Genomic DNA, 51,937 nt, shown 5'->3' on the forward strand with positions numbered 1-51,937 from the left:
GGCGGCGCCTCAGCGGGGGCAGCGCTGCGCTGCTTGGGAGGCTACACGCTGCCCCCGCTGCCACGAGGCGTGTCGCACTTCGGCTTGAAACCGCACGGCGTGCTCCGCAACGGAAGGGCTGGTATCGCAGCGGTATCGCAGGATGTCGATGTTCTTGTCACGTTCTGGTTGGTATCGCTCCACAAAAGCGTGGATAATCAACGATCAGAACAGCTTTTCAGGCAATGGCATTGCGAAGGTCAGGGGTTCGATCCCCCTCGGCTCCACCATTCCCTCCGTCTTTTCGACCATTCTTCCGGACCGACCGACCGGCGTGCGAGCGCGGGTAGGGCGGTTTTTTGCGTTGGCGGGAGCGGTGCGGTCCCGCGTAGGGAGCGCAGCTGGCCCGGCTGGTGCGGGTTCGGGGGACGAGTGGTGGCAGGACGCGCGCGGTTTTTCAGGCGCTGCGTGCGCGCCGGGGCCGGGCGTGGCCGCAAAATACCAGGCCGAGTGCAGCGGCAGCCGTCCGTTTAGGCGTGACGGAGCACGGTCGGTGTCGGGCGGGACGCTTTTCGCGCGATCGCGTGCGCAAGGCCGATCCGTGGCGCGATTGCGCGTGGTCGCGGATGCGCCCGGCGTCGGTTTCGCGGCGCGGGAGTGAGCGGCCGGCCCGACGCAGGCCGTACCCACAACGAAAAAGGGCGGCCCCGCAGGACCGCCCCTTGTCTTGGCCGAAGCCGCCGGATCAGCGCGAGTAGAACTCGACGACCAGGTTCGGCTCCATCTTCACCGGATAGGGCACTTCGTCCAGCGTCGGCACGCGGACCAGCGTCACCTTGGTGTTGCCGTCCTGCGCGACGTAGTCGGGCACTTCGCGCTCGGCGAGGTTCTGCGCCTCCATGACCAGCGCCATTTCCTGCGCCTTCGAGCCCAGCGAGATCTCGTCGCCGACGTTGCAACGACGCGAGGCGATGTTGCACTTCACGCCGTTCACGCGGATGTGGCCGTGGCTGACCAGCTGGCGCGCGGCCCAGATCGTCGGCGCATACTTCGCGCGGTAGACGATCGCGTCCAGACGACGCTCGAGCAGGCCGATCAGGTTCTGCGAGGTATCGCCCTTCATGCGCGACGCCTCGTCATAGGCGTGACGGAACTGCTTCTCGGTCACATCGCCGTAATAGCCCTTGAGCTTCTGCTTGGCGCGCAGCTGGATGCCGAAGTCCGACACCTTGCCCTTGCGGCGCTGGCCGTGCTGGCCGGGGCCGTACTCGCGCTTGTTGACCGGGCTCTTCGGACGGCCCCAGATGTTCTCGCCGAGACGACGGTCGAGCTTGTACTTGGCGCTATGGCGCTTCGACATCTAATTAACCTTTGCAACTTGCGAACGACGTTTGCCGCCTTCCCGAGCCGAAACATTCGGGGGAGGGCGGGGTTGGTCCCGGTCTCGCGCCGCACCTCGATCGAGGGGCAGGCCCGCCGCTTCACCGGGATGCGGGGGCGATTGCGAAGCGGCGCGCCTAGCCGGGCGGTCGCCCCAAGTCAAGCCGGACAGGACAGGCTGGACAGGCGGGGCGGCGGGGGCCAAGCAGCGCGGCATGAGCGAGATCCTGCCCGGCGAACGATGCACCACCATGACCGAGGTCCGCGCGGGCGTCGATGCGCTGGACCGCGAGCTGGTCGCGCTGCTGCGCCAACGGTTCGATTATATGGAGGCTGCCGCGCGCATCAAGCCGGCGAGGAGCGCAGTGCGGGACGAGCCGCGCAAGGCCCAGGTGATCGCGCAGGCACGCGCCGAGGCCGAGCGGCTGGGGCTGCCGGCGGAGGCGGTCGCGGCGATGTGGGAAACGCTGGTCGAGGCGTCGATCGCGTATGAGATGACGGCGTTCGACGCGCGGTAGGTAAGGGCGGGAGGAGAGTTGTTGTTCGGGCCTGATATCCAGGTCCGCTCGCCATGGGGCCGGCGACCCCGGATGGCTCTCGCCGTCATTCCCGCGCAGGCGGGAATCCAGACACGCTTCGCTTTCGCGTAGAGCCGAAACGTCAGGGGTTCTGGATCCCCGCCGGCGCGGGGATGACGAAACGGGCAGAGCGACGGGATCGCAGACCCGCGCCCTCACACCTTGGCGGCGTAGATCATCCGGCCCGGCCCGAGGCGGTTGAACACCTCGGTCAGCTCGCTCTCGCCGACCGCGAAACAGCCCTGGCTACGGCCGAGCATCCCGCGTTCGCGGATCATGTCGGGGTTGGCGTACCAAGCGGCATGGACGACGATCGCGCGGTCCAGCGCATTGTTGTTGGTCGGGTCGAGCCCGATCAGCCGCTGCGACCGGCCATGCTTGCCGACGTAATAGTCCGCGGTCGCGAACGCGCCCTCGCACGAGGCGTTGGAGCCGTTCTGGTTCGAGAAGCGCTGCAGATAGCCGGTGTGCGCGGGGTCAGAGCCGCTGCCGTGCGCGACCAGCTTCGACACGGTACGCCCGTCCTCCAGGTTGATGAGGTGGAAGCGCGGCAGGCTCGAGCCGGTCGAGAAGTCGGCGACCGCGATCCGGTCCCGCTTGGCGATGCGGCTGCCATGGCGCTCCAGGGCGGCGAGCGCGCGCTTGAGCAGTTGCGGGTTCACGCCGGGGGCGTGGATCGCGGGCTGCCGGGTTGCGGTCGCCAGTTCCGGCTGGGTCACGGCCTGGCGCGACGGATGATAGAAATCCTGCGGGATCAGCGATTCCGGCGCGCCGCGCGCCGACGGTTCGCGCATCCCGGCCGACACCGCACCCGGGATCATCAAGGCACCGGCGAACAATCCGCCGGTCTTCAGCAAAGCACGGCGCGACGCCACCGTATCCTGCGCATTCATCATGAGTAACGCCAATCCCCACTCCAATGCGGTCGATGTAGCATGGAACATGTTAATTATCGTCAACGTTAACCGCTGTTTGCGCGTGATCCGCGCGCATTTGCCGCAGATGTCGAACGCTTCGTCGCCCGGCACCGAAACGGTCGCCGCGCGTTGGCTGATCGATGTGACCCGGACGGGCCGGGTAGAGCAACGAAAGCCGGAAAGCCACCGCCATGCGCCGAATCGCCACCATCCTGCTTCCCGCCCTGTTGTCGATCGGCGTCGCCGCCCCGGCTCGTGCGGGCGGAATGGACGCGCTGGCGATCACCGAGGCGGCGGCGACGCTGCCGCCCAACCAGTTCGTCTGGACGCCCGCCGCGGACGGGCCGGGGCGGGTGAGCGTGCTGATCTCGATCCCCGACCAGCGTGCCTATGTATTCCGCGGCGAGCGATTGGTCGCGGCCTCGTCGGTGTCGACCGGGTCGGACGATAAGCCGACGCCGACCGGCACCTTCACGATCCTGCAGAAGAAGGAGCAGCATCGCTCCAACCTGTATGACGACGCATCGATGCCGTTCATGCAGCGGCTGACGTGGGACGGAGTGGCGATGCACGCAGGGCGCAATCCCGGCTTCCCGGCCTCGCACGGGTGCATCCGCCTGCCGACCGCCTTCGCCAAGAAACTGTTCGCGGCGACGCAACTGGGCGCGACCGTCGAGGTGACCGACGAGGCATATGTCGCGGGCGCGTTCCTGCCCAGCGGCGACGCCGAGGATACCGCGCGGGCGAACGACTATGCGGCGCGGTGACGTTTCTTCCCTCGCCCCTCGCAGAGGGGAGAGGGTTGCGCAGACTTAGCGTTTGCGCAGCAAATACTTAGTCGGAGCTGGGTGAGGGGTGGCGCTCGCTTGCGAGCGCGCGAGCCTTCGGCTCGCTCGACCCCTCACCCAAGCTGCGCTAGCCAGCAAGCTGGCACGCTCCGCTATCCCTCTCCCCTGTCCAGGGCGAGGGGTAGATAGGCTAGCGCCCCAGCCACGCCCATAACGGATTGGCGGGGTCGGCGAGCAGCTTGACGGTGAGCGCGACCGACATGACGACCAGCAGCGGGCGCACCCCCTTGCCGCCGAACCGCAGCGCGATCCACGCCCCGCACTGATTGCCCGCGACATTGGCCGCCGCCATCGCGCCGCCGAGCAGCCACAGTACCTTGCCGCCCGCGATCATCGCGGCGAGCGCGGCGACGTTCGTGGCGAGGTTGAGGAACTTGGTATTGGCGATCGCGCGCACCAGCCCCAGCCCGCCGAGCGCGACGAGCGCGGTGGTCAGGAACGACCCGGTGCCGGGGCCGAAGAAGCCGTCGTAGAACCCGAGCGCGGTCGTCGCGGCGGTAAGCCCGAGGCGGCCGGTGCGGGCGTGGCGGTCGATCTCGCTCATCGGCGGGGCGAGCAGGAAATACAGCGCCATCGCGATCAGCAGCACGGGGACGAACGCGGCGAGGAAGCGCGGGTCGACGTGCTGGACGGTGACCGCGCCGCCGACCGAGCCGAGGAACGCGCCCATCGCGGGAAGCGCGAAGCGGCGCAGGTCGACGTGGCCCGCCCGCCAGAAGGTGAGAAAGGCGGAGCCGGTGCCGACCGCGCTTTGCAGCTTGTTGGTGGCGAGCGCGGCGACCGGCGGCACGCCCGCGGCGAGGAGGGCCGGGATCGTCAGCAGCCCGCCGCCACCCGCCAGCGCGTCGATCGTGCCGGCGAGGAAGGCGACGAGGACGAGGAAGGCGAAGATGTCGGGCGCGAGGTGCATGGCGCTGCGCCTATGTGGGTTTCGCGGGCGTGGCCAGCGTTCTACCGTCCACGTCATGAAGAACATCGTCATCCTGACCGGCGCGGGCATCTCCGCCGAGAGCGGCATCGCCACCTTTCGCGGACCGGGCGGATTGTGGGAGGGGCACCGCGTCGAGGATGTGTGCACGCCCGGGGCGCTGGCGCGCGATCCGGCGCTGGTGCATCGCTTCTACGACCTGCGGCGCGCGGCGCTGGAGACGGTGGCGCCCAATGCGGCGCATGCGGCGCTGGCGCGGCTCGATCGGGAATGGGCGGGCGGGTTGCTGATCGTCACGCAGAATGTCGACGACCTGCATGAGCGCGCGGGCGCGCGGCGGATGTTGCACATGCATGGGGCGTTGCGCTCGGCGTTGTGCGCGGCGTGCGGGGAGCGGCGGGAGTGGCGCGACGCCTTGCCGCCGGGCAGCGCGTGCGCGGGGTGCGGGGCGAGGGCGCTCAGGCCCGACATCGTGTTCTTCGGCGAGATCCCCTATCAGATGGAGCGGATCGAGGCGGCGCTGGCGGAGGCGGATCTGTTCGTGTCGATCGGAACCTCGGGCGCGGTGTATCCGGCGGCGGGGTTCGTGCGGATGGCGCAGGCGTATGGGGCGGCGACGCTGGAGCTGAACCTGGAGCGGTCCGAAGGCAGCGCGTGGTTCGACGCGACGCGGCTGGGGGCGGCGGGGGTGCTGGTGCCGGCGTGGGTCGACGAGGTGTTGGGGTAGCGGAGGCGTAGCGCCGAGCGTCTCACCCTCCCCGTTCGTCCCGAGCCTGTCGAAGGACGTGTTCCGAACGCGACACCGGATGGCGTTCCGGGCACGTGCTTCGACAAGCTCAGCACGAACGGGGGATGGGGGAAGGCGAGGGGGAAGGGGTGTCCGCTACTTCGCCGCGCCGCGGCCACGCCGTTCGCCGCGGCGCTCCTTGCGGACCGACTTGGCGTGGGCGCGGGCGCGTGCCTTCTTTTCCTCGCGGGTCGGGGGCAGCTTGATGTCGAGCGGCATCATGTCGCCGGCCATCTGCTCGAAGCCGAGGCTGGCGAGGCTTTCGGCGAAGTGGGTCGGCAGCTCGGCGGTGACGTCGATCTCGCCGCCGTCGGGGTGGTCGACGCGGATGCGACGCGCGTGGAGGTGCATCTTGCGGCTGATCCCGCCGGTCAGGAACGCCGCCGGGCCGCCGTACTTGCCGTCGCCGACGATCGGGTGGCCGATCGCCGCCATGTGGACGCGCAGCTGGTGCGTGCGCCCGGTGAAGGGTTGCAGCTCGACCCAGCAGGCGCGGTTGCCGGCGCGCTCGATCACGCGGTAGCGGGTGCGCGCGGGCTGGCCCTCCGCCTCGTCGACGTGCATCTTCTCGCCGCCGGTGCCGGGTTGCTTGGCGATCGGCAGCTCGATCATGCCGTCGTCGATCGAGGGGACGTCGACGACCAGCGCCCAGTAGATCTTGCGCGCGGTGCGGCTGGAGAAGCTCTTGGCGAACGACGCCGCCGCGCGGGCGTTGCGCGCGACCAGCAACGCGCCCGACGTGTCCTTGTCGAGCCGGTGGACCAGCTTCGGGCGACCCTCCGCCTCATATTGCAGCGCGTCGAGCAGGCCGTCGACATGCTGCGTCGTCTCGGTGCCGCCCTGCGTGGCGAGGCCGGGCGGCTTGTTGAGGACGAGCGCGGCCTTGTCCTTGTGGATCACCATCTCGCGCGCGAAGGCGGCTTCGTCGTCGCTGAGCGGCGGGCGTTCGCGCCGGGCCGGCGCGTCGACGCGCTCGGGCTCGGCAGGGGGGACGCGCAGCACCTGCCCGGTCTGGACGCGGTCGCCGGGGCCGACGCGCGCGCCGTCGACGCGCAGCTGCCCGGTGCGCGCCCATTTGGCGACCAGCGTGAAGCTGGTGTCGGGCAGGTGGCGCTTGAACCAGCGATCGACGCGGATGCCGTCGTCGTCGTCGCCGACCGTGAACTGGCGGACCCCGTCGCTCATGCCGGCATCCGGGCGAGCGCCAGACCGGCGAAGAGCGCGACGATCGCGCCGACGACCGAGAGCAGGACATAGCCGAGCGCACCGGCCAGCGCGCCGCGCTCGATCATGCCGACCGTGTCGAGCGCGAAGGACGAGAAGGTGGTGTAGCCGCCGAGCACGCCGACGCCGAGCAGCAGCCGCCACGTCTCGCCCGCGCCGCCCGCCATGCGCGCGATCGCACCGACCAGCACGCCCATCAGGAGCCCGCCGAGCAGGTTGACGGTCAGCGTGCCCCACGGCCAGGCGGGGCCGAGCGCGGTCAGCATCGCGCGCCCGGTCAGATGGCGCGCCCCGGCGCCGACCGCGCCGCCCGCCATGACAAGAAACAGGGAGTTCATCGCCGCGCCCCTACCGCGTTTCGGCCGCCAAGGGAAATCAGCCGTGCGCGGTGCCCGAGAACAGGTTCATCACCAGCACGCCGGCGAGGATCAGTGCCATGCCGACGAGCGCGGCGCCGTCGAGCCGATGCCCGTGCCAGATCCATGCGACCGCGGTGACCAGCACGATCCCCACCCCCGACCAGATCGCATAGGCGATGCCGGTCGGCAGCGTGCGGAGTGCGAGCGACAGAAAGTAGAAGGCGATCGCGTAGCCGGCGACCGTCAGCAGCGCCGGCACGGGCCGCGTGAAGCCGTCCGACTGCTTGAGCAGCGACGTGGCGGCGACCTCGGCGAGGATCGCGACGGAGAGCAGCAGATAAGCCATGCGCGCTTGTCGACGAAGCGGGCGGCGGTGGCGAGTCCCGGCGTGTGTCCTGTTCTTGCAATACACCCGGGCAGGGGCCATGTTCGGAGAATGCTCACCGTCGATGCGGTGGACGTCGCCGTCGTCCAGCGCGAGCGCGGGCAAAGCCGTGAGCGAAGCGGCTGCCGCATCCCAGCGGCGGAGGCGTGCGCCTCCCGCGACATGGTAGCGCGCCACGACCAGCCGGCCCGAGGCGACCAGGGTCTCGGGCGCGGCTGCGGCGAGGGCGCGACCGTCGAACACCGTGGCGTTGAGGGAGCCGGCGGGCAGGTCGAGCAGTTGCACGGTGGTGCGCGACCGATCGCGGGTGACGCGGAATGGCGGCTCGAACCACGGATCGGCGGCCAGCGCGGCGACGAACGGGGCGAGCAGCGGCGCGATCCAGGCGGGCTCGGCCAGCAACGCCGCCGCGGCCTCGCCGACATGGTCGACGGCATATGGATCGCAGCCGGCGAAGGCGGCGCGGACGCGCGCCACCGCGTCGGAGTCCCGCCACGCCGCCGCGACCGCCGCGGCGCGACGCTCGGCGGCCTTCCATTCCGCCGCCGCGGGCAGCGTCACGGTTTCTTCGACTGCGAGGTCATGATGACGATCGCGGTGATATATTCGCAGGTGTGATCGGCGACTTCCTCCAGCACGCGGATCGTGCCGGTGTTGGCGACCGGGGTCGGCAGGTCGGCGATCTCGTCGATGTCGATGGGCATGTGCTTGGTCCTCCCGCCGCGATTATCGGCGGGGAGGTGCGCGCGCCGTTAGTTAAAAGCCTGCAACGTTGCGCCGCCCCGGCGGGCGTGTAGAGGGCAGGGCATGAGCTGGGATCCGACCGCAGTGATGCGCTACCTGCTGGAATCGCCCTCCCATGCCGGGCACGGCGGGCGATTGGGGCAGCGATATCATGCGCATGGCGACGACTGGATCGAGGTGGCGCAGCCGTGGAACGCGGAGCTGGTCGGCGACGAGGACACCGGCGTGATCGCGTCGGGGCCGATCATCGCGTTGATGGATGTCGCGACCAGCATGGCGGTGTGGCACCGCGTCCGCACCTTCGTGGCGCATGCGACGCTCGACCTGCGCATCGACTATCTGCGGCCGGCGCGGGCGAACCGCACGGTGATCGGGCGCGCCGAGTGCCTGCGCGTGTCGCGATCGATCGCCTTCACGCGCGGGATCGCACACGACGGCGACCCGGACGACCCTGTCGCGCATGTCGCGGCGACGTTCATGGCGACCGGCGGCAGCTATCCGCGGGTGCCGGCGTGAAGCTGCCCCCCTATGCGCAAACGTTGGGCGTTACCGTCGAGATGGTGGCGGACGTGCCCGAGATCGTGATGCCGTTCGGGCAGCATGTCGTCGGGCGGCCGGGGTTCCTGCAGGGCGGCGCGATCGCGGGGTTGCTGGAGGTGGCGGCGATCGCCGCGCTGCGCCATGCCCTGTCGGGCGAGGGCGCGCGGATCAAGCCGATCAACGCCACCGTCGATTTCATGCGCGGCGGGCGCGACCATGTGACGCGCGCGGCGGGCGAGATCACGCGGCTGGGCTCGCGGGTCGCCACCGTCACCGCGACCGCGTGGCAGGACGATCGCGCGCGCCCGATCGCGAGCGCGCGGATGAACTATCTGATCGAGCGCCCCTCCACCGAACGAAGCGTCACGTGACCCCGCCGCTCGACCCCGTCGTGCTGCTGCCGGCGTTCGCGCCGTGGCTGGACGTGGCGGGGCTGGCGGTGTTCGCCGCCTCGGGCGCGCTGGCCGCGGCACGGCGCGCGCAGACGCCGGTGACGCTCGCCTTCTTCGCGCTGATCACCGGGGTCGGCGGGGGGACGGTGCGCGACCTGCTGATCGGCGCGCCGGTGTTCTGGGTGCACGATTCGCGGGTGGCGGCGGTGTGCCTGTTGATGGCGGCGGTGATCTGGGTGACGCCGGAACGCTGGTGGCGGGGCGCGGCGCTCGACTGGTTTGATGCGGTCGGGCTGGCGGCCTATGCGGTCTATGGCGCGGCCAAGGCGCTGGGATACGGCGTGCCGCCGCTGCCCGCCGCGCTGATGGGGGTGGTCACCGGGTGCGTCGGCGGCATCATCCGCGACGTGCTGGCGGGCGAGCCGTCGATCCTGATGCGGCCGGAGCTGTACGTGACCGCCGCGGCGCTGGCGGCGGGGAGCTATGTGGGTTTGCGCGAATTGGGGATGGTGCCGTGGCATGCGGCGGTGATCGCGGCGGTCGCGGGGTTCGCGCTGAGGGCGGCGGCGATCCGGTTCAAGCTGGCGCTGCCGGCGTATGGGGAGGGATAGGGGCCGCAACGTCATTCCCGCGGAGGCGGGAATCCAGACGCGCAGGTCCATCGATAGAAGCGCGGACGTCAGAGGTTCTGGATTCCCGCCTGCGCGGGACTGACGGAGTAGCTCAGAACGCCGGTTCCTCGCCCGGTTTCTCGGCGACGTGGATGCCGCATTCCACCTTGTCCCAGCCGCGCCAGCGGCCCGCGCGCGGGTCTTCGCCGGGGCGGACTTTCGAGGTGCACGGCGCGCAGCCGATCGACAGATAGCCTTGCGCTTCCAGCGGGTGGCGCGGCAGGTCGTGCTCGGCGAAATAGGCGTCGAGCTGCTCCTTCGACCAGTCGGCGAGCGGGTTGATCTTGAGACGGCCCTCGTCCTCCTCGAAGCGCGGGAGCGCGAGGCGGGTCTTCGCCTGGAAGCCCTTGCGCCCCGAGATCCACGCCTGGAACGGCAGGAGCGCGCGGCGCAGCGGCTCGACCTTGCGCAGGTCGCAGCAGCCGTCGGGATCGTAGGACCAGCGCAGCCCCTTCTCGTCCTTCAGCCGCAGCAGCCGCGGATCGGGGCGGAACACGCGCAGGTCGGTCATCCCCAGCCGCTCGGACAACTCGTCGCGATAGGCCAGGGTCTCGCCGAACATCTTCTGCGTGTTGGTGAAGATCACCGGCACGTCGCGGTCGACCGCGGCGATCATGTGCAGCAGCACCGCCGATTCCGCCCCGAACGACGACACTGCGGCGATGCGGCCGTGGAGCTCGCCGGTCAGCAACTCGCGCAGCATGTCGGGCGCCGACACGCCCTCGAACCGCGCCTGCATCGCCGCGGCGTCGGCGGCCGTGAAGGCGGGGCGGACGTCGATGACGTCCAGGTTATGAGCAGGCTCACCCATGGCGCAATTTCCACACCGGCACCGCGCCGTCGGCGGCCTTCTGATAGACATGGTCGTAGCGCTCCAGCGAGCGGCGCAGGACGACCGGATCGACCGCGGCGCGCGGCGCGAAGGCGTCGAACCCGCAGCGGCGCATCAGCGGGATCTGATCGACCAGCACGTCGCCCTCGGCGCGCAACTCGCCGGTGTAACCCGCCTCGCGCAGGATGCGCGCGACCGAATAGCCGCGCCCGTCGCGGAAGGTGGGGAACGACACCTCGACCAGCGCGATTCGGTCCAGCAGCGGGATCAGCGCGCGGGCATCGTCGCCGGGCTCGACGCGGACGGCGGTGGCGTTCGACTGGTCGGCGAGAAAGGCGTCGAGCGTCACCGCCGGCTCCTCGTGCGCGGCTTCGTCGCGGAAGCGCAGGTGCGCGCGGTCGTCGATCACGTCGACCTCGAATGCGTCAGCCATAGATCGCCTCCTTGAACGGCTGCATCCCCACGCGGCGATAGGTGTCGACGAACCGCTCGCCGGTCTCGCGGATGCGGACATAGGTGTCGGTCACGCGCTCGATCGCGTCGACCACGCCGTCCTCGTCGAAGCCGGGGCCGGTGATCTTGCCGAGCGACACGTCCTCCGCCCCCGAGCCGCCGAGCAGCAGCTGGTAGTTCTCGGTGCCTTTCCGGTCGACGCCGAGGATGCCGATGTGGCCGGCGTGGTGATGGCCGCAGGCGTTGATGCAGCCGCTGATCTTCAGCTTCAACTCGCCCAGGTCGCGCTGGCGGCCGAGATCGGCGAAGCGCTGCCCGATCTTCTGCGCCAGCGGGATCGAGCGCGCGTTGGCGAGCGCGCAGTAATCGAGGCCGGGGCAGGCGATGATGTCGCTGATGAGGTCGAGGTTCGCCTCGGCCAGACCGGCATCGGTGAGCGCTTCCCACACCGCCTTCAGGTCGGCGATGCGGACGTGCGGCAGGACGATGTTCTGCGCATGGGTGACGCGCAGTTCGTCGAAGCTGTAGCGTTCGGCGAGGACGGCCATGACGTCGATCTGCTCGGCCGACGCATCGCCGGGGATACCGCCGACCGGTTTCAGCGAAATGGTGACGATCGCATGGCCGGGCTGCTTGTGCGGGCGGACGTTCTGGTCGAGCCAGACCGCGAAGTCCGGATCGCTGCGGTCGGCCACCGCCCCGTCGTCCGCCGCGAACGAAGGGGGCGCGAACATGGCGCTGATCCGCGCCAGTTCGGCAGCGGGCGGGTCGATGCCGAGCTGGCGGACGGCCGCGAATTCCTCCTCGACCTCGGCGCGGTATTTGTCCGCACCCAGTTCGTGGATCAGGATCTTGATCCGCGCCTTGTAGATATTGTCGCGCCGGCCGTAGCGATTGTAGACGCGCAGGCACGCCTCCAGATAGCTCATCAGCTGATCCGCGGGGATGAAATCCTTGATCTCCGGCGCGATCATCGGCGTGCGGCCCATGCCGCCGCCGACAAACACCTTCGCACCGAGCACGCCGTCACGCTCCAGCAATTGCAGCCCGATATCGTGGAGGCGCATCGCGGCGCGATCCTCGTCCGCGGCAATGACTGCGATCTTGAACTTGCGCGGCAGGTAGCTGAATTCGGGGTGGAAGGTGCTCCACTGGCGCAGCAATTCCGCGAACGGGCGCGGATCGGTCACTTCGTCGGCGGCGGCGCCGGCGAACTGGTCGGAGCTGATGTTGCGGATGCAATTGCCGCTGGTCTGGATGGCATGCATCTCGACCGTCGCCAGCTCGGCGAGGATGTCGGCGGCGTCCTCCAGCTTGATCCAATTGTACTGGATGTTCTGGCGCGTGGTGAAATGGCCGTAGCCGCGGTCGTACTTGCGCGCGACATGCGCCAGCATCCGCATCTGTCGGCTGTCCAGCGTGCCATAGGGTACCGCGACGCGCAGCATGTACGCATGGAGTTGCAGGTACAGGCCGTTCATCAGCCGCAGCGGCTTGAACTGATCCTCGGTCAGCTCGCCCGCCAGCCGGCGGCGGCACTGGTCGCGGAATTCGTCGACACGGGCGTCGACGATCGACTGGTCGTATTCGTCGTACTTGTACATCGGTTCATCCTCGGTCCCCGCCACGCGGGCGGGGAGGGGGTCAGATCACCCAGTCGCCGGCGTCGGCGTCGGCGGGCTTGAGCGTCAGGTCGGGGCGGACGGTGGGGCCGAGCGCACGGATACGGTCCTTGATATGCGCCGGGCGCGGGCCGTCGGGAGTCTCGCTCGCCTCGATCACGTACGGCACGTTGACGCGGCGTGCGGCTTCCTCCTCGCGCGCGATCGCCTCGGCGCGGTCGCCGGCGTCGGTGGCGTCGGCGATGTGGCGCGACCAGTCGCGGCCGGTCCACCAGATCACGTCGCCGGTCGCGAGGTCGTTGCCGGTCACCAGCTTCATGCCATCTGCTCCGCGACCTGCGCATAGCCGGCGAGGCGATCCTGCGCATCGGATAGTTCCACCACCTCGCCGACGACGATGATCGCCGGGCTGGCGACCCGCTCGCGCGCGACCATCGCGCCGAGATCGGCCAGCAGGGTCTTGAGCGCGCGGTGGCCGGGCAGCGTGCCCTTCTCCAGCACCGCGACCGGCATGTCGGGGGCGACGCCGTCCGCGATCAGCTTGTCGGCGATCGCCTCCGCCGTGGCGACGCCCATGTAGATCACGAGCGTGCGGCCCTGCCCGGCGAGCCCCGACCAGTCCTGATCGGTCAGCCCCTTGCACTGGCCGGCGACGAAGGTGACGGCCGAGCTGTGGTCGCGATGGGTGAGCGGAAGCATCGCCTCGGCCGCGCAGCCGAGCGCGGCGGAAACGCCGGGGATGACCTCGACCGCGAGGCCGGCGGCGCGCACCGCCTCCACCTCCTCGCCGCCGCGGCCGAAGATGAACGGATCGCCGCCCTTCAGCCGGACGACGACGCTGCCCGCCTTCACATGCGCGACGATCAGCGCGTTGATCGCGTCCTGCGGCAGCGTGTGGCGCGCGCGGCGCTTGGCGACCGAGATGCGGTGCGCGTCGGGCGGCGCGAGGTCGAGCACGCGCGGGTCGATGAGACCGTCGTGGACGACGACATCGGCGCCGCGCAGCGCCTCCACCGCACGGACGGTGAGCAGGCCGGGGTCGCCGGGGCCGGCACCGACGAGGATGACGCGGCCGCGCGCGTCGGGATCGAGAAGCGTCGCCATGATGCCCGCGGAGATGGGCGAATGTGCGCGGGCAAGCAATCGAGCGATGCTTGGGCGGACCGAAGGATTGGTTGTGTGGTATGGGGGTGGTGGGCCCTCTTTGCCGTCATACCCGCAAAGGCGGGGATCCAGACGCGCTGGCGTCGCAGGAGGTGCGACGACATGGGTTCTGGATTCCCGCCTGCGCGGGAATGACGGTTGGGGGCGGGAATGACGGTCGGGGTTGGCGGAATGACGGACGTCGCCGGCGTCAGTGTTTGCCCGCGTGGACCTTGTGCATGACCAGCGCGATCACGCCGCCGACCACCAGCCCGACCACGCCCGCGATCCCGGCGCTGACCAGCCAGCCGAGCGCGCCGCCGCCGGCGCCCTCGGCGAGGTGGTGGACGAACTCGGCGGGCGCGGGGACGCCGACATCGGCGGCGTTGTGGATCAGCAGGTCGCCGCCGACCCACAGCATCGCGGCGGTGCCGACCACCGTCAGCACGCGCATCAGCACCGGCACGCCCTTCACCAGCCCGCGGCCGATCGCCTGCGCGACCGACGACGGACGCTTCGCGAGGTAGAGGCCGAGGTCGTCCGCCTTCACGATCAGCGCGACGACGCCGTAGACGCCCGCGGTGATCGCGACCGCGACGAGCGCGAGCGTGATCGCCTGCGTCAGCAGCGGCTGGTCGGACACTTCGCGCAGCGCAATGACCATGATCTCGGCCGACAGGATGAAGTCGGTGCGGATCGCGCCCGACACCTTCTGCTTTTCGAGCGCGACCGGATCGGTGACCGCGGCATCCTCGTCGGCGGCATGGTCGCCGGAAAAGGCTTCGATGACCTTCTCGGCACCCTCGAACGAGAGGAACGCGCCGCCGAGCATCAGGAGCGGGGCGAGCGCCCACGGCGCGACGGCGCTGAGGATCAGCGCGGCGGGCAGCAGGAACAGCAGCTTGTTGCGGATCGAGCCGAGCGCGATCTTGCCGATGATCGGCAGCTCGCGCTTCGGGCTCAGGCCCACGACGTAGCGCGGGGTGACGGCGGTATCGTCGATGACCACGCCCGCCGCTTTCGTCCCCGCCTTGGTCGCGGCGGCGCCGACGTCGTCGAGCGAGGCGGCGGCGAGCCGGGTCAGTCCGGCGATGTCGTCGAGCAGCGCGACGAGTCCGCTTGCCATGGTGTCGGTCCTTTCGGGGTCAGGTCAGGCGTCGGCCAGGCCGATGCCGATCGTCGCACGCGCCGCCTCGGCCTCGTTCGAGACGACCGGATAGGCGCAGTAATCGGCGGCGTAATAGGCGCTGGGGCGGTGGTTGCCCGACCAGCCGATTCCGCCGAACGGCGCGGACGACGACGCGCCGTTGGTCGGGCGGTTCCAGTTGACGATGCCGGCGCGCGCACCCGCCCAGAAGCGGTCGAACAGCGCCGGCGTCTGGCTGATCAGCGAGGCGGACAGGCCATAGCGGGTGTTGTTGCATTCCATGATCGCGTCGTCGAAATCGTCGGTGCGGATCACCTGGAGCAGCGGGCCGAACAGCTCGATGTCGGGGCGATCGGCGACGTCGGTGACGTCGATGATGCCCGGCGTGACGAACGGGCGATCGTCGACCGGGCGCGCCATGTGGTGGATCGGGCGGCCGCCCTTCATCATCAGCGCCAGGAAGCTCTCGGTCAGGCCGTCCGCCGCCTCGTTGTCGATCACGGGGCCCATGAACGGCTGCGGATCGTCGTGCGGCGCGCCGACGATCAGTCGGCGGGTGAGCCGGTCGAGTTCGGCGAGCAGCGGCTCGGCGAGCGATTGCTGGACGATCAGGCGGCGCGCCGCGGTGCAGCGCTGGCCCGAGGTGGTGAAGGCGGACTGCGCCACCAGCACCGCGGCGGCGTGGAGATCGGGGGTGTTCCAGACGATGATCGGGTTGTTGCCGCCCATCTCCAGCGCGAGGATCTTCTCGGGTCTCTCGGCAAAGGCGCGGTTGAGCGCGATGCCGGTGCGCGCCGAACCGGTAAAGAGGAGGCCGTCGATATCGTCGTGCGCGGCGAGCGCCTTGCCCTCCGCGGGGCCGCCGATCACGAGCCGCAGCGTTTCCGCGGGCACGCCGGCGGTGTGGAAGCAGTCGACCAGGAAGGCGCCGGTGGCGGGCGTCTTTTCCGAGGGTTTGAAGACCACCGCATTGCCCGCGATCAGCGCGGGGACGATGTGGCCGTTGGGGAGGTGCGCGGGAAAGTTGTACGGCCCCAGCACCGCCATCACGCCGTGCGGCTTGTGACGAAGCGCCATACGGGTGTTCATCGGCGCGTCGAGGCGGCGCTGCGCGGTGCGGTCGGCATAGGCGGTGACCGAGATGTCGACCTTGGCGGCGACGGTGTCGACCTCGGTGCGCGCCTCCCACAGCGGCTTGCCGGTCTCGCGCGCGATCAGGTCGGCGAATTGTTCGGCGCGCTGGCGCACGACATTGGCGAAGCGGCGCATCGTTTCGATGCGGAACGACAGGGACCTGGCCGCCCACGGGACGAAGCCGCCGCGCGCCGCGTCGACCTCCGCATCGACGTCGCTGGTGGCGGCGCGCCACAGTTCCGCGCCGGTGGCGGGCTCGTAGGAGATCAACTCTGCCATGGCGGGGGTCTTAGCCGTAACAATCGCGGTGGCGGAAGGGGGAACGTCAGGCGAGCGCGTCGCCCATCGCGCGGATGTTGGCGATCTTTGCGCCGAACGCCCCCCAATCGTCGGCGGCGGCGATGGGGGACCAGATCGCCTCGACCTCGTCGATCAGCATCGAACAGGGTTCGCCCTGCCAATACGCATGGTCGCGGGCGCGGCGCATCGCATAGGGCTCCAGCAGCGCGCGGACCTCGTCCCACGCGGTGTCGTAGGTTTGCGGTAACGGCTGCGCAAAGGCATCGAAGAAGAAGCGATCGACGGGAACCTGCGTCGACCGCAGCGCGCGTTCGACCGCCTGGACGAGCGCGCGGTCCTCCTCGCCCCCGCGCGGCGTCCGGCCGAGCCGCCACAGCACCGCCTCGGCGATCGCGGGCTGGTAGGCGGGTGCGAAGCCGTCGAGCGCGGCGATCAGCGGGTCGGACTCGGCGATCAGCCGGAGCGACGATGCCAGTTGCATCACGTCCCACAGGATCGCCTCCGGCTGGCGACCGAAGGCGTAGAGGCCGGCGTGGTCGAAATAGGCGGCGACGAACGCCGGATCCCACACGGGCGCGAACCGCCACGGACCGTAGTCGAAGCTTTCGCCGGTGACGTTGATGTTGTCGGAATTGAGGACGCCGTGGACGAAGCCCGCCGCCATGTAGCGCGCCGCCAGCGTTGCGGTGCGTGCTACCACCAGTTCGAGCAGGCGGATGGGGTCGTCGCTGTCCTCGCCGTAGAGTTCGCGCAGGACGTAGCCGGTGAGGCGGCGCATCGCGTCCTCGTCGCGGTGATAGGCCAGCCGCTGGAAGGTGCCGATGCGGATGTGCGAATGGCTGAGCCGCACCAGCACGCCGCCGCGCGTCGGCGAGGGTTCGTCGTTGCGCTCCAGTTCCTCGCCGGTCTCGATCAGCGAGAAACTGCGCGAGGTGGGGACGTTCAGCGCCTCAAGCATCTCGGTGGCCAGCACCTCGCGCACGCCGCCCTTCAGCGTCAGGCGGCCGTCGCCGAAGCGGCTCCACGGCGTCTGTCCGGAGCCCTTGGTGCCCAGGTCCATCAACCGGCTGCGGTCGTCACGAAGCTGCGCAAAGGTGAAGCCGCGCCCGTCGCCGATGTCGGGGTTGTACACGCGGAACTGATGCCCGTGATAGCGCAGCGCCAGCGGTTGTTCGAGCGAGCCGGGCAGAGGCGCGAAACGACCGAAATGCGCGATCCATTCGGCGTCGTCGAGCGTGTCGAGCCCGACCTGCCGCGCGGCGCGATCGTTGCGGAAACGCAGGATCGTCCTGGGGAAGTTCGCGGCCGGGACCGCATCGTAGAAGGGGTCGCCGAGCGCGGTCAGCGCGCGCTCGGGGCGATATGCTTGCGGGTCGACGGCCATGCCGCGATATGGGGGGCGGTGGGAGGAAGGCGCAAGCGGATGGCGGATTTTCGGGACATCTACTGGTGGTCGGCGGACGGCCTGCGGCTGCATGCGCGCGATTATGCGGGGGCAACGGACCAGCCGCCGGTGCTGTGCCTGCCCGGGCTGACGCGCAACGCGCGCGACTTCGCACGCGTTGCGCAGGCGATCGCGCCGGGGCGGCGCGTGATCGCGGTCGAGTTCCGCGGGCGCGGCGAAAGCGGCTATGCCAAGGACCCGATGACGTACGTGCCGCTCAGCTACGCGCAGGACGTGGTCGCGCTGCTCGACGACCAGAAGATCGACCGGTTCGTCAGCATCGGCACGTCGCTGGGCGGGATCGTGACGATGCTGCTCGCGGGGCTGGTGCCGGGGCGGATCGCGGGCGCGCTGCTGAACGACGTCGGCCCGGAGATCGAGGCGAGCGGGCTGGCACGGATCCGCGGCTATGTCGGCCGCCCGAGCACGTGGCCGACGTGGATGCACGCCGCGCGCGGCGTGCAGGAAGGCAATGCCGCCGCCTATCCCGACTGGGGGATCGAAGACTGGCTGGCGATGGCCAAAAGGCTGTACCGCCTGAACTCCGCCGGGCGGATCGTGCTGGATTACGACATGAAAATCGCCGAGCCGTTCCGCCTGCCCGGCGCCGAGGCAGGGCCGGACATGTGGCGCGCGCTCGCCGCGCTGGCGGGGGTGCCGGTGCTGGTGGTGAGGGGGGCGCTGAGCGATATCCTGTCGGCGCGCGTGGCGGAGCGGATGGTCGCGACGCTGCCCGATGCGGCGTTGGTGACGGTGCCGCGGATCGGACACGCGCCGATGCTGGACGAGGCCGTCGTGCAACCTGCGTTGACGGATTGGCTTGCGCGCACCGGGAACCGCCCCGCGGCGTGAGGCGCTGTCGCGGTTCCGACCACCGACCCGATCGAGGAACCGCATGACCGACGCGCCCGACGCCCATACCGCCGTGCTGCCGCTGAACGGGCGGCGCGTGGCGATCACCGGAGGAACGACCGGGATCGGCCGTGCGATCGCGCGCCTGCTGGCCGCCGACGGCGCCCGCGTCTTCATCGGCGGGACCGAGCCGGCGCACCTCGACGAGGCGCTGCACGACATCCGTGAGGTGGGGCAGGCCGACGGCGCGCTGTTCGATCTGTCCGCGCCGGACAATGTGGCGGCGTTCCTGGACGCAGCCGACGCGGCGCTGGGCGGGTATGACGTGGTGGTCGCCAATGCCGCGGAGGCCGCGTCGGGGCTGAGCGAGATGAGCGAGGCCGAGGTGCGCCACGCCATTTCGCTGAACTTCACGCAATATCTGCTGCTGGCGCATCGTGCCGCCGAGGCGATGGCGCCGGGCGGCGATATCGTGATGATCGGGTCGACCAGCGCCTATGTTCTGGGACCGCATTCGACGGTCTATGCCGCGATCAAGCACGGGTTGCAGGGCTTCTCGATCGCGCTGCGCCGCGAACTGGGGGGCAAGGACATCCGCGTCGCGCTGGTCGAGCCGGGCAAGACCGGGTCGGACATGCAGATGCCCGACGTCAGCCCGGCGGAGCAGCGCGAGCAGATCGAGGCGGGCACGATGCTGCGCGCCGAGGATATCGCGGTCGGCGTGCAATATCTGCTGACCCAGCCGCGCCGAACGGTCATCCAGCGTCTGACGATCAGCCCGCGGGTGCAGGAGGAGGAGTGATGGCGGCGTTCCCGCACGACGCACTGGTCTTCACCCCGCACGACGTCGATCTGGGCCGGTCGCCGCTGGCGGGGAAGATCGACGCCGAAACCTATGTGCTGGGCGCGTTCAATCCGGGCATGACGCGGCTGCCGAACGGCAATCTGCTGATGATGGTGCGGATCGCCGAGGCGCTTCGCCACCCGGTTCGCGACCAGCAGATCCATGCGATCCGCTGGCACGACGGACATTACGTGCTGGATGCCTGGCCGCTGTCGCTGGTCGACACGTCCGATCCGCGCAAGTTCATGATGCGCGGCGGCGGGTGGAAGGTGATGGCGCTCACCTCGCTGTCGTGGTTGCTGCCGGTCGAGCTGGATGCCGAGGGGCGTTCCGTGGTGGCGGTGCATTACGACCGCGCGATCGCGCCGCGCGCCTCCTATCAATGCTACGGCGTCGAGGATGCGCGGATCACGCGGGTCGACGGGCGCTATTACATGACGACCTGTTCGGTCAGCCCGGAGCGGCATTCGACGACGCTCTATACCAGCGACGATGCGCTCGAGTGGACGCTGGAGGGGATCGTCCTCGACCACCAGAACAAGGACATGCTGATTTTCGAGGGGAAGGTCGGGGACAAATTCTGGGCGCAGACGCGGCCGCTGGGCGACCTGTACTTCGCCTATCCGCCCGACGCGGAGTGGCGCGCGGGGCCGTCGATCAACCTGGCGACCTCCCCCGACGCGCTGCACTGGAAGCCGTACGACAAGCCCGGCATCCGCCCGCATGCGAAGACGATGGCGACCGCGCGGATGGGCGGCGGCGCGCCGCCGGTGCTGACGGAGGTGAACGGGCAGCGCGGCTGGCTGTCGCTGTGGCACGGGGTCGAGCCGTCGGGGGTGGTGGGGATCTATCGCACCTACTGGACGCTGCTCGACCGCGACGATCCGTCGAAGGCGCTGGCGACGAGCGATACGCCGCTGCTGGAGCCGGCGCCCGGCTTGCTGAAGCCGCTGGAGGAGCTGCTGTACGTCACCGACGTGGTGTTCACGACCGGGATCGCGGATGGCGGCGACCATTGGATCGTGGCGAGCGGCGAGGCGGACCTGGCGTGCCGGATCACGCACGTGCCGAAGGCGGCGATCGGGGCGGGCGGGGCGGGGTAGCGCCCTTCGTCATTGCGAGCGAGGCGCAGCAATGACGGCATTGGTGCCCAAGCGAAAGGCCCGGAACGCGGCAGCGTTCCGGGCCTTGCAGCGAGCGGCACCCCGGCGAACCGGGGCGCGCGCGATCAGTTGCTGTCCGAATCGTCGTTGTCGTCGACCGCGATCACGACGCCGGCGGCGACGACCGCAGCGGCGAGCACCAGGCCGACGATCGCGCCCGGCGCGGCCAGCTTGCTCTTGCCCGAGGTGGCGGTGCCGGCGCGCGCCGACTTGGCGACCGACAGCGACGACGCCGGGTTGGCGGCGGGAGCGGCGACCGCCGGGGCGGCGGCGAGCGTCAGGGCGGCGGCGGTGGCGAACATTGAGGCAATCTTCATGGCGGCGTCTCCTGTTAGTGGCGGATAACAGCGTTTTTCATGTCGGGTTCCGCGGCGCAGGGGAAGGAGAACGTGATGCAAAGCAGCATTTGACGCGCTATGTGGCCGGTATGTCACAGTCGCTGTCCATTTTTTACCTTTTCGCGCGCTTCGACCCGCAGGGCGGGGATGCGTGGAGCCGGCGTGCGCTGCGGTTGATGGCGGCGTTCGGGGAGAAGGCGCGGCATACCGTCGCCGCGGATGCCTGTGTCGGGGGCGTGCCCGACGGGGTGCGCGCGACGCTGGCGCAGCAGCCGCCGCCGTTGACGGGCGCGGTGTCGGTCGCGCGCTACGAAGCGATCGCGCGGGCGATGCGCGGACACGATCTGGTGCTGAGTTTCGGGGCGGGGGCGATCGATGCGGTGATGGCGCGGCGGGCGTTTCCGCGCGACGCGCCGCCGATCGTGCATCACGAGGATGCGGAAGCCACGACGATCGGCGGCGCGGCGCGGTTGTACCGGCGCATCGCACTCGGCGCGGCGGCGGGGCTGGTCGTGCGCAGTGACGAAGCGGCGGCGCCCGCGGCGGCGCGGTGGAAGGTGGGGGGCGAGCGGCTCCACGTCATTCCCGATGGCGTCGACCTGTCGGCGTTCGCGCGCGGGCCGGACGCGAAAACGGTCGCCGGGTTCCGGCGCAAGCCCGCCGACGTGGTGATCGGCGTCGTCGCCGATCTGTCGGGCGACGGCGCAAACGGGGGCGAGGACGTGGCGCTGCTGGTGCGGGCGGTCGCGGGGCTGTCGGCGCGGTTCCGGCTGGTGGTGGTCGGCGACGGGCCGGGGCGCGCGGCGGTGGAGAAGGCGGCGCTGGCCATGGGGGTCGACGACCGGCTGGTGCTGCCCGGCGCGTTGCCGCGCAGTGCGGCGTATCTGGGCGGGTTCGACGTGCTGCTGCTGCCGCTGCGCCCCGGCCCGGCGCCGGCGGTCGTGGTCGAGGCGATGGCCGCCGGCGTGCCGGTGATGGCGCTGCGGGAGACTGCGGCGGCGGCGCTGCTGTCGGCGGAGAATGGCGCGATCCTGTCGGCGCATGCCGCGGAGGTGACGTTGCGCGACGCGCTGCAACCGCTGGCGACCGATGCGACGCTGCGCGCCGCGATCGGCGCGGCGAACCGCGCGCGCGCGGCGCAGGTGCACGACGCGGCGGCGATGATCGCGCGCTCGGCGGCGGTGTACGGCGCGGCGGCGGGGCGGCCGGGTTCACTGATGTAAGTCGCATTTCGGTCGCGTTGCGGCCCAATTGCTTTATATGGGGCGGCTTCGACAGTGATGATAACGGGAAATCGCGTGTTCAAGGGGCTTCAGCCGATCGTCTATGGAGGCCGCGAGGTCTGGCCGCTGGTGGAAGGGGGCAAGGGCGTCGCCGCGACGAACCACGCCTCGGCCGGCGCCTGGGCCGCGGCGGGCGGGATCGGCACGGTCTCGGCGGTGAACGCCGACAGCTACGACCCCGACGGCAAGATCATCCCGCAGATCTATCGCGCGCTGACCCGGCGCGAGCGGCACGAGGAACTGATCGCCTATGCGATCGAGGGCGCGGTCCAGCAGGTGCAGCGCGCCTGGGACATCGCCGGCGGCAAGGGCGCGATCAACATCAACGTGCTGTGGGAAATGGGCGGCGCGCCGCGCATCCTGCACGGCGTGCTGGAGCGGACGCGCGGGCTGGTCGCGGGCGTCACCTGCGGCGCGGGCATGCCGTACAAGCTGTCCGAGATCGCGGCGTCGTACAACGTCAGCTACCTGCCGATCGTCAGCTCCGGCCGCGCGTTCCGTGCGTTGTGGAAGCGCGCCTATTCGAAGGCGAGCGAGTGGTTGTCGGCGGTCGTCTACGAGGATCCGTGGCTGGCGGGCGGGCACAACGGCCTGTCGAACGCCGAGGATCCGCTGAAGCCCGAGGATCCGTATCCGCGCGTCAAGGCGCTGCGCGAGACGATGCGCGAGGGCGGCATCCCCGACACGACGCCGATCGTGATGGCGGGCGGCGTGTGGTACCTGCGCGACTGGAACGACTGGATCGACAATCCGGAACTGGGGCAGATCGCCTTCCAGTACGGCACGCGACCGCTGCTGACGCAGGAGAGCCCGATCCCCGAGGGGTGGAAGGCCAAGCTGACGCAGATCGAGCAGGGCGAGGTGCTGCTGCACCGCTTCTCGCCGACCGGCTTCTATTCGTCGGCGGTGCGCAACCCGTTCCTGCGCGCGCTGGAGGCGCGGTCGGAGCGGCAGATCGCGTTTTCGACGCAGGAAGCGGGCGACCATGTCTTCCAGCTCGACGTCGGGGTGAAGGGCAGGAACTTCTGGGTGACCCGCAACGACCTGCTGCGCGCGCGCGAATGGTTCGGGGCGGGCTTCACCGATGCGCTGAAGACGCCGGACAACACGTTGGTCTTCGTCACGCCGCAGGAGAAGGGCGAGATCCGCAAGGATCAGGCCGACTGCATGGGCTGCCTCAGCCAGTGCCTGTTCTCGAGCTGGGCGGATACCGAGACGAACTCGACCGGGCGGCTGGCCGATCCGCGCAGCTTCTGCATTCAGAAGACGTTGCAGGACATCGCGCACGGCGGCGACACCGACGCGAACCTGATGTTCGCGGGGCATGCGGCGTATAATTTCAAGCGCGACCCCTTCTATTCCAACGGCTTCGTGCCGACCGTCAAGCAGCTGGTCGATCGCATCCTGACGGGGGACTAATGCTGCGCGCGGCGTTGTCGCAGGTGGCGGCGGCGCTGCGCGGGGCGGAAGACCCGTGGTGGGTGATCGGCAGCGCGGCGGTGCGGCTGCACGGGGCCGATACCGCGGTGGCGGACGTCGACGTGCTGGTCAGTGCGCGTGACGCGGCGCGGATGCTGGCGGCGTGGCCGGGGACGGTGACGATCGGTGCGGCCAGCGCGCGGTTCCGGTCGCATCCGTTCGCGCGCGCCGAGGGCGGCGCGATGCCGGTCGAGGTCATGGCCGAGCTGGAGGTCCGCGCCGACGGTGCCTGGCGCCCGGTGCGGCCGGTGTCGCGCGTGCCGATCGGCGGGGTGTTCGTGCCGGAACGGGCGGAGCTTGCGGCGATCCTGCTGTCGTTCGGGCGGCCGAAGGATCTGGCGCGCGCGGCGTTGCTGGGGTGAGATTGCGGCGAGCGATCACATCTTTCCGTTCGTGCTGAGCCTGTCGAAGCACGTGCGGCGGGCGAAACGCCTGCGACCCGCATTTCGACAAGCTCGGTGCGAACGGACCGGAAAGGACGCCGAACGACGACCCTCTGGACGTGAAAACGGCGCGCCATCCAGTCCGGATGACGCGCCGCCCGCAACGCCTTCTACCCGATCAGTCGACGACGGTGCCGACCACCGCGCCGCCAACGCCGCCGACCGCCGCGCCCTTCTCGACGCTGCCGCCGGTCGCCGCCGCGACACCCGCGCCGCCGGCACCGCCGATCGCTGCACCGCGCAGCGTCGAGCAGGCGGACATCGACACGGCGGCGGTGACGAGCAGGGCGGACATGGCGATCTTTTTCATGAAGTTGCTCCCGGTTAAGATGAATGCCCGCTTAATGCCGCGCGCGCCGGGGTGGTTCCGAACGGACATGCTTCGTCACGAAGCGGTGGGCGTCACGCCCAGCCTTCGAGCACCTGATCCGGGGGGCGGTGGCCGTCGGCCCACATGCGGATGTTGGCGATGACCTTCTCGCCCGACGCGACGCGGCCTTCCCACGTCGCCGAGCCCATGTGCGGGGTCATGACCACGTTCGACAGCGCGAGCAGGCGCGGGTCGATTTCGGGTTCGTGACGCCATACGTCGAGCCCGGCACCCGCGAGGCGGCCGTTCTCCAGCGCATCGACCAGCGCATCCTCGTCCATGATCCCGCCGCGGCTGGCGTTGATGACAAACACGTGCGGGCGCAGCAGCGCGATGCGGCGCGCATCGATCAGGTCGCGGCTGTCGGCATTGAGCGGGGTGTGGATCGTCAGGATGTCGACCGCGCCGAGCAGTTCGTCGAGGTTGGGGTGCCAGACCGCATTCAGCTCCGCCTCCACCACCTTGGGCAGGCGGTGGCGATTGTGGTAATGGATCGAGAGGCCGAAGGCGCGCGCACGCCGCGCGACCGCCTGCCCGATCCGCCCCATGCCGACGATGCCGAGCGCCTTGCCGCCGATGCGGTAGCCGAGCATCCCGCCGGGGCTCCACCCCTTCCACTCGCCCGAGCGGACCAGCTTCTCGCCCTCCGCAAGGCGGCGCGGGACCGACAGGATCAGCGCCATCGTCATGTCGGCGGTATCCTCGGTCAGGACGCCCGGCGTGTTGGTGACGATGATGCCGCGGGCGCGCGCCGCCTTCAGGTCGATATGGTTCACGCCCGCACCGAAATTGGCGATCAGCCGCAGCCGCGGGCCGGCCCCGGCGATCAGCGCGGCGTCGATCGTGTCGGTGACCGCGGGGACCAGCACGTCGCAGTCCGCCATCGCCGCTCGCAGCGCGTCGCGCGACATCGGCAGGTCGTCGGGGTTGGCGGTGAGGTCGAACAATTCGGCCAGTCGCCGCATCACCACGTCGGGCAGCAGCCGCGTCACGATCACCTTCGGATGGGTGCAGCGTCGCGTATCGGCCATGCGCCCGGCTTGGCGAAAGCCCGCGCAGGCGTCAACGGTTCATGCGGCGGCCGCCCGCGGCCTTGTTGCCATCGCAGACAGTTCGTACAGGGCGGGGATAACAAGAGGGCGGACGTGAACAGGGACCAATTCTCGATCGTGGCGGCGGCGGCGGCGTGCCTTTCGCTGCTCGCCCCGATGCCGGCGGCGGCGGCGAGCGAGGAGAAGCAGCCGCCGTACATCGGCTCGATCGCGGCGGCGCGCGCGCGGATGCGGACCGGGCCGGGACGCAACTTCCCCGCGAGCTGGATCTATGTCCGCGCCGATCTGCCCGTGCGCGTGCTGGAGGCGTTCAAGGAGTGGCGCCGCGTCGAGGATCCGGACGGCACGCAAGGATGGATGCTGAAGGCTTTGCTCAGCAGCCGGCGCACCGCCATCGTGCGCGGGACCGAGCCCGCCGAACTGCGCGACCGGCCGGGCGGGCCGACGATCGTGTGGCGTGCGCAGCCCGGCGTCGTCGGGCGCGTCACGCGGTGCGGCAACGGCTGGTGCCGGTTCGACGTGAAGGGGCAGGCGGGCTTCATCCAGACCGACCGCATCTGGGGCGTCGAGGAAACGGAGCGACTGCCATGACCTTCCTGCTCGACGGGTTCGACCTCGACACGTTCGTGGCCACGACGTTGGCGGAGGACATGGGGGACGGCGGCGACGTGACCTCCGCGGCGGTGATCCCCGCGGCGGCGCGCTTCGCCGCGGTCATGGACAGCCGCGACGCGATCACCGTGTGCGGGCTGGAGATCGCGGCGGCGTTCTTCCGGCGCCTCGACCCGGACGCCGCGGTCGAGCTGCTGGTGCGCGACGGCGATCGCGTGGCGCCCGGCACCGCGCTGATGCGGGTGACGGGCGCGGCGCGCGCGCTGCTGACGGCGGAGCGATCGGCGCTGAACACGGTGCAGCATCTGTCGGGCATCGCGACGCTGACCGCGGCGTATGTCGATGCGATCGCGGGCTCGGGCGCGACCTTGCTCGACACGCGCAAGACCATTCCGGGGCTGCGACGGCTGGAGAAATATGCCACGCGCACCGGCGGCGCGCAGAACCACCGCATGGGGCTGTGGGACGCGGCGATGATCAAGGACAATCACGTCGCGGTCGCCGGCGGGGTCGGTCCCGCGGCGGCGCTGGCCAAGGCGGCGGGGATCGCGACGATCATCGTCGAGGTCGACCGGCTGGACCAGATCGCGCCCGCGATCGATGCGGGCGCCACGCACCTCTTGCTCGACAACATGGGGGCGGACATGCTGCGCGCGGCGGTGGCGATCGTCGCCGGGCGCGTGCCGACCGAGGCGTCGGGCGGGGTCACGCTGGAGACGATCGGCGCCATCGCGCGCAGCGGCGTGGACTATGTCAGCGTCGGGCGGATCACGCAGTCGGCCCCCGCCGCCGACATCGGGCTGGACTTTGCAGAACTATGAGCGAGCTGAGAAAGAAGAAGAAGCCGGTGGAGAAACGGTCGCCGCTGGCGTTCCTTGCCGCGGGTGCGCGCCCGGCGTCGATCGTGCGGTTCGAGCGGCTGTACCTGGCGTCGTTCGTGGTCTCGCTGATCGGCTGGGCGTTCAGCTGGCAGATGACCGCCGACCGGCTGGCGGTCGATCCCAAGACCGCCCAGTTCGGGTGGTTGCTGCCCGCCGCGCTGCTGCTGAGCTGCGCGATCACGCTGGCGCTGTGGTATCTGGTCGCGCGACGGGCGAGCCTGGCGGCGAAATGGGTCGTCACGGTGTTGACCGGGCTGGCGACGGTGCGGTTCGTGATCAACCTGGCGGTGGTGTTCCGCGGATCGGTGCCGGTCGTGGCGATGCTGCTGTCGGCGGCGATCGTGGCCTTGAGCGTCGCGGCGACGCTGCAATTGTTCCATGCCGATGCGAAACGGTGGTTCGGCGAGGCGCTCGAGGACGAGCACGAGGGCAGGGACGGGGACGGGGAAGACGCGGCATGACGACGGTGACGAGATGGGCGCTGGCGGCGGCGGCGGCGATCGCGCTGCCCGGCGCGGCGGGGGCGCAGGCGCTGTCGTGCGCGATTCCGGCGAACGTGATGCGGCCGCGCCCCGACCTGCCGTCCGACAGCCAGCCGGTGCGCCGCCTGCCGATCGGCAGCTACACGCTCGCGATCAGCTGGAGCCCGGAATATTGCCGCACGAACGGCGATCGGCCGAACGCACGGTTCCAGTGCGGGGGCAGCAACCGCTTCGGCTTCGTGCTGCACGGGCTGTGGCCGGACGGGATCGGCAAGGACTGGCCGCAATATTGCCGCGCGACGCCGATCCTGTCGCGCCAGGTCATCCGCCGCCATCTGTGCGCGACCCCCTCGCCGCAGCTGATGCAGCACGAATGGGCCAAGCACGGCACGTGCATGGCGGGCTACACGCCCGAGCGGTATTTCGCGCGTTCGAACGCGATGTTCCACCGCTTGCGCTTTCCCGACATGGCGCGGCTGGCGCAGGCGCCGATCACCGCCGGGCGGCTGGCGGAGGCGATCGCGGCGGCCAATCCGGGGATGCGCGCCGACATGATGCGCGTGACGGGGACGCGCGGCGGCGCGCTGGACGAGGTGTGGCTGTGCACCGACAAGAACTTCCGCTACGCGCGCTGCCCGGCACACCAGGGCGGGCTGGACCCGGCGGCGCGGATCACGATCACGCCGGTGCGGTAGGTCGTCGTTAGCGCGGCGTCTCGGGCTGACGGATCACCCCCACCGTTCGTGCCGAGCCTGTCGAAGCATGTGTCACAAGCGCTTCGTGTGGTTCACGTACCTCGACAGGCTCAGTACGAACGGCATGGGTGGTCAGGTCGTTAGCGCCATGCGCGCATCGCGGTCGCAGCGACGACGTTACCGCCTCCGCGTTAATTCTCGCATCGCTTCGTCGAGACCGTCGAGCGTCAGCGGGTACATGCGATCGGCCATCAGCTCGCGGATGATCCCGATCGAGGCGGTATAGTCCCAGTGCGCGCGTGGGAGCGGGTTCAGCCACGCCGCGGCCGGATAGGTGGCGGTCAGCCGCTGGAGCCATACCGCGCCGGCTTCCTCGTTCAGATGCTCGACCGAGCCGCCGGGTTGCGTGATCTCGTACGGGCTCATCGATGCATCGCCGACCAGCACGAGCTTGTGGTCGTGGCCGAAGCGGTGGAGCACGTCCCACAGCGGCGTGCGTTCCTGGAAGCGGCGGCGGTTGTCCTTCCACACGCCCTCGTACGGGCAATTGTGGAAGTAGAAGAATTCGAGGTGGCGGAATTCGGCGGTGGCGGCGGAGAACAGCTCCTCGCACAGCCGGACGTGCGGGTCCATCGAGCCGCCGACGTCGAGGAACAGCAGCAGCTTGACGGCATTGCGGCGTTCGGGGCGCATCGCGACGTCCAGCCAGCCGCGCCGCGCGGTGCCCGCGATCGTCGCGTCCATGTCGAGCTCGTCCGCCGCGCCCTCCCGCGCGAAGCGGCGCAGGCGGCGCAGCGCGACCTTGATGTTGCGGGTGCCGAGCTCGCGGGTGTTGTCGAGGTCGCGGAACATCCGCTGATCCCAGACCTTGACCGCGCGGCGGTGCGTCGACTCGCCGCCGATCCGGACGCCCTCCGGATTGTAGCCGGAATTGCCGAACGGGCTGGTGCCGCCGGTGCCGATCCACGTCGACCCGCCCTCGTGGCGCGCGTGCTGCTCCGCCAGCCGCTCGCGCAGCGTGTCCATGATCTGGTCCCACGACCCGAGCGCCTTGATCGCGGCCATCTCCTCGGGTGACAGATGACGCTGCGCCACCGCCTTCAGCCATTCCGCGGGAACGTCGCCGCCGGGGCTCGCGAAGCTGGTTTCCAGCCCCTTGAAGACGTGCGCGAAGACACGGTCGAACCGGTCGTAGAGTGCCTCGTCCTTCACGTAGATCGCGCGCGACAGATGGTAGAAGTGTTCGGGCGTACGGTCGATCACGTCCGCCTCGAGCGCCTCGAGCAGCAGCAGATGCTCCTTCATCCCCGCCGGGATGCCGGCGCTGCGCAGCTGGTCGAGGAAGGCGAGGAACATCAGCCGCGCTGAGGCCGTCGCGCCATGAACGCCAGCCGCTCGAACAGCATGACGTCCTGCTCGTTCTTCAGCAGCGCACCGTGGAGCGGCGGGATCGCCTTCGTCGGATCGCGGTTCTGGAGCACCTCCAGCGGCATGTCCTCGTGGAGCAGCAGCCGGAGCCAGTCGAGCAGCTCGCTGGTCGACGGCTTCTTCTTGAGCCCGGGCACCTCGCGCACCTCGTAGAAGATGTCCATCGCGCGGGCGACCAGCAGCTTCTGGATGCCGGGGAAGTGGACGTCGACGATCGCCTGCATCGTCTCGCGATCGGGGAAGCGGATATAATGGAAGAAGCAGCGCCGCAGGAACGCGTCGGGCAGCTCCTTTTCGTTATTGGAGGTGATGACGACGATCGGGCGCTGTTCGGCGCGGACGGTCTCGCCGGTTTCGTAGACGTGGAATTCCATCCGATCGAGCTCCTGGAGGAGGTCGTTGGGGAATTCGATATCGGCCTTGTCGATCTCGTCGATCAGCAGGACAGGGGACGAGGGGCGGGTGAACGCTTGCCACAATTTGCCGCGGCGGATGTAATTGGCGATATCGTGGACGCGCGGGTCGCCGAGCTGGCCGTCGCGTAGCCGGGCGACTGCGTCATATTCATAGAGGCCCTGTTGCGCCTTGGTGGTCGACTTGACGTTCCACTCGATCAGTTCGGCCCCCGCGGCGCGCGCGATCTCCTGCGCCAGCACGGTCTTGCCCGTACCGGGTTCGCCCTTGACCAGCAGCGGGCGGCGCAGCGCGACCGCGGCGTTGACCGCGACTTTCAGATCGTCGGTCGCGACATAATCCTGCGTGCCCTCGAAGCGCTGCATCCGCCGTCCCGTCCTTCATCGAAGATCGGGTATGGATAGCGTGCCCGGTCGACGGCGCAACCGCTAAGCCGCGATCACAGGTCGCTGCGCGCCGTCGCTCGCGCCTTCAGCAACTGCCACAGCCCGCGGTGCTGCGCGAGCATCTGCTGCGCGCCGAACGCCATCGCGCGTTCGACCGGTGCGCTGGCCCGCGTCGCGCGCAGGAGCGCGAGCGCCGCCGCCGCCGGCTGGGTGAAATCGTCGCCGGTGGGCAGCGCCATGCGCCTGGCGCAACTGTCGAGAACGCCGCGCACCGCCGCCCAGTCGAGCACGAAGGCGATCGCGGTGCCGGTCGCGCAGCCGAGCCGGTCGGAGCGGGCGAGCATCTCCAGTGCGTTGCGCTGTGCCAGGATCGCGGCCTGCGACGCGGCCTGGCCGGGGGTGGAGGGGAGCGGACCGGCGGCGGCGGTCAGCCGGACGAGCAAGGCGCGCTCGGCGCTCATCGCGGCGGCGGCGCGGTCCAGCCAGTCGCGCGCCGCCGGGTCGATACCGCTGGCGCCGGCCTGGTCGACGATGCCGGGGAAGGCGCCGTGGATGACGCACAGCGCGTGCACGGCATCGGCGATGTCGCGCAGCGTCGCGGACGGCTGCGTCAGCGCGCGCGCGTGCGGCGACGCCGCCGTACCGTCCGCGGCCACCATCGCCAGGATCGTGTCGACGCACCCGCCCGGGCGCTTATCCAGTGCGATGGTCACGCATTCCTCCGCTTGAGAACCGTACCGCACCGCAGCGCGGGCGACGGATCGGGGGTAGCGGAGGAGCGTAAAGTTCGGGTTTACGGGCGGCGGAAAGATGACCGGCCGGCAATCGGGGTTGCCGGCCGGTTAACCTTTACTGGTCGAGGAAGCTGCGCATCTTGCGGCTGCGCGACGGGTGCTTCAGCTTGCGCAGCGCCTTGGCCTCGATCTGGCGGATGCGCTCGCGGGTCACCGAGAACTGCTGCCCGACCTCCTCCAGCGTATGATCGGTGTTCATGCCGATCCCGAAGCGCATGCGCAGCACGCGCTCCTCGCGCGGGGTGAGGCTGGCGAGGACGCGGGTGACCGTCTCCTTCAGGTTCGCCTGGATCGCCGCGTCGACCGGGATGACCGCGTTCTTGTCCTCGATGAAGTCGCCCAGGTGGCTGTCCTCCTCGTCGCCGATCGGCGTTTCGAGGCTGATCGGCTCCTTGGCGATCTTCATCACCTTGCGGACCTTCTCCAGCGGCATCGACAGCCGCTCGGCCATCTCCTCCGGGGTCGGCTCGCGGCCCTGCTCGTGCAGGAACTGGCGGCTGGTGCGCACCAGCTTGTTGATCGTCTCGATCATGTGCACCGGGATGCGGATCGTGCGTGCCTGATCGGCGATCGAACGCGTGATCGCCTGGCGGATCCACCAGGTGGCATAGGTCGAGAACTTGTAGCCGCGGCGATACTCGAACTTGTCCACCGCCTTCATCAGGCCGATGTTGCCCTCCTGGATCAGGTCCAGGAACTGCAACCCGCGGTTGGTGTACTTCTTGGCGATCGAGATCACGAGCCGCAGGTTCGCCTCGACCATCTCCTTCTTGGCGATGCGCGCCTCGCGCTCCGCCTTCTGGACCATGTTGACGATCCGGCGGAACTCGCTGAGCGCCATGCCGGTCTGCTGCGAGATCTCGCTGATCTCGGTGCGGATGCGATCGACCGCCGCGACCTCGTTGGTCGCGAACGCCGTCCACTTCTTGTCGAGGCCGCTGACCGAGGCGAGGAAGCCCTCGTCCAGCTCATGCCCCATATAGCGGTCGAGGAAGTCCTTGCGGTTGACCTTGTGCCGCTCGGCCAGCCGCAGCATCTGCCCGCCCAGCGTCGTGAGGCGCCGGTTGTAGCTGTACAGCTGGTCGACCAGATACTCGATCTTCGTCTGGTGGAACTGGACGCTCTCGACCTCGGCGGTCAGGTCCTCGCGCAGCTTCTGATACTTGCGCTCCTCGGCCTGCGACAGCTCGACGCCGTTGCCCATCGCCTCCAGCCGGCTCTCCTGCATCTTGGAGAACTTGCGATAGATGGCGGTGATGTTGGCGAACTTCTCCAGCGCCTGCGGCTTGAGCGTCTCCTCCATCTGCGCCAGGCTGAGGGTATTGTCCTCCTCCTCGTCGTCGCTGGGACGCGGCGCGCGGCGCTCGGTCATGTCGTCGTCGTCGTCGGCGGGAGCCTCCTCCGGCTCTTCCTCGTCCTTGAACTGCGGCCCGGCGTTGGACGCACTGATCTCGCCCGTGTCGTCCTCGGCGCCCTCCACCTGCTCGGCGGACGGCCCCTTCGACAGCATCGCGTCGAGATCGACGATCTCGCGCAGCTGCATCGTGCCTTCGTTCAGCGCGGTCGACCAGTCGATGATCGCGTTGAAGGTGATCGGGCTTTCGCACAGCCCGAGGATCATCGTGTCGCGGCCGGCCTCGATGCGCTTGGCGATCGCGATCTCGCCCTCGCGCGACAGGAGCTCGACCGCCCCCATCTCGCGCAGGTACATGCGGACGGGATCGTCGGTGCGATCGACCGTCTCCTTCTTCTTCTCGACCGCGGGCGCCGAGCCGTCGACCTCGCCGCCGTCGACGGCTTCCTGCTCGTCGTCGTCGGCGCGCTCCTCGCTCTCGCCGTCCTCGCCCGCTTCCTCGTTCTCGACGATGTTGACGCCCATCTCGTTGAGCGCCGACATCACGTCCTCGAGCTGGTCGGACGACATCTGGTCCTGCGGCAGCGCCTCGTTGAGCTGGTCGTAGGTGATGTAGCCGCGCTTCTTGGCGCGCGCGATCAGCTTCTTGATGTTCGCGTCATTCAGGTCGATCAGCGGGGCATCGGCCACTTCCGCGCCTTCGTCACCACCGCCACCGTTCATCTTCGCCATCAATCGTCCTCGGGTCCAAGCGCGCGGGCGTCTTCGTTTGCCTGCACCAGATTTGCAAGCCGCTCGTCCAGCGCCCGCTGTTCGTTCACCAATGCCACCTGTCGTTCGAACGCCTCGGCGGTGAAATGCGTCTTCATCGCGGAGGTTGCCTCCGCGAGCGCCGCATCCACCTCCGGCCGTGCGACAAGGACCGCGATCGCCTCGTCGAGGTCGTCGCGCGCCTGCCGCTCGTCGCCGCCGGCGCGGGTGAACGAATAGGGCATCGTATCGGCTCTCAGAAGATCGTGGGCGATCGCCTCGAAACCGGACCGTGCCAATATGGTGACCATGCGCCCGCTATCAAGCGGCGCGGTGCGGCGATCCTCCAGCGCGACGTCGACCACCGCCTCGAACAGCCGGCCGAGCGCGCCGTCGGCCAGTTTCAGGCTGCCCAGCACCTCCATGTGGCGCGCGATCTCGGCCGGGTGGCGGATCAGCCCGGCGAGCACCGCCTTGGCGAGCACGCGGTCGATGTTGCCGGCGGCGCGGACCTTCTTGGCATCGTCGGTCACCGGCGGGGCGGGCGGGGTCCATTTCTGGCCCGGCTTGCGCTGCCCCATCGGATAGAAGGGCTGGCGTTGCTGGAACGGCTGGCGCTGGCGCGCGAAACGGTCGTCGAAGCGGTGGCGGAACTCGGCCTTGTACTCGGCCTTGACGGAGGGGTCGGCGATCGTCTCCGCCAGATCGGCCAGCCGCTTGCGCAGACCGGCGCGCTGCTCGGGCGTGTCGAGCGGTTCGGCGGCGAGCTCGTGCTTCCACAGCCGGTCGGCCAGCGGCTCGGCCTCGCGGACCAGCGCCTCGAACGCCGCCGCGCCCTTGGCACGCATCAGGTCGTCGGGGTCCTGCCCCTCGGGCAGCGTCACGAACGACAGGCTGCGGCCGGGCGCCAGCATCGGCAGCGCACGGTGCGCGGCGCGGATCGCGGCCTTCTGCCCGGCCTTGTCGCCGTCGAAGCACAGGGCGGGCACGTCGACCACGCGCCACAACCGCTCCAGCTGCTGCTCGGTCAGCGCGGTGCCGAGCGGGGCGACCGTCTCGCCGATGCCGCCCTGCGCCAGCGCGATCGCGTCCATATAGCCCTCGACCACGAACAGCCGCGCGGTCTTGCGCGCGGCCGGAAGCGCGCGGTCGAGGTTGTAGAGCGTGCGGCCCTTGTCGAACAGCGGCGTGTCGGGCGAGTTGAGATACTTCGGCTCGCCCTCGCCGATGATCCGCCCGCCGAACGCGATCACGCGGCCGCGCGGATCGCGGATCGGGATCATCAGCCGGCCGCGGAAGCGATCGTAGGGTTCCTTCCCCTCGACCTGGATCAGCAGCCCGGCCTCGACCAGCATGTCGTCGCCGAAGTCCTTGAGCGCGGTGCGCAGGCGGCCGCGCGCGTCGGGGGCATAGCCGAACGCGAACGCCTTGCGGGTCGCGTCCTTGATCCCGCGGCGGTCGAGCAAAGCGCGCGCCTCCGCGCCGTCGATGCCGTTCAGCTGTTGCGCGAACCAGTCGGCGGCGGCCTGCATCACGTCGTGGAGCGACTTGGCCCGCTCGGCACGCTGCGCGGCGCGCGCATCGGGGGCGGGGACCTCCATGCCGGCGGCGGCGGCGAGTTCCTTCACCGCGTCCATGAACGGCAGGCCCTGGTGATCGGTCAGCCAGCGGATCGCATCGCCGTGCGCCGAGCAACCGAAGCAGTGATAGAAGCCCTTGTCATCGTTGACGTAGAAGCTGGGCGTCTTCTCGTTGTGGAACGGGCAGCAGCCCTTCGACTCGCGACCGGCGCGGGTGAGCTTGACGGTCTTGCCGACGAGCGCGGTCAGCGAGGTGCGCGCGCGCAGTTCGTCGAGGAAGGCGGGGGTGAGGGTCATCTACTCCCCTCCCGCTTGCGGGAGGGGTCGGGGGAGGGAAGCGCGGTCAGCGCTGTCTCGATACGCTGCACCACGCCCGCTGTGCGTTCCGTCACGTCGTGGTTCCAGAAGCGTATCACCGTGTAACCAAGACCTTCCAGATAGCGCGTCCGAGTCGCGTCTTTGTCACTTTGCCATTCATGCTGGCCGCCATCTACCTCGACGACGAGACCGACGGATCGCGCTACGAAGTCGCAGATGTACGGCCCGATCGGCACTTGGCGGTTGAAACGCGTGCCTGCAACCTTCCTGGCAGAGAGATGCTGCCACAGCAGGCGCTCGGCGGAGGTGGCTTCGCGACGAAGCCGTTGTGCTTTGGTGCGCTGCTCCATCTGCCCTCCCCCGACCCCTCCCGCAAGCGGGAGGGGAGTTTGCCTCACCCCAGCGCCGCCTTCACCAGTCCGCTCGCCTTGCTCATGTCGAGCGTCGTCGCGTGCCGCGCCTTCAGCTCGGCCATCACGCGGCCCATGTCCTTCATGCCCGACGCGCCCAGATCGGCCTTGATCGTCTCGATCGCCGCCCTGGTCTCCTCCTCGCTCATCTGCGCGGGCAGGAAGCGTTCGATCACCGCGACTTCCGCCGCCTCCGCCGCCGCCAGTTCGGCGCGGCCGCCCTGTTCGTACATCGCGATCGATTCGCGGCGCTGCTTGACCATCTTCTGGAGCACCTCGATCACCAGCGCGTCGTCGTCCGCGGGCGCCGCGCCGGTGCGCGCTTCGATATCGCGGTTCTTGATCGCGGCCTGAATCAGACCGATAGCGCCGCGCGCTTCCTTGTCGCCGGCCTTCATCGCCGCGATCTGCGCTGCCTTGATGTCGTCGCGAATCATCCACTCGTCCTTAACCGATTGACGCATCGCCGATGCGTCTCTAGCGGGCGGGGCTTAGCGACATTGCCGACCCATTCAAGGAGTGCCCGCCGATCATGGCCGAGCCTGAGTTTCCGCACGCCCCCATGCCCGAAGGCGCCACCGGCGTTCTCGTCCTGGCCAATGGCGAGGTCGCGTGGGGCCGAGGCTTCGGCGCGGAGGGCGCCGCGGTCGGCGAAGTGTGCTTCCACACCGCGATGACCGGCTATCAGGAGATCATGACCGATCCGTCCTTCGCCGGGCAGATCATCACCTTCACCTTCCCGCACATCGGCAACGTCGGCGCGAACCCCGACGATATCGAGGCGGACAACCCGCATGCGCTGGGCATGATCGTTCGCGAGGACCCGACCGCGCCGTCGAACTTCCGCGCGATGGAGAACCTCGACGGCTGGATGAAGCGTCACACGCGCATCGGGCTGGCCGGCATCGACACCCGCGCACTGACGCGCCGCATCCGCTCCGGGGGCGCGCCGAACGGCGTCGTCGCGCATTCGCCGACGGGCGACTTCGATCTCGACGCGCTGCTCAGGATGGCGCGCGGCTGGCCGGGGCTGGAGGGCATGGACCTCGCCAAGGACGTGACCCGCGAGACGCACGGCACGTGGGCGGGCGGGATCTGGCGGCTCGGCTTCGGCTACGACGCCGGCGACGAGGGCGAGCGCCCGCACGTGGTCGCGATCGACTATGGCAGCAAGTTCAACATCTTCCGCAATCTGGTTCAGGCTGGGGCGAAGGTGTCTGTGGTGCCCGCAGCCGCGACCTTCGACGAGATCATGGCGCTGAACCCGGACGGCATCTTCCTGTCGAACGGCCCCGGCGACCCCGCCGCGACCGGCGAGTACGCCGTGCCGGTGATCCGCCAGCTGCTGGATACGAGCAAGCCGCTGTTCGGCATCTGCCTCGGCCACCAGTTGCTGGCACTTGCGGTCGGTGCGCGCACGACCAAGATGTTCCAGGGCCACCGCGGCGCGAACCACCCGGTCAAGCGCGTGACGGACGGCGCGGTCGAGATCACCAGCATGAACCACGGCTTCGCGGTCGAGCGCGAGTCGCTGCCCGCGAACGCACGCGAGACGCATGTGTCGCTGTTCGACGGGTCGAACGCGGGGCTGGAGCTGACCGATCGCCCGGCGTTCAGCGTGCAGTACCATCCCGAGGCGAGCCCGGGACCGCAGGATAGTTTCTATCTGTTCGAGCGGTTCGTGGGTTCGCTAGGTAAATGAGCGTATTGGTCGCACTTGCCATGCAGGTTGCGGCGCAACCGAGCCAGCGTCGCCATGAAGTGACCCAGGCTGACCTGCACGCAATGGCAGACGCATGTCATGTCCCGCGTGACACGGTCGTCATGAATGGCAGCGTGGTCGTGTTTCGCAGCGGCCCGAATGTCGATTTCACCCAGACTGAGTGCGTGCTCAGAAAAGTCAGCGCAGTCGTGCCGATGAACAGGATCTCCTTCATCGGCAACGCACCAGCTTCGGAAGAGAACTAATGCCCAAACGCACCGACATCTCCTCCATCCTCGTCATCGGCGCGGGTCCGATCGTCATCGGGCAGGCGTGCGAGTTCGATTATTCGGGCACGCAGGCGATCAAGGCGCTCAAGGAAGAGGGCTATCGCATCGTTCTGGTCAATTCGAACCCGGCGACGATCATGACCGATCCCGAACTGGCCGACGCCACCTATGTCGAGCCGATCACGCCCGCGGTCGTCGCGAAGATCATCGAGAAGGAGCGCCCCGACGCGGTCCTGCCGACGATGGGTGGGCAGACCGCGCTGAACACCGCGCTGGCGCTGTTCCGTGACGGCACGCTCGACAAATTCGGCGTGACGATGATCGGCGCCGATGCCGATGCGATCGACAAGGCCGAGGATCGCCTGAAGTTCCGCGACGCGATGGACAAGATCGGGCTGGAAAGCGCCCGCAGCCATATCGCGCATACGGAGGCGGAGGCGCTGGTCGGGCTGGAGAAGGTCGGGCTGCCCGCGATCATCCGCCCCAGCTTCACGCTGGGCGGCACCGGCGGCGGGATCGCGTACAACCGCGAGGAATTCGTCGAGATCGTCCGCAAGGGGCTGGACGCGTCGCCCACCACCGAGGTGCTGATCGAGGAATCGCTGCTCGGCTGGAAGGAATATGAGATGGAGGTGGTCCGCGACCGTGCGGACAATTGCATCATCATCTGCTCGATCGAGAACGTCGATCCGATGGGCGTCCATACGGGCGACTCGATCACCGTCGCGCCGGCGCTGACGCTGACCGACAAGGAATATCAGATCATGCGCAACGCCAGCATCGCGGTGCTGCGCGAGATCGGCGTCGAGACCGGCGGGTCGAACGTGCAGTTCGCGGTCAATCCGAAGGACGGCCGCCTGATCGTGATCGAGATGAACCCGCGCGTGTCGCGGTCCTCGGCGCTGGCGTCGAAGGCGACCGGCTTCCCGATCGCCAAAGTCGCGGCCAAGCTCGCGGTCGGCTATACGCTCGACGAGATCGAGAACGACATTACGGCTGCGACCCCGGCGTCGTTCGAGCCGACGATTGACTACGTCGTCACCAAGATCCCGCGCTTCGCGTTCGAAAAGTTCAAGGGCGCGGAAGCCGTCCTCGGCACCGCGATGAAGTCGGTCGGCGAGGTGATGGCGATCGGGCGCAACATCCACGAATCGATGCAAAAGGCATTGCGCGGGCTGGAGACCGGGCTGTCGGGCTTCAACAACGTCGACCGGCTGGTCGGCGCGCCGCGCGCCGAGATCGAGGCCGCGCTGGCGGTCGCCTCGCCCGACCGGCTGCTGGTCGCGGCCCAAGCCCTTCGGGAAGGCTTCACCGTCGCCGAAGTGCACGCAATCGCGAAGTACGATCCGTGGTTCCTGGAGCGGATGGCCGAGATTGTCGCGGCCGAGGCCGAGGTGATGAAGGACGGCCTGCCGATCGACGCGGCGGGCATGCGCCGGCTGAAGGCGATGGGCTTCTCCGACAAGCGGCTGGCGTGGCTGGCGCTGCAATCGGCGAACCTGCGCGGCATGAGCCGCGGGATCGCGCGCGGCTCGGGGCTGATCCACGAGGCGGTGAAGGCGATGACCGGCGGCGTGACCGAGGACGAGGTGCGCGAGCATCGCCTGAAGCTGGGCGTGCGCCCCGTCTTCAAGCGGATCGACACCTGCGCGGCGGAGTTCGACGCGAAGACGCCGTACATGTACTCGACCTACGAGGCGCCGAGCTTCGGCGAGCCCGAGAACGAGGCGCTGCCGTCCGACCGGCGCAAGATCGTGATCCTGGGCGGCGGGCCGAACCGGATCGGGCAGGGGATCGAATTCGATTACTGCTGCTGCCACGCCTGCTTCGCGCTGGCGGATGCCGGCTATGAGACGATCATGGTCAATTGCAATCCGGAGACGGTGAGCACCGATTACGACACGTCGGACCGCCTGTATTTCGAGCCGCTGACCGCGGAGGACGTGCTGGAGATCCTGCACGTCGAACAGTCGAAGGGCGAGCTGGTCGGGGTGATCGTGCAGTTCGGCGGGCAGACCCCGCTGAACCTCGCGCGCGCGCTGGAGAAGGCCGGGATCCCGATCCTCGGCACCAGCCCCGACGCGATCGACCTCGCCGAGGACCGCGAGCGCTTCGCGGCGCTCGTCAACCGGCTCAAGCTGCTCCAGCCCGCCAACGGCATCGCGCGCAGCCGCGAGGAGGCGCTGAACGTCGCCAATCGCATCGGCTATCCGGTGCTGATGCGTCCCAGCTACGTGCTGGGCGGGCGCGCGATGGAGATCGTCGACAGCGACCAGCAGCTGGAGGATTATATCCAGACCGCCGTCCAGGTGTCGGGCGATGCGCCGGTGCTGATCGACCAGTATCTGCGCGACGCGATCGAGGTCGACGTCGACGCGATCTGCGACGGCACCGACGTGGTGGTCGCCGGCGTGCTCCAGCATATCGAGGAGGCGGGCGTCCATTCGGGCGACAGCGCGTGTTCGATCCCGCCCTATTCGCTGCCCGCCGAGATCGTCGCCGAGATCGAGCGGCAGGCCGAGGCGCTGGCGCACGGGCTGAACGTCGTCGGGCTGATGAACATCCAGTTCGCGGTGAAGGACGGGCAGGTCTACCTCATCGAGGTCAACCCGCGCGCCAGCCGTACCGTGCCGTTCGTCGCCAAGGCGATCGGCGCGCCGATCGCCAAGATCGCCAGCCGCGTGATGGCGGGCGAGCGCTTGCGCGACCTGCCGAAGATCGACCGCGACATCGACTATTTCGCGGTCAAGGAAGCGGTGTTCCCCTTCGCACGCTTCCCCGGCATCGATCCGGTGCTGTCGCCGGAGATGAAGAGCACCGGCGAGGTCATGGGCATCTCGCCCGATTTCACCACCGCCTTCGCCAAGTCGCAGCTGGGCGCGGGCACCGTCCTGCCGACCAGCGGTGCGGTGTTCGTCAGCGTGAAGCCCGGCGACAAGGACGCGATCGTCCCCGCGGTGCGCGCGCTGGTGGAGGCCGGGTTCGCGATCGTCGCGACGACCGGCACCGCCGACCATCTGTCGCGTGCCGGGTTGCCGGTCGAGACGGTCAACAAGGTCGCGCAGGGCCGTCCGCATATCGTCGACCGGATCAAGGACGGCGCGATCGACCTGATCTTCAACACCACCGAGGGCTGGCAGAGCCTGAAGGATTCGCAGCCGATCCGCGCCTCGGCGGTGAACGGCAAGGTGCCGTATTTCACCACCGCCTCGGCGGCGGTGCAGGCGGCGCAGGCGATCCGCGCGGCGGTGACCGGCGATGGTGAACGCAACCTTGAAGTACGGCCGCTGCAATCCTATTATTCGCAGCCGCACAACTGATCCCCGGACATTCGTGCTGATGGCAGGGGCGGCTTCTTAGGGAGGGGCCGCCCGGGGACGCGTTTTTACGAAGGACAAGGGCGATGGCGACCGTCGAGAAGATGCCGATGCTGCAGGAAGGCTATGAAAAGCTGACCGCGGACCTCAAGCGGCTGAAGACCGAGCGCCCGCTGATCGTCGACGCGATCGAGGAAGCGCGCGCGCACGGCGACCTGTCGGAAAACGCCGAATATCATGCCGCCAAGGAGCGGCAGGGGCAGGTCGAGGCGACCATCGCCGACATCGAGGACAAGCTCAGCCGCGCGCAGATCATCGACCCGCGCGACCTGTCGGGCGACAAGATCGTCTTCGGCGCGACCGTCACCCTGCTCGACGAGGACGACAAGCCGGTGAAGTACCAGATCGTCGGCCAGACCGAAGCGGACGCCAAGACCGGCCGGATCAGCTACAATTCGCCGCTCGGCCGCGCGCTGATCGGGCGCAGCCTGGACGACGAGGTCGAGGTGTCGGTGCCGGCGGGCGATCGCTATTACCTGGTGTCGAAGATCGAGTTCATTTGATGCCGATCCCGCTCCCCCCGGCATGGCGGGAGCGGTTGGCGGGCGCGACATGGGAGCGTGAGCCGGAAGGCGAGTCGGGGGGCGTCATTCACCGGCTCGCCGCGCCTGGTGGCGACGCGATGTTCCTGAAGTTCGGCGAAGGCCCGGTGGCGGAGGCGGTGGCCGACGAAGCGATCCGTCTGCGCTGGTTGCAGGGGCGGGTGCCCGCGGCACGGCTGATCTCGGCAGTGGTCGAGGAGGATGCGGCGTGGCTGCTGACCGCGGCCGTGCCGGGGCGGACAGGCGATGGCTGGCTGGCCGATCGACCCCAGATGCTTGCGTCGATCATCACGGGCTTTGCCGCCTTCGTGCGCGCGCTTCATGCGCTGCCCGTCGACGACTGCCCGTTCGACGCCGGTGCGGGTATCCGCCTGGCCGCGGCGCGGCGGAACGTGGCGGCCGGCGTCGTGGACGAGGACGATTTCGACGACGAGCATCAGGGCTGGAGCGCCGCGCGCGTGCTGGCGGAAGCGGAGGCGCTGCGCCATGCCGCGACCGATCGCGTCGTGACGCACGGTGATCTGTCGCTCGGCAATCTGCTGTTCGATGCCGCGGGCGTGCTGACGGGCTGCATCGATGTCGGCCGTTTGGGGGTGGCCGATCGCTATCAGGACATTGCCATCTTCTGGCAAAATCTCGCCGACTACGGCGCGGCGGCGCAAGCGGCGTTCCTTGATGAGATCGGCATCGGCTCGCCGGACACGCCGCGCCTGCGCTTCCATCGATTGCTCGACGAACTGTTCTGAGGGGCCTCGCGCGGATCGCACCTGCGGTCATCCCCGCGCAGGCGGGGATCCAGACGCGCAGGTCTGTCGATAGAGGCGCTGGCTTCGGAGGTTCTGGTTGCCCGCCACCGTGAAATTGGAGACGGCGGCGCAGGGGAGGTCCGGCCTCACCGGGCGCACATCGTATGCTCGTCACCCTCGCAGTCGGATCACCCTCCTATCCCCCGTCGCCCCGCACTTCGTCATCCCCGCGCAGGCGGGGATCCAGACGCGCAGGCCTGTAGATGGAGGCGCTACCGTCAGCGGCTCTGGATTCCCGCCTTCGCGGGAATGACGAACCGTGGTACGTCGAGCGCGTCGGTCGCAGCGCGACCGATATCGACGCCACCGGTATCTTCATCCGGCCGCGCGCCGAGCTTGTCGACGCACATGCTAAACGGAACGCCCTTCGTCAGGTCAGGGCAAACGCAACGTGCCGGATCTCCGCCGCCAGCGAAAACGACCCACTCGACAGCGCCGCCTTACGCCGCCGGCTTGTTGACCAAATCCGGCTCCAGCAGGCGGTGGAGGTGCACCACCACATACTTCATCTCGGCGTCGTCGACGGTGCGCTGCGCGGCGGCGCGCCAGGCCTTTTCGGCGCTGGCATAGTCCGGGAAGACGCCGACGATGTCGATCGACGTCAGGTCGGCAAAGTCGAGGGTGCGCGGATCGCTGACGCGACCGCCGAATACCAGGTGAAGCTTGCTCATGCACGCACTCCGAAGGAGGGTTGGACGATCGCGGCGCGCCCGTCGATCGCCGACCGCGCGGGACCCGAAAAAGCCGACGGGTCGCGGGGTGCGATCCGTCGGCTCTCCCGTTTCGTCGAGGTCGGCGCGCCTTTACCGCCCGCCGGCTTTCGCTTTCCTTAGCGCGGTGCGCGCGCGCTTTGAAGGGGGATCAGGAGGCGCTCTTCACCTGTTCCTTGCCCGCCTGCGCCGCCGCGGTCCCCGCGGTGCCCGCCGCCTTCAGCACGCCCTGGAACAGCGACTTGGCCTGACCCTTCGCGGCGTTGGGCGTCAGCCCGAGTTCGTCGAGCTCGGCGCGACCGGCTTCCTTCGCCGCCGCCAGCGCCGCGACCGCCGCGGCGTTGATCTTGCGCCCGACCCCGGCCAGCAGGTCCTTCTCGCGCTGGCTGCGCGGCAGGATCGCCGCCACGACCGCACCCAGCGCCAGCCCGCCGACCAGGACGCCGAGCGGGTTCGATTCCAGCGTCTCTGCCGTTGCGTGCGCGGCGTCGCTGGCGCGGTGCTTGGCGGTGTCGAGCGCGTGCACCGCGGCCTCGCGTGCCTGATCGACGCCGTCGCGCAGGCGACCGTGCTGTTCCTGATCCTTGTTCACGTCCGTCATGATCCGATCCTTTCCGCTCGCGCGAAATCCTCTGGGGGCGGCAGCTGCTTCTGCCGCTTCTTCTTGCCGAACAACCGCGCGATCCCGCGTCCGACCACCACCGCCGCGAGCAGCCCGGCACCCCCGGCGAGCAGGCCGGGGTTGCGCCGTGCGGCATCGGCACCGACGCGCGCCACCCGCTCGCCGCCGTCGGTCACCTCGGCAAGCGCGACCCGCGCGAGGCGGCGGGGTTCGAGTTCGGTCTGCAACCGCTCGACCGTTCCGTCGAGCCGGGCGCGCGCCTCCGCAACCCGCGCTTCGGCGAGCGTGACGTCGTCCGCGCTCATGCGCGCAGCGCCTTCTTGCCCGACAGCGCGATGATGCCGGCGATGACGAACACGACCCCGACGACGGCCACCGTCGCCCAGCCCGGGCCGATCAGCGTCGCCAGCGCGACGATCGCCCCGACCAGCAGCGCGATCAGCCCGGCCAGCGCCAGTACCCCGGCGACCGCGAAGCGGATCGCGGCGGTCTTGTAGCGCGTGACGGTCGACAGCGCCTTGGCCTTCGCCAGCGCCACCTCCGCCCTGGCGACGTCGCGCGCGTCGGTGGCCAGCTGGGTCACCAGCTGCGGGATGCTGTCCGGCAGCACGCGGTCGCGCACGTCCATGCGATCAGGCATCGCGCTGGTCGACGGCCGATCCGATCAGCCGCGCGACGACGAAGCCGACTCCGGCGGCCACGCCGATCGCGACCTCCGGGCTCTTGCGCACCAGCGCGCGTGCATCGTCGAGCAGGTCGTCGATGCTCTTCTGGTCGATCGCGCTGGAGAAGCCCTGCACGCGGTCGGCGGCCGAACGCGCATATTGCCCGTATTGCGCGCCCAGCTTCTCGTCGACCTGGCCCGCCGCATCGGTCAGCAACTGCGACAGCTGCGCCAGCGCATCGGTGGCCTTCGCCTTGCCATCCTCGGCCAGCCCGCGCGCCTTGTCGGCGGCCTGTTCGCGACCTTTGGAAACCTGATCGATCACAGTCTGCTTGGCGTCGGCGATCGTGCTGCCGCCACCAGTGACCGTGCCCGTGTCGGACGATGCGCCATCCTCGGGCGAAAAATCGACGCCCGCGTCCTTCAACGGCGCGGCCGGCGTGAAGGCGGCATCGGCGGGGGGCGGGGACGCATCCGCCGCGGTGGTTTGCTGGAGCGTGTCGCGGTCCTGCTCGTCGGCCATGATCATTCCTTCCCTGGTCGAGGTCAAACAAACCGGTGGCGATGCCGCGGGTTCCATCGCGTTGCAGCATCGCCGGGCGCCCGCTAGGAGGCGCGCGTGCCCTGTCGCCGGGGCGGCAAGCTAGGAGGATCGTTTCGTGACCGCAATCATCGACCTGCACGGGCGCCAGATCATCGACAGCCGCGGCAATCCGACCGTGGAGGTGGACGTGCTGCTCGACGACGGCAGCTTCGGTCGCGCCGCCGTTCCCTCGGGCGCGTCGACCGGCGCGCACGAGGCGGTCGAGAAGCGCGACGGCGACAAGGCGCGCTGGGGCGGCAAGGGCGTCGACGACGCAGTCGAGGCGGTCAACGACGAGATCGCCGACGCGATCATCGGGCTGGACGCCGAGGACCAGCTGGAGATCGACGGCACGATGATCGAGCTGGACGGCACCGAGAACAAGGGCCGGCTCGGCGCCAACGCGATCCTGGGCGTCAGCCTGGCGGTCGCCAAGGCGGCGGCGGATGCACGCGGGCTGCCGCTCTACCGTTATGTCGGCGGCGTCGCGGCGCATGTCCTGCCGGTGCCGATGATGAACATCATCAACGGCGGCGAGCATGCCGACAATCCGATCGACTTCCAGGAATTCATGATCGTGCCGGTCGGCGCGGATTCGCTCGCCGAGGCGGTGCGCTGCGGGTCGGAGATCTTCCACACGTTGAAGAAGGGGTTGAGCGAGAAGGGGCTGGCGACCGCGGTCGGCGACGAGGGCGGGTTCGCGCCGAACCTGGCGAGCACCACCGACGCGCTCGACTTCATCATGACCTCGATCGAGCGCGCGGGCTATACGCCGGGCGAGGACGTGATGCTGGCGCTCGACTGCGCGGCGACCGAGTTCTTCAAGGACGGCAAGTACGTCATCTCCGGCGAGAACCTCACGCTGGAGCCCGGCGCGATGGCCGATTACCTGGCCGATCTCGTCGCGCGCTACCCGATCTTCTCGATCGAGGACGGCATGGCCGAGGACGATTTCGCGGGCTGGAAGGCGCTGACCGATGCGGTCGGCAAGAAGGTGCAGCTGGTCGGCGACGACCTGTTCGTCACCAACCCGAAGCGGCTGCGCGACGGCATCGCGCAGGGGCTGGCCAATTCGCTGCTGGTGAAGGTCAACCAGATCGGCACGCTGTCGGAGACGCTGGAGGCGATCCGCGTCGCCGAGCGTGCCGGCTATACCGCGGTGATGTCGCACCGCTCGGGCGAGACCGAGGATGCGACGATCGCCGATCTGGCGGTCGCCACCAACTGCGGGCAGATCAAGACCGGCAGCCTGGCGCGCTCGGACCGGCTCGCCAAATACAATCAGCTGATCCGCATCGAGGAGGAACTCGGCGGCATGGCGCGCTATGCCGGTCGCGACGTGCTGCGGACGCGCTGATAGGACTTGCAAAGGGCGTGGCGACTCGCGAGAATCGCGAGTGTCATGCCCCGTCCGTCGAACCGCCTCTCGCAGACCTTGCGCCGCGCCGCCTTCCCGGCGCTGGCGGTGTCGATCATGGCGTTCTTCGGCGCCTATGCGGTGCTGGGGCCCAACGGGCTGATCGCGCTGGGCGATTACAAGCGCCAACTGATGGCACGCGAACGTCATTACGCCACGCTCGATCATCGGCGGACGATGCTCCAGAACCGCGTCGCGCTGCTCGATCCACGCCATGCGAACCCGGACATGGTCGACGAACTGGTGCGCAAGGAGCTGAACGTCGCGCACCCCGACGAGGTGATCGTGCCGCTGAAGTGAGGGCGGCGGCGCTTCGTGAGGAACGCGGCACCCACACCGTTCATGCTGAGCTTGTCGAAGCACGTGCCCAGAACACGCCCTTCGACAGGCTCAGGACGAACGGAGGAGTGGAAAGCCTTACCGCCCCAGGAACGTCAGCAGGTCCTGCGTCAACCGATCGCTCTCGGTCGCGAACAGGCCGTGCGGCGCGCCGTCATATTCCACCAGCTGCGCGTTCGCGATCCCCGCCGCCGCCGCGCGCCCGCTGGCGTCGATCGGCACCGTCTTGTCGGCGGTGCCGTGCAGCACCAGCGTCGGCACACGGAACGCCGGCAGGTCCGGCCGGAAGTCGGTGTGGCCGAAGCTTTCCGCGCATTTCAGCGTCGGCTGCAACCCGGCCTGCATCGCCAGCCCCTGCGCCCAGTCGAGCACCGCCTCGCTGACCGGGCTGGTGACATAGCCGACCCCGAAAAAGTCCTTGAAGAAGGTGCGGAAGAAGTTCGGGCGGTCCTTCAGGATTCCCTCCGCGATCTGCTGGAGCGTCTCCTCAGGCACGCCGTCGGGATTGTCGTCGGTCTTCAGCATGTACGGCACGACCGAGCCGATCAGCGCCGCCGAGATCACGCCCTTGCCGTCGTAGCGGCTCTGATAGCGGGCGACCTCGCCGCCGCCCATCGAGAAGCCGACCAGCGTCACATCCTGCGTCGCGCCCGCCGCCTCCAAGACGTCGTGCAGGTCGTCGGTCAGCGTGTCGTAATCATAGCCCGACCACGGCTGCCCCGACCGCCCGAACCCGCGCCGGTCATAGGCGATCGCGCGGAAACCGGCATCGGCCAGCGCCTTCATCTGCGGATCCCAGCTGTCCGACGACAGCGGCCAGCCGTGCAGCAGGACCACCGGCCGGCCCTCGCCCCAATCCTTGACGTACAGGTCGGTCCCGTCGCGCGTCTTCACATACGGCATATGGCTCTCCTTGGCAGAGCCTGCGTAACGGACGGTTCGGTGCCGCGTTCCTTACCTATGTCGGTCTCGCCGAGCCGTCGTCATTCCCGCGAAGGCGGGAATCCAGACGCGCAGGTTCGTCGATAGAGTCGCGACGTCGGAGGCTCCGGATTCCCGCCGACGCGGGTATGACGGAAGGGGCCGGCTACCGCCCGGCCTCGCCCAGGAACGCCTCGACCTCCGCCAGCGCCACGGTCTTGTCGAGGTATGTCTGCCCGATGCCGCGCGCCAGCAGGAAGGGCAGGGTGCCCGCCGCCATCTTCTTGTCGTGGCGCATATGCTCGACCAGCCGCGCGGCCGGCGCGTCCACGCCCGATGCCGCCAGCCCGTCCGGCAGGCCGCTGTCGCGCCAGTGCGCCGCGACGCGCGCGGCGTCGTCGGGCGAACACCGCCCGGTCGCCGCCGAAAAGGCGAAGGCCAGCCCGCAACCCGCCGCTACCGCCTCGCCGTGCAGCAGCCGGTCGGAAAAGCCCGCCTCCGCCTCCAGCGCATGGCCGAAGGTGTGGCCGAGGTTCAGCAAGGCCCGCCGACCGGTCGTCTCGAATTCGTCCTCGCCGACGATCCGCGCCTTGGCGGCGACCGCGTGCGCGATCGCGTGGACGCGCGCGTCGGCATCGCCGGCCAGCAACGACGCACCGTTCGCCTCGCACCACGCGAAGAAGTCGGCGTCGTCGATCAGCCCGTATTTGACGACTTCGGCATAGCCGGCGCGCACCTGCCGCGGCGGCAGCGTGTCGAGCACGTCGGGGTCGATCAGCACGACCTTGGGCTGGTGGAACGCGCCGACCAGGTTCTTGCCCGCACGCGCGTTGATCCCGGTCTTGCCGCCGACCGACGAATCGACCTGCGCCAGCAACGTCGTCGGGATCTGTACGAAGCCGCAGCCGCGCTTCAGGATCGCGGTCGCGAACCCGACCAGGTCGCCGATCACGCCGCCGCCCAGCGCCACGACATGGTCGCCGCGCTCGACGCCCAAGGCCAGCAATTCGTCGGTCAGCCGCTCCAGCGTCGCCCAGCTCTTCGACCCTTCCCCGGCGGGCAGCACGATCTCGGCATGGCGGAGACCGGCGGCATCGAGCGCGGCGGTCAGCGTCGCGAGATGCCCGACGACATTGGCGTCGGCGACGATCACCACCGGGCGCGTGCCGACGACCGGTGCCAGCGCCTCCCCGGCGCGAGACAGCAGCCCGGGTTCGATCCGCACGTCGTAGCTGCGGTCGCCCAGCGCCACCGTCACCGTCGTCATTTCCGTAAAGCCTCCATGATCGCGCGCACCGTCGTGTCGTGCGGGGCGTTGGCGCTGGCGATGCGCAGATGCGCCAGCGCGTAGAGCGGGTTGCGGACCGCCGCCAGCTCGCGCAGCACCGTGGCGGGATCCTTGCCCCGCAGCAGCGGGCGGGTGTCGCGGCGGCGCACGCGCTCGGCCAGCACCTCGACCGGCGCGTCGAGCCAGATCGCCAGCGCGTCCGACAGGATCAGCGCGCGCGTCTCGTCGTTGACGAACGCGCCGCCGCCGGTCGCGATCACCTTCGGCCGGCCGTCGATCAGCCGCTGGATCACGCGGCGCTCGCCGTCGCGGAAATAGTCCTCGCCGAATTGCGCGAAGATGTCGGCGATCGACATCCCCGCCGCCGCCTCGATCTCGGTATCGGCATCGACGAAGGGAAGGGCGAGCCTTGTCGCCAGCCGCCGGCCGACCGTCGACTTGCCCGCGCCCATCAACCCGACCAGCACGATCGGACGGCCGGTCCAGCGGAGCGGACGACGCGGCGGGCGACGGGTGGGGACGGGCGGGCTTTGCAACATCGTCCCTGCGGCTATACAGCGCGTTCCGTCCCCGGCAACAGCACGCACGCGCTTGGCCGGGGATGCGTTTCGTTCGCGCGTGTGCAGGTTGGGATATCCATGACCCGGTTGATTGTCTCCGTCGTCGTGCTGCTGGTAATCGTGCTGGGCGCGCTGTTCTTCCTTGCGGGGCGCGCCACCGAGCAGCCTGTGACGCGCGTCGAGAAGGCGGTCGAACTTGGCAATCTCGCCGGCTAAACGCGCCGCGCTGGCCGGCGTCGCGGCGCTCGGCCTGGCCGCGGCGGCGTTCGCGCAGGATCGCCCCGAATCGCTGCTGCCGCCCGGCTTCGGGGAGGCGGCGCCCGCGACCGCGCCCGCGCCGACGCCGGCGGCCAGCGCACCCGCCACCGCGCCGCGCGTGCAGGCGACGACGCCTGCCGGGCCGCTCCCGCCCTTGCCGCCGCTGCCGTTCCCGACGCCGACCGCGACGCCGTCGCCCGCACCGACGCCGCGCTACGAACTCCCGTCGTTCGCGCGCCGCTCGCTGCGCGCGGTCGGCGCCGATGACGGGTTCGCCCGCGACGCCTTCGGCGACGCCGACGGCCGCTATGTCGAACGGTTGATGCGCTATCTCTCCGCGCCGCTGCCGTCACGCTGGCTCTCGATCGCGCTGCGACGGATGCTGGTCGCCAAGGTGGAGACCCCGGCGCGCGTCGACGGGGCGGATTTCGCCGCCGAGCGTGCGTGGCTGCTGCTGCGGATGGGCGAATCGGTGGCGGCGCGCGCGGTCGCGCAGTCGGTCGACAGCGACCGGGTGACGCCGAAGCTGCGCGAGGTCTGGATGCAGGCCGCGCTCGCCACCGGCGACCCGGCCGGGCTGTGCCCGCTGGCAAGCGGCGCGGGGGGCAGCGAGCGCGCGTGGATCGTCGCGCGCGCGATGTGCGCCGGGCTGACCGGCGCCGCGCGGACGCAGCCGTTGGTGGCCGACATCCGCCGCCGCCGCATCGCCAGCGGCATCGACCTGCAACTGGCGCAGAAGGTCATGGGCGCCGGGCTGAACAGCCGCCGCGCGGTCTCGATCGACTGGGCGCCGGTCGTGCAGCTGACCACCTGGCGCTTCGGGCTCGCCACCGCCACCGGGGTCGCGGTCCCCGACGAACTCTACGCCACGGTCGGCCCGCAGGTGCGCGGCTGGCAGGCGCTGGCCCCCGCGGTCCCGCTGGTCGATCGCGCCGCCGTCGCGGACCGCGCCGCGGCACTCGGCGTGCTGTCGAATGTCGCGATGGTCGATCTCTTCAGCGCGCTGGCCGATGGCGGCGACGCGCCCGCCGCGGTGCGCGACACCGCCGCGACGTTGCGCGACGCCTATGTCGGCAACGATCGCGCGACGCGGATCGCGGCGATGCAGAAATTGTGGGACGCCGCCGAGACGCCGGCGACCCGCTACGCGCGCCTCGTGCTGACCGCGCGCGCCGCGGCGCGGCTGCCGGCGCGCGGGGGCGAGCCGCAGGCCGACCGGCTGATCGCGTCGATGCTGACCGCCGGGCTCGATCGCAGCGCGCAGCGCTGGCAGGGCGCGGTGCCGGCCGGCAGCGACGGCTGGGCGATGCTGCTCCTCGCCGACCCTGATGCGATCGCGCAGCTCTCCGCGTCGACGATCACCGACTACGCCCCGAGCGGTACGCTCGCCGAGCGCAAGCGCCAGCTGTTCTTCGCCGGGATGGCCGGGCTCGGGCGCTTGCCGGCGCGTGCGGTCGACGATCTCGCCGAGCGGCTGGCGGTGCCGCTGGTCGCGCGCAACCCATGGACGGTCGCGCTGGAGCGCGCGGCGGGTGCGGGACAGCCCGGCACGGTGCTGCTGCTCGCCGCGATGGGCATGCAGGCCGGCGACTGGGCGCACATTCCCCCCGCCGCGCTGTATCACATCGTCGCCGCCTTGCGCGCGGTGGGGCTGGACGGCGAGGCGCGGATGATCGCGGCGGAGGCGATCGCGCGCCTGTGACCGAGCGGGCCGTGAGCGACGCCGCCGCGATCGATCGCTTCCTGGAGATGATGGCGGCGCAGGCGGGTGCGGCGGCGAACACGCTGGCCGCCTACCGCCGCGACCTCATGCTCGCGTCCGAGGCGCTGGACGGCGCGCTCGCCACTGCCGACGGTGCGGCGCTGGAGCGGCTGGCGGACGGCTGGCGCGACCTGTCCAAGGCGACGGTCGCGCGCAAGGCGTCCGCGCTCCGCCGCTTCTTCGGCTATCTGGTCGACGACGGCGACCGATGCGACGATCCCTCGCCGGCCCTCCCGCGCCCGGGCACCAGCCGCCGCCTGCCGCGCACGCTCGACCACGGCGACGTCGAGCGGCTGTTCGCCGCGATCGACGCGCGGCTGGCGCGCGATCCGCCGATCCCCGCCGACCTGCGCCTCGCCGC

At 69.7% G+C, this 51,937-nt stretch carries 60 protein-coding genes (1 of these 60 cut by a window edge); 26 read left to right on the forward strand and 34 right to left on the reverse strand.

Annotated features, from left to right (window positions below; all coding sequences use genetic code 11):
• Nucleotides 1-724: 724 nt before the first annotated feature.
• On the reverse strand, nt 725-1,339 hold the full coding sequence (rpsD, locus tag J2Y58_RS14520; RefSeq protein WP_310104392.1) for a 30S ribosomal protein S4: 615 nt from the start codon (nt 1,337-1,339) through the stop codon (nt 725-727).
• A gap of 235 nt (nt 1,340-1,574) precedes the next feature.
• Here rpsD and J2Y58_RS14525 point away from each other — a divergent pair, with 235 nt between their 5' ends.
• Nucleotides 1,575-1,877, forward strand: coding sequence for a chorismate mutase (locus J2Y58_RS14525; protein WP_310104395.1), 303 nt, complete (start codon nt 1,575-1,577; stop codon nt 1,875-1,877).
• A 215-nt stretch (nt 1,878-2,092) separates the two neighbouring features.
• Here J2Y58_RS14525 and J2Y58_RS14530 read toward each other — a convergent pair whose 3' ends face one another.
• A complete protein-coding gene (locus J2Y58_RS14530) occupies nt 2,093-2,833 on the reverse strand; it encodes a murein L,D-transpeptidase catalytic domain family protein (protein WP_310104398.1) in 741 nt (246 codons plus the stop codon).
• 212 nt (nt 2,834-3,045) lie between these two features.
• Between J2Y58_RS14530 and J2Y58_RS14535 the strand changes: the two genes are divergently transcribed.
• On the forward strand, nt 3,046-3,621 hold the full coding sequence (locus tag J2Y58_RS14535) for a L,D-transpeptidase family protein (protein ID WP_310104400.1): 576 nt from the start codon (nt 3,046-3,048) through the stop codon (nt 3,619-3,621).
• A gap of 211 nt (nt 3,622-3,832) precedes the next feature.
• On the opposite strand, the gene J2Y58_RS14540 is transcribed toward J2Y58_RS14535, so the two are convergent.
• A complete protein-coding gene (locus J2Y58_RS14540; protein WP_310104403.1) occupies nt 3,833-4,612 on the reverse strand; it encodes a TSUP family transporter in 780 nt (259 codons plus the stop codon).
• Nucleotides 4,613-4,667: 55 nt separating this feature from the next.
• Between J2Y58_RS14540 and J2Y58_RS14545 the strand changes: the two genes are divergently transcribed.
• Entirely contained in the window at nt 4,668-5,357 is a 690-nt protein-coding gene (locus J2Y58_RS14545; protein ID WP_310104406.1) for an NAD-dependent deacylase, read from the forward strand.
• 156 nt (nt 5,358-5,513) lie between these two features.
• On the opposite strand, the gene J2Y58_RS14550 is transcribed toward J2Y58_RS14545, so the two are convergent.
• The 4 genes from J2Y58_RS14550 to J2Y58_RS14565 all read right to left on the reverse strand — a co-directional run bounded on the left by J2Y58_RS14550 (nt 5,514) and on the right by J2Y58_RS14565 (nt 8,089).
• Nucleotides 5,514-6,602 carry an RluA family pseudouridine synthase gene (locus J2Y58_RS14550; RefSeq protein WP_310104408.1) on the reverse strand — a complete coding sequence of 363 codons (1,089 nt, stop codon included), beginning with the start codon at nt 6,600-6,602 and terminating at the stop codon, nt 5,514-5,516.
• Complete coding sequence (gene crcB, locus J2Y58_RS14555; RefSeq protein ID WP_310104410.1) at nt 6,599-6,979, reverse strand: fluoride efflux transporter CrcB; 381 nt, start codon at nt 6,977-6,979, stop codon at nt 6,599-6,601. Before crcB ends, J2Y58_RS14550 begins: the two co-directional genes overlap by 4 nt.
• A 37-nt stretch (nt 6,980-7,016) precedes the next feature.
• A complete protein-coding gene (locus J2Y58_RS14560; RefSeq protein WP_310104730.1) occupies nt 7,017-7,346 on the reverse strand; it encodes a multidrug efflux SMR transporter in 330 nt (109 codons plus the stop codon).
• A gap of 596 nt (nt 7,347-7,942) precedes the next feature.
• Complete coding sequence (locus J2Y58_RS14565; protein ID WP_310104415.1) at nt 7,943-8,089, reverse strand: hypothetical protein; 147 nt, start codon at nt 8,087-8,089, stop codon at nt 7,943-7,945.
• 103 nt (nt 8,090-8,192) lie between these two features.
• Here J2Y58_RS14565 and J2Y58_RS14570 point away from each other — a divergent pair, with 103 nt between their 5' ends.
• The 3 genes from J2Y58_RS14570 to J2Y58_RS14580 are packed head-to-tail and all read left to right on the forward strand — an operon-like array spanning nt 8,193 to nt 9,672.
• Nucleotides 8,193-8,645: a PaaI family thioesterase gene (locus tag J2Y58_RS14570; protein WP_310104419.1), complete on the forward strand. Its 453-nt coding sequence runs from the start codon at nt 8,193-8,195 to the stop codon at nt 8,643-8,645.
• The gene (locus J2Y58_RS14575; protein ID WP_310104422.1) at nt 8,642-9,040 is read left to right on the forward strand and encodes a PaaI family thioesterase; all 399 of its coding nucleotides are present in this window, start codon (nt 8,642-8,644) and stop codon (nt 9,038-9,040) included. Before J2Y58_RS14570 ends, J2Y58_RS14575 begins: the two co-directional genes overlap by 4 nt.
• A complete protein-coding gene (locus tag J2Y58_RS14580; RefSeq protein ID WP_310104424.1) occupies nt 9,037-9,672 on the forward strand; it encodes a trimeric intracellular cation channel family protein in 636 nt (211 codons plus the stop codon). The genes J2Y58_RS14575 and J2Y58_RS14580 overlap by 4 nt, the downstream gene beginning before the upstream one ends.
• Before the next feature lie 112 nt (nt 9,673-9,784).
• On the opposite strand, the gene J2Y58_RS14585 is transcribed toward J2Y58_RS14580, so the two are convergent.
• From J2Y58_RS14585 to J2Y58_RS14620, 8 genes are all read right to left on the reverse strand, one after another.
• Nucleotides 9,785-10,543 (reverse strand): phosphoadenylyl-sulfate reductase, encoded by a 759-nt coding sequence (locus tag J2Y58_RS14585; RefSeq protein ID WP_310104427.1) that lies wholly within the window; start codon nt 10,541-10,543, stop codon nt 9,785-9,787.
• Nucleotides 10,536-10,997, reverse strand: coding sequence for a DUF934 domain-containing protein (locus tag J2Y58_RS14590; RefSeq protein WP_310104430.1), 462 nt, complete (start codon nt 10,995-10,997; stop codon nt 10,536-10,538). Before J2Y58_RS14590 ends, J2Y58_RS14585 begins: the two co-directional genes overlap by 8 nt.
• On the reverse strand, nt 10,990-12,621 hold the full coding sequence (locus J2Y58_RS14595; protein ID WP_310104433.1) for a nitrite/sulfite reductase: 1,632 nt from the start codon (nt 12,619-12,621) through the stop codon (nt 10,990-10,992). The genes J2Y58_RS14590 and J2Y58_RS14595 overlap by 8 nt, the downstream gene beginning before the upstream one ends.
• A 40-nt stretch (nt 12,622-12,661) precedes the next feature.
• The gene (locus tag J2Y58_RS14600) at nt 12,662-12,958 is read right to left on the reverse strand and encodes a DUF2849 domain-containing protein (protein ID WP_310104436.1); all 297 of its coding nucleotides are present in this window, start codon (nt 12,956-12,958) and stop codon (nt 12,662-12,664) included.
• Nucleotides 12,955-13,743: a uroporphyrinogen-III C-methyltransferase gene (gene cobA / locus J2Y58_RS14605; RefSeq protein WP_310104439.1), complete on the reverse strand. Its 789-nt coding sequence runs from the start codon at nt 13,741-13,743 to the stop codon at nt 12,955-12,957. Before cobA ends, J2Y58_RS14600 begins: the two co-directional genes overlap by 4 nt.
• Nucleotides 13,744-13,993: 250 nt before the next feature.
• Nucleotides 13,994-14,908, reverse strand: coding sequence for a DUF808 domain-containing protein (locus J2Y58_RS14610; RefSeq protein ID WP_310104443.1), 915 nt, complete (start codon nt 14,906-14,908; stop codon nt 13,994-13,996).
• Nucleotides 14,909-14,932: 24 nt separating this feature from the next.
• Nucleotides 14,933-16,342 carry a succinylglutamate-semialdehyde dehydrogenase gene (astD, locus tag J2Y58_RS14615; protein ID WP_310104446.1) on the reverse strand — a complete coding sequence of 470 codons (1,410 nt, stop codon included), beginning with the start codon at nt 16,340-16,342 and terminating at the stop codon, nt 14,933-14,935.
• A gap of 46 nt (nt 16,343-16,388) precedes the next feature.
• Nucleotides 16,389-17,747: a protein adenylyltransferase SelO family protein gene (locus J2Y58_RS14620; RefSeq protein WP_310104448.1), complete on the reverse strand. Its 1,359-nt coding sequence runs from the start codon at nt 17,745-17,747 to the stop codon at nt 16,389-16,391.
• A gap of 39 nt (nt 17,748-17,786) precedes the next feature.
• Here J2Y58_RS14620 and J2Y58_RS14625 point away from each other — a divergent pair, with 39 nt between their 5' ends.
• The 3 genes from J2Y58_RS14625 to J2Y58_RS14635 are packed head-to-tail and all read left to right on the forward strand — an operon-like array spanning nt 17,787 to nt 20,606.
• Nucleotides 17,787-18,659 (forward strand): alpha/beta hydrolase, encoded by an 873-nt coding sequence (locus tag J2Y58_RS14625; RefSeq protein ID WP_310104451.1) that lies wholly within the window; start codon nt 17,787-17,789, stop codon nt 18,657-18,659.
• 43 nt (nt 18,660-18,702) lie between these two features.
• A complete protein-coding gene (locus J2Y58_RS14630) occupies nt 18,703-19,461 on the forward strand; it encodes an SDR family NAD(P)-dependent oxidoreductase (RefSeq protein WP_310104453.1) in 759 nt (252 codons plus the stop codon).
• On the forward strand, nt 19,461-20,606 hold the full coding sequence (locus J2Y58_RS14635) for a glycosidase (protein WP_310104456.1): 1,146 nt from the start codon (nt 19,461-19,463) through the stop codon (nt 20,604-20,606). Before J2Y58_RS14630 ends, J2Y58_RS14635 begins: the two co-directional genes overlap by 1 nt.
• 125 nt (nt 20,607-20,731) lie before the next feature.
• On the opposite strand, the gene J2Y58_RS14640 is transcribed toward J2Y58_RS14635, so the two are convergent.
• The gene (locus J2Y58_RS14640) at nt 20,732-20,983 is read right to left on the reverse strand and encodes a hypothetical protein (RefSeq protein ID WP_310104458.1); all 252 of its coding nucleotides are present in this window, start codon (nt 20,981-20,983) and stop codon (nt 20,732-20,734) included.
• Nucleotides 20,984-21,072: 89 nt separating this feature from the next.
• Here J2Y58_RS14640 and J2Y58_RS14645 point away from each other — a divergent pair, with 89 nt between their 5' ends.
• The 3 genes from J2Y58_RS14645 (at nt 21,073) to J2Y58_RS14655 (ending at nt 24,128) form a co-directional block, all read left to right on the forward strand.
• Nucleotides 21,073-22,227 (forward strand): glycosyltransferase family 4 protein, encoded by a 1,155-nt coding sequence (locus tag J2Y58_RS14645; RefSeq protein WP_310104460.1) that lies wholly within the window; start codon nt 21,073-21,075, stop codon nt 22,225-22,227.
• A 75-nt stretch (nt 22,228-22,302) separates the two neighbouring features.
• Nucleotides 22,303-23,706, forward strand: a complete 1,404-nt coding sequence (locus J2Y58_RS14650) for a nitronate monooxygenase (protein WP_310104465.1) — start codon at nt 22,303-22,305, stop codon at nt 23,704-23,706.
• Nucleotides 23,706-24,128, forward strand: a complete 423-nt coding sequence (locus tag J2Y58_RS14655; RefSeq protein WP_310104468.1) for a hypothetical protein — start codon at nt 23,706-23,708, stop codon at nt 24,126-24,128. Before J2Y58_RS14650 ends, J2Y58_RS14655 begins: the two co-directional genes overlap by 1 nt.
• 199 nt (nt 24,129-24,327) lie before the next feature.
• On the opposite strand, the gene J2Y58_RS14660 is transcribed toward J2Y58_RS14655, so the two are convergent.
• Nucleotides 24,328-24,519 (reverse strand): hypothetical protein, encoded by a 192-nt coding sequence (locus J2Y58_RS14660; RefSeq protein WP_022685883.1) that lies wholly within the window; start codon nt 24,517-24,519, stop codon nt 24,328-24,330.
• 92 nt (nt 24,520-24,611) lie between these two features.
• On the reverse strand, nt 24,612-25,610 hold the full coding sequence (locus J2Y58_RS14665; protein WP_310104471.1) for a D-glycerate dehydrogenase: 999 nt from the start codon (nt 25,608-25,610) through the stop codon (nt 24,612-24,614).
• 114 nt (nt 25,611-25,724) lie between these two features.
• Here J2Y58_RS14665 and J2Y58_RS14670 point away from each other — a divergent pair, with 114 nt between their 5' ends.
• Genes J2Y58_RS14670 through J2Y58_RS14685 form a run of 4 tightly spaced genes read left to right on the forward strand, consistent with a single transcriptional unit; the run spans nt 25,725 to nt 28,301 of the window.
• Nucleotides 25,725-26,222, forward strand: coding sequence for an SH3 domain-containing protein (locus tag J2Y58_RS14670; protein ID WP_310104474.1), 498 nt, complete (start codon nt 25,725-25,727; stop codon nt 26,220-26,222).
• Nucleotides 26,219-27,064: a carboxylating nicotinate-nucleotide diphosphorylase gene (gene nadC, locus J2Y58_RS14675; protein ID WP_310104476.1), complete on the forward strand. Its 846-nt coding sequence runs from the start codon at nt 26,219-26,221 to the stop codon at nt 27,062-27,064. The genes J2Y58_RS14670 and nadC overlap by 4 nt, the downstream gene beginning before the upstream one ends.
• The gene (locus J2Y58_RS14680; RefSeq protein ID WP_310104479.1) at nt 27,061-27,585 is read left to right on the forward strand and encodes a hypothetical protein; all 525 of its coding nucleotides are present in this window, start codon (nt 27,061-27,063) and stop codon (nt 27,583-27,585) included. Before nadC ends, J2Y58_RS14680 begins: the two co-directional genes overlap by 4 nt.
• Nucleotides 27,582-28,301 (forward strand): ribonuclease T2, encoded by a 720-nt coding sequence (locus J2Y58_RS14685; protein WP_310104483.1) that lies wholly within the window; start codon nt 27,582-27,584, stop codon nt 28,299-28,301. The genes J2Y58_RS14680 and J2Y58_RS14685 overlap by 4 nt, the downstream gene beginning before the upstream one ends.
• A gap of 177 nt (nt 28,302-28,478) precedes the next feature.
• On the opposite strand, the gene J2Y58_RS14690 is transcribed toward J2Y58_RS14685, so the two are convergent.
• The 7 genes from J2Y58_RS14690 to J2Y58_RS14720 form a co-directional block, all read right to left on the reverse strand.
• Nucleotides 28,479-29,657, reverse strand: coding sequence for a VWA domain-containing protein (locus tag J2Y58_RS14690; RefSeq protein WP_310104486.1), 1,179 nt, complete (start codon nt 29,655-29,657; stop codon nt 28,479-28,481).
• The gene (locus tag J2Y58_RS14695) at nt 29,657-30,508 is read right to left on the reverse strand and encodes a MoxR family ATPase (RefSeq protein WP_310104488.1); all 852 of its coding nucleotides are present in this window, start codon (nt 30,506-30,508) and stop codon (nt 29,657-29,659) included. The genes J2Y58_RS14690 and J2Y58_RS14695 overlap by 1 nt, the downstream gene beginning before the upstream one ends.
• A 74-nt stretch (nt 30,509-30,582) precedes the next feature.
• Nucleotides 30,583-31,242 (reverse strand): DUF6975 family protein, encoded by a 660-nt coding sequence (locus tag J2Y58_RS14700; RefSeq protein WP_310104492.1) that lies wholly within the window; start codon nt 31,240-31,242, stop codon nt 30,583-30,585.
• Nucleotides 31,243-31,378: 136 nt separating this feature from the next.
• Nucleotides 31,379-33,409 (reverse strand): RNA polymerase sigma factor RpoD, encoded by a 2,031-nt coding sequence (gene rpoD / locus J2Y58_RS14705; RefSeq protein WP_310104495.1) that lies wholly within the window; start codon nt 33,407-33,409, stop codon nt 31,379-31,381.
• Nucleotides 33,409-35,304 (reverse strand): DNA primase, encoded by a 1,896-nt coding sequence (dnaG, locus tag J2Y58_RS14710; RefSeq protein WP_310104497.1) that lies wholly within the window; start codon nt 35,302-35,304, stop codon nt 33,409-33,411. The genes rpoD and dnaG overlap by 1 nt, the downstream gene beginning before the upstream one ends.
• Nucleotides 35,301-35,675: a DUF559 domain-containing protein gene (locus J2Y58_RS14715; RefSeq protein ID WP_310104499.1), complete on the reverse strand. Its 375-nt coding sequence runs from the start codon at nt 35,673-35,675 to the stop codon at nt 35,301-35,303. Before J2Y58_RS14715 ends, dnaG begins: the two co-directional genes overlap by 4 nt.
• Nucleotides 35,676-35,719: 44 nt before the next feature.
• Nucleotides 35,720-36,172 (reverse strand): GatB/YqeY domain-containing protein, encoded by a 453-nt coding sequence (locus J2Y58_RS14720; protein ID WP_310104503.1) that lies wholly within the window; start codon nt 36,170-36,172, stop codon nt 35,720-35,722.
• A 95-nt stretch (nt 36,173-36,267) separates the two neighbouring features.
• Here J2Y58_RS14720 and carA point away from each other — a divergent pair, with 95 nt between their 5' ends.
• The 5 genes from carA (at nt 36,268) to J2Y58_RS14745 (ending at nt 42,392) form a co-directional block, all read left to right on the forward strand.
• Nucleotides 36,268-37,437: a glutamine-hydrolyzing carbamoyl-phosphate synthase small subunit gene (carA, locus tag J2Y58_RS14725; RefSeq protein ID WP_310104505.1), complete on the forward strand. Its 1,170-nt coding sequence runs from the start codon at nt 36,268-36,270 to the stop codon at nt 37,435-37,437.
• Nucleotides 37,434-37,703: a hypothetical protein gene (locus J2Y58_RS14730; RefSeq protein WP_310104507.1), complete on the forward strand. Its 270-nt coding sequence runs from the start codon at nt 37,434-37,436 to the stop codon at nt 37,701-37,703. Before carA ends, J2Y58_RS14730 begins: the two co-directional genes overlap by 4 nt.
• The gene (gene carB / locus J2Y58_RS14735) at nt 37,703-41,047 is read left to right on the forward strand and encodes a carbamoyl-phosphate synthase large subunit (protein WP_310104510.1); all 3,345 of its coding nucleotides are present in this window, start codon (nt 37,703-37,705) and stop codon (nt 41,045-41,047) included. The genes J2Y58_RS14730 and carB overlap by 1 nt, the downstream gene beginning before the upstream one ends.
• Nucleotides 41,048-41,130: 83 nt before the next feature.
• Nucleotides 41,131-41,607 (forward strand): transcription elongation factor GreA, encoded by a 477-nt coding sequence (greA, locus tag J2Y58_RS14740; protein ID WP_310104513.1) that lies wholly within the window; start codon nt 41,131-41,133, stop codon nt 41,605-41,607.
• Nucleotides 41,607-42,392, forward strand: a complete 786-nt coding sequence (locus tag J2Y58_RS14745) for an APH(3') family aminoglycoside O-phosphotransferase (protein WP_310104515.1) — start codon at nt 41,607-41,609, stop codon at nt 42,390-42,392. The genes greA and J2Y58_RS14745 overlap by 1 nt, the downstream gene beginning before the upstream one ends.
• A 278-nt stretch (nt 42,393-42,670) precedes the next feature.
• Here the strand turns inward: J2Y58_RS14745 and J2Y58_RS14750 are convergent, their stop codons facing one another.
• From J2Y58_RS14750 to J2Y58_RS14775, 6 genes are all read right to left on the reverse strand, one after another.
• Nucleotides 42,671-42,802: a hypothetical protein gene (locus J2Y58_RS14750; RefSeq protein WP_310104517.1), complete on the reverse strand. Its 132-nt coding sequence runs from the start codon at nt 42,800-42,802 to the stop codon at nt 42,671-42,673.
• A 90-nt stretch (nt 42,803-42,892) separates the two neighbouring features.
• Nucleotides 42,893-43,123, reverse strand: coding sequence for a DUF4170 domain-containing protein (locus tag J2Y58_RS14755; RefSeq protein ID WP_310104519.1), 231 nt, complete (start codon nt 43,121-43,123; stop codon nt 42,893-42,895).
• A gap of 190 nt (nt 43,124-43,313) precedes the next feature.
• Nucleotides 43,314-43,763 (reverse strand): hypothetical protein, encoded by a 450-nt coding sequence (locus tag J2Y58_RS14760; protein WP_310104522.1) that lies wholly within the window; start codon nt 43,761-43,763, stop codon nt 43,314-43,316.
• Complete coding sequence (locus J2Y58_RS14765) at nt 43,760-44,089, reverse strand: phosphatase (RefSeq protein WP_310104524.1); 330 nt, start codon at nt 44,087-44,089, stop codon at nt 43,760-43,762. The genes J2Y58_RS14760 and J2Y58_RS14765 overlap by 4 nt, the downstream gene beginning before the upstream one ends.
• A complete protein-coding gene (locus J2Y58_RS14770) occupies nt 44,086-44,424 on the reverse strand; it encodes a phage holin family protein (RefSeq protein WP_310104526.1) in 339 nt (112 codons plus the stop codon). Before J2Y58_RS14770 ends, J2Y58_RS14765 begins: the two co-directional genes overlap by 4 nt.
• Complete coding sequence (locus J2Y58_RS14775) at nt 44,417-44,971, reverse strand: hypothetical protein (protein WP_310104527.1); 555 nt, start codon at nt 44,969-44,971, stop codon at nt 44,417-44,419. The genes J2Y58_RS14770 and J2Y58_RS14775 overlap by 8 nt, the downstream gene beginning before the upstream one ends.
• 136 nt (nt 44,972-45,107) lie before the next feature.
• Between J2Y58_RS14775 and eno the strand changes: the two genes are divergently transcribed.
• Both eno and J2Y58_RS14785 read left to right on the forward strand, forming a co-directional pair.
• On the forward strand, nt 45,108-46,388 hold the full coding sequence (gene eno, locus J2Y58_RS14780) for a phosphopyruvate hydratase (RefSeq protein WP_310104530.1): 1,281 nt from the start codon (nt 45,108-45,110) through the stop codon (nt 46,386-46,388).
• 45 nt (nt 46,389-46,433) lie between these two features.
• On the forward strand, nt 46,434-46,748 hold the full coding sequence (locus J2Y58_RS14785) for a septum formation initiator family protein (protein WP_310104532.1): 315 nt from the start codon (nt 46,434-46,436) through the stop codon (nt 46,746-46,748).
• A gap of 117 nt (nt 46,749-46,865) precedes the next feature.
• Here J2Y58_RS14785 and J2Y58_RS14790 read toward each other — a convergent pair whose 3' ends face one another.
• From J2Y58_RS14790 to J2Y58_RS14800, 3 genes are all read right to left on the reverse strand, one after another.
• On the reverse strand, nt 46,866-47,690 hold the full coding sequence (locus J2Y58_RS14790; RefSeq protein ID WP_310104535.1) for an alpha/beta hydrolase: 825 nt from the start codon (nt 47,688-47,690) through the stop codon (nt 46,866-46,868).
• A 184-nt stretch (nt 47,691-47,874) separates the two neighbouring features.
• Nucleotides 47,875-48,975 (reverse strand): 3-dehydroquinate synthase, encoded by a 1,101-nt coding sequence (gene aroB / locus J2Y58_RS14795; protein ID WP_310104536.1) that lies wholly within the window; start codon nt 48,973-48,975, stop codon nt 47,875-47,877.
• Nucleotides 48,972-49,535 (reverse strand): shikimate kinase, encoded by a 564-nt coding sequence (locus tag J2Y58_RS14800; RefSeq protein WP_310104539.1) that lies wholly within the window; start codon nt 49,533-49,535, stop codon nt 48,972-48,974. Before J2Y58_RS14800 ends, aroB begins: the two co-directional genes overlap by 4 nt.
• A gap of 99 nt (nt 49,536-49,634) precedes the next feature.
• On the opposite strand from J2Y58_RS14800, the gene J2Y58_RS14805 reads away from it, so the two are divergent.
• The 3 genes in view from J2Y58_RS14805 to J2Y58_RS14815 are tightly spaced (at most 11 nt apart) and all read left to right on the forward strand, a layout consistent with a single transcriptional unit that may run on beyond the window.
• A complete protein-coding gene (locus J2Y58_RS14805) occupies nt 49,635-49,772 on the forward strand; it encodes a hypothetical protein (protein ID WP_200918724.1) in 138 nt (45 codons plus the stop codon).
• The gene (locus tag J2Y58_RS14810; protein WP_310104543.1) at nt 49,753-51,516 is read left to right on the forward strand and encodes a hypothetical protein; all 1,764 of its coding nucleotides are present in this window, start codon (nt 49,753-49,755) and stop codon (nt 51,514-51,516) included. Before J2Y58_RS14805 ends, J2Y58_RS14810 begins: the two co-directional genes overlap by 20 nt.
• 11 nt (nt 51,517-51,527) lie before the next feature.
• Nucleotides 51,528-51,937: the beginning of a tyrosine-type recombinase/integrase gene (locus J2Y58_RS14815; RefSeq protein ID WP_310104545.1), read on the forward strand. It continues 487 nt past the right edge of the window; 410 of the gene's 897 nt are visible here — the first part of the coding sequence; its start codon is at nt 51,528-51,530; its stop codon lies beyond the right edge, outside the window.

Origin of the sequence: Sphingomonas sp. BE138, from assembly GCF_031456125.1 — a bacterium.
GTDB lineage: Bacteria > Pseudomonadota > Alphaproteobacteria > Sphingomonadales > Sphingomonadaceae > Sphingomonas.

What these genes read in the sequence shown, in the direction of transcription:
- rpsD (WP_310104392.1), bottom strand. Translation starts at nt 1,339, where the DNA reads ATGTCGAAGCGCCATAGCGCCAAGTACAAGCTCGACCGTCGTCTCGGC.
- J2Y58_RS14525 (WP_310104395.1), top strand. Translation starts at nt 1,575, where the DNA reads ATGAGCGAGATCCTGCCCGGCGAACGATGCACCACCATGACCGAGGTC.
- J2Y58_RS14530 (WP_310104398.1), bottom strand. Translation starts at nt 2,833, where the DNA reads ATGATGAATGCGCAGGATACGGTGGCGTCGCGCCGTGCTTTGCTGAAG.
- J2Y58_RS14535 (WP_310104400.1), top strand. Translation starts at nt 3,046, where the DNA reads ATGCGCCGAATCGCCACCATCCTGCTTCCCGCCCTGTTGTCGATCGGC.
- J2Y58_RS14540 (WP_310104403.1), bottom strand. Translation starts at nt 4,612, where the DNA reads ATGCACCTCGCGCCCGACATCTTCGCCTTCCTCGTCCTCGTCGCCTTC.
- J2Y58_RS14545 (WP_310104406.1), top strand. Translation starts at nt 4,668, where the DNA reads ATGAAGAACATCGTCATCCTGACCGGCGCGGGCATCTCCGCCGAGAGC.
- J2Y58_RS14550 (WP_310104408.1), bottom strand. Translation starts at nt 6,602, where the DNA reads ATGAGCGACGGGGTCCGCCAGTTCACGGTCGGCGACGACGACGACGGC.
- crcB (WP_310104410.1), bottom strand. Translation starts at nt 6,979, where the DNA reads ATGAACTCCCTGTTTCTTGTCATGGCGGGCGGCGCGGTCGGCGCCGGG.
- J2Y58_RS14560 (WP_310104730.1), bottom strand. Translation starts at nt 7,346, where the DNA reads ATGGCTTATCTGCTGCTCTCCGTCGCGATCCTCGCCGAGGTCGCCGCC.
- J2Y58_RS14565 (WP_310104415.1), bottom strand. Translation starts at nt 8,089, where the DNA reads ATGCCCATCGACATCGACGAGATCGCCGACCTGCCGACCCCGGTCGCC.
- J2Y58_RS14570 (WP_310104419.1), top strand. Translation starts at nt 8,193, where the DNA reads ATGAGCTGGGATCCGACCGCAGTGATGCGCTACCTGCTGGAATCGCCC.
- J2Y58_RS14585 (WP_310104427.1), bottom strand. Translation starts at nt 10,543, where the DNA reads ATGGGTGAGCCTGCTCATAACCTGGACGTCATCGACGTCCGCCCCGCC.
- J2Y58_RS14590 (WP_310104430.1), bottom strand. Translation starts at nt 10,997, where the DNA reads ATGGCTGACGCATTCGAGGTCGACGTGATCGACGACCGCGCGCACCTG.
- J2Y58_RS14595 (WP_310104433.1), bottom strand. Translation starts at nt 12,621, where the DNA reads ATGTACAAGTACGACGAATACGACCAGTCGATCGTCGACGCCCGTGTC.
- J2Y58_RS14600 (WP_310104436.1), bottom strand. Translation starts at nt 12,958, where the DNA reads ATGAAGCTGGTGACCGGCAACGACCTCGCGACCGGCGACGTGATCTGG.
- cobA (WP_310104439.1), bottom strand. Translation starts at nt 13,743, where the DNA reads ATGGCGACGCTTCTCGATCCCGACGCGCGCGGCCGCGTCATCCTCGTC.
- J2Y58_RS14610 (WP_310104443.1), bottom strand. Translation starts at nt 14,908, where the DNA reads ATGGCAAGCGGACTCGTCGCGCTGCTCGACGACATCGCCGGACTGACC.
- astD (WP_310104446.1), bottom strand. Translation starts at nt 16,342, where the DNA reads ATGGCAGAGTTGATCTCCTACGAGCCCGCCACCGGCGCGGAACTGTGG.
- J2Y58_RS14620 (WP_310104448.1), bottom strand. Translation starts at nt 17,747, where the DNA reads ATGGCCGTCGACCCGCAAGCATATCGCCCCGAGCGCGCGCTGACCGCG.
- J2Y58_RS14625 (WP_310104451.1), top strand. Translation starts at nt 17,787, where the DNA reads ATGGCGGATTTTCGGGACATCTACTGGTGGTCGGCGGACGGCCTGCGG.
- J2Y58_RS14630 (WP_310104453.1), top strand. Translation starts at nt 18,703, where the DNA reads ATGACCGACGCGCCCGACGCCCATACCGCCGTGCTGCCGCTGAACGGG.
- J2Y58_RS14635 (WP_310104456.1), top strand. Translation starts at nt 19,461, where the DNA reads ATGGCGGCGTTCCCGCACGACGCACTGGTCTTCACCCCGCACGACGTC.
- J2Y58_RS14640 (WP_310104458.1), bottom strand. Translation starts at nt 20,983, where the DNA reads ATGAAGATTGCCTCAATGTTCGCCACCGCCGCCGCCCTGACGCTCGCC.
- J2Y58_RS14655 (WP_310104468.1), top strand. Translation starts at nt 23,706, where the DNA reads ATGCTGCGCGCGGCGTTGTCGCAGGTGGCGGCGGCGCTGCGCGGGGCG.
- J2Y58_RS14660 (WP_022685883.1), bottom strand. Translation starts at nt 24,519, where the DNA reads ATGAAAAAGATCGCCATGTCCGCCCTGCTCGTCACCGCCGCCGTGTCG.
- J2Y58_RS14665 (WP_310104471.1), bottom strand. Translation starts at nt 25,610, where the DNA reads ATGGCCGATACGCGACGCTGCACCCATCCGAAGGTGATCGTGACGCGG.
- nadC (WP_310104476.1), top strand. Translation starts at nt 26,219, where the DNA reads ATGACCTTCCTGCTCGACGGGTTCGACCTCGACACGTTCGTGGCCACG.
- J2Y58_RS14680 (WP_310104479.1), top strand. Translation starts at nt 27,061, where the DNA reads ATGAGCGAGCTGAGAAAGAAGAAGAAGCCGGTGGAGAAACGGTCGCCG.
- J2Y58_RS14685 (WP_310104483.1), top strand. Translation starts at nt 27,582, where the DNA reads ATGACGACGGTGACGAGATGGGCGCTGGCGGCGGCGGCGGCGATCGCG.
- J2Y58_RS14690 (WP_310104486.1), bottom strand. Translation starts at nt 29,657, where the DNA reads ATGTTCCTCGCCTTCCTCGACCAGCTGCGCAGCGCCGGCATCCCGGCG.
- J2Y58_RS14695 (WP_310104488.1), bottom strand. Translation starts at nt 30,508, where the DNA reads ATGCAGCGCTTCGAGGGCACGCAGGATTATGTCGCGACCGACGATCTG.
- rpoD (WP_310104495.1), bottom strand. Translation starts at nt 33,409, where the DNA reads ATGGCGAAGATGAACGGTGGCGGTGGTGACGAAGGCGCGGAAGTGGCC.
- dnaG (WP_310104497.1), bottom strand. Translation starts at nt 35,304, where the DNA reads ATGACCCTCACCCCCGCCTTCCTCGACGAACTGCGCGCGCGCACCTCG.
- J2Y58_RS14715 (WP_310104499.1), bottom strand. Translation starts at nt 35,675, where the DNA reads ATGGAGCAGCGCACCAAAGCACAACGGCTTCGTCGCGAAGCCACCTCC.
- J2Y58_RS14720 (WP_310104503.1), bottom strand. Translation starts at nt 36,172, where the DNA reads ATGATTCGCGACGACATCAAGGCAGCGCAGATCGCGGCGATGAAGGCC.
- carA (WP_310104505.1), top strand. Translation starts at nt 36,268, where the DNA reads ATGGCCGAGCCTGAGTTTCCGCACGCCCCCATGCCCGAAGGCGCCACC.
- J2Y58_RS14730 (WP_310104507.1), top strand. Translation starts at nt 37,434, where the DNA reads ATGAGCGTATTGGTCGCACTTGCCATGCAGGTTGCGGCGCAACCGAGC.
- carB (WP_310104510.1), top strand. Translation starts at nt 37,703, where the DNA reads ATGCCCAAACGCACCGACATCTCCTCCATCCTCGTCATCGGCGCGGGT.
- greA (WP_310104513.1), top strand. Translation starts at nt 41,131, where the DNA reads ATGGCGACCGTCGAGAAGATGCCGATGCTGCAGGAAGGCTATGAAAAG.
- J2Y58_RS14745 (WP_310104515.1), top strand. Translation starts at nt 41,607, where the DNA reads ATGCCGATCCCGCTCCCCCCGGCATGGCGGGAGCGGTTGGCGGGCGCG.
- J2Y58_RS14750 (WP_310104517.1), bottom strand. Translation starts at nt 42,802, where the DNA reads ATGTGCGTCGACAAGCTCGGCGCGCGGCCGGATGAAGATACCGGTGGC.
- J2Y58_RS14755 (WP_310104519.1), bottom strand. Translation starts at nt 43,123, where the DNA reads ATGAGCAAGCTTCACCTGGTATTCGGCGGTCGCGTCAGCGATCCGCGC.
- J2Y58_RS14760 (WP_310104522.1), bottom strand. Translation starts at nt 43,763, where the DNA reads ATGACGGACGTGAACAAGGATCAGGAACAGCACGGTCGCCTGCGCGAC.
- J2Y58_RS14765 (WP_310104524.1), bottom strand. Translation starts at nt 44,089, where the DNA reads ATGAGCGCGGACGACGTCACGCTCGCCGAAGCGCGGGTTGCGGAGGCG.
- J2Y58_RS14770 (WP_310104526.1), bottom strand. Translation starts at nt 44,424, where the DNA reads ATGCCTGATCGCATGGACGTGCGCGACCGCGTGCTGCCGGACAGCATC.
- J2Y58_RS14775 (WP_310104527.1), bottom strand. Translation starts at nt 44,971, where the DNA reads ATGGCCGACGAGCAGGACCGCGACACGCTCCAGCAAACCACCGCGGCG.
- J2Y58_RS14785 (WP_310104532.1), top strand. Translation starts at nt 46,434, where the DNA reads ATGCCCCGTCCGTCGAACCGCCTCTCGCAGACCTTGCGCCGCGCCGCC.
- J2Y58_RS14790 (WP_310104535.1), bottom strand. Translation starts at nt 47,690, where the DNA reads ATGCCGTATGTGAAGACGCGCGACGGGACCGACCTGTACGTCAAGGAT.
- aroB (WP_310104536.1), bottom strand. Translation starts at nt 48,975, where the DNA reads ATGACGACGGTGACGGTGGCGCTGGGCGACCGCAGCTACGACGTGCGG.
- J2Y58_RS14800 (WP_310104539.1), bottom strand. Translation starts at nt 49,535, where the DNA reads ATGTTGCAAAGCCCGCCCGTCCCCACCCGTCGCCCGCCGCGTCGTCCG.
- J2Y58_RS14805 (WP_200918724.1), top strand. Translation starts at nt 49,635, where the DNA reads ATGACCCGGTTGATTGTCTCCGTCGTCGTGCTGCTGGTAATCGTGCTG.